The sequence below is a fragment of the Myxococcus sp. CA039A genome (assembly GCF_013336645.1).
GTDB classification, from domain to species: Bacteria; Myxococcota; Myxococcia; order Myxococcales; family Myxococcaceae; genus Myxococcus; species Myxococcus llanfairpwllgwyngyllgogerychwyrndrobwllllantysiliogogogochensis.
The window spans coordinates 1-57671 of record NZ_JABUMQ010000023.1; the positions used below are offsets into that span (position 1 = coordinate 1).

At 68.8% G+C, this 57671-nt stretch carries 48 protein-coding genes (1 of these 48 running past the window's edge); 24 read left to right on the forward strand and 24 right to left on the reverse strand.

Features of this window, described 5'->3' with window-relative positions:
• Positions 1-161 precede the first annotated feature (161 nt).
• The gene (locus tag HR086_RS05790) at positions 162-1103 is read right to left on the reverse strand and encodes a TIGR02266 family protein (protein ID WP_174465077.1); all 942 of its coding nucleotides are present in this window, start codon (positions 1101-1103) and stop codon (positions 162-164) included.
• Positions 1104-1172: 69 nt separating this feature from the next.
• Positions 1173-2525 carry an RtcB family protein gene (locus HR086_RS05795; RefSeq protein WP_141641885.1) on the reverse strand — a complete coding sequence of 451 codons (1353 nt, stop codon included), beginning with the start codon at positions 2523-2525 and terminating at the stop codon, positions 1173-1175.
• 419 nt (positions 2526-2944) lie between these two features.
• Between HR086_RS05795 and HR086_RS05800 the strand changes: the two genes are divergently transcribed.
• Complete coding sequence (locus HR086_RS05800) at positions 2945-3286, forward strand: hypothetical protein (RefSeq protein ID WP_174465078.1); 342 nt, start codon at positions 2945-2947, stop codon at positions 3284-3286.
• Between the two features lie 76 nt (positions 3287-3362).
• Here HR086_RS05800 and HR086_RS05805 read toward each other — a convergent pair whose 3' ends face one another.
• The gene (locus HR086_RS05805) at positions 3363-4094 is read right to left on the reverse strand and encodes a bifunctional 2-polyprenyl-6-hydroxyphenol methylase/3-demethylubiquinol 3-O-methyltransferase UbiG (protein WP_174456036.1); all 732 of its coding nucleotides are present in this window, start codon (positions 4092-4094) and stop codon (positions 3363-3365) included.
• A 165-nt stretch (positions 4095-4259) separates the two neighbouring features.
• Positions 4260-5825 carry a bacterial transcriptional activator domain-containing protein gene (locus tag HR086_RS05810; RefSeq protein ID WP_174465079.1) on the reverse strand — a complete coding sequence of 522 codons (1566 nt, stop codon included), beginning with the start codon at positions 5823-5825 and terminating at the stop codon, positions 4260-4262.
• 268 nt (positions 5826-6093) lie between these two features.
• On the opposite strand from HR086_RS05810, the gene HR086_RS05815 reads away from it, so the two are divergent.
• From HR086_RS05815 to HR086_RS05825, 3 genes are all read left to right on the forward strand, one after another.
• The gene (locus tag HR086_RS05815) at positions 6094-7014 is read left to right on the forward strand and encodes a sigma-70 family RNA polymerase sigma factor (RefSeq protein WP_174465080.1); all 921 of its coding nucleotides are present in this window, start codon (positions 6094-6096) and stop codon (positions 7012-7014) included.
• Positions 7015-7132: 118 nt separating this feature from the next.
• Positions 7133-7429 carry a pilus assembly protein N-terminal domain-containing protein gene (locus HR086_RS05820; RefSeq protein WP_174456033.1) on the forward strand — a complete coding sequence of 99 codons (297 nt, stop codon included), beginning with the start codon at positions 7133-7135 and terminating at the stop codon, positions 7427-7429.
• A 95-nt stretch (positions 7430-7524) separates the two neighbouring features.
• Positions 7525-9027: a protein kinase gene (locus tag HR086_RS05825; protein ID WP_254625170.1), complete on the forward strand. Its 1503-nt coding sequence runs from the start codon at positions 7525-7527 to the stop codon at positions 9025-9027.
• Between the two features lie 83 nt (positions 9028-9110).
• Here the strand turns inward: HR086_RS05825 and HR086_RS05830 are convergent, their stop codons facing one another.
• From HR086_RS05830 to HR086_RS05845, 4 genes are all read right to left on the reverse strand, one after another.
• Positions 9111-11057: a sulfatase-like hydrolase/transferase gene (locus tag HR086_RS05830; protein ID WP_174456032.1), complete on the reverse strand. Its 1947-nt coding sequence runs from the start codon at positions 11055-11057 to the stop codon at positions 9111-9113.
• Positions 11058-11327: 270 nt separating this feature from the next.
• Complete coding sequence (locus HR086_RS05835; protein ID WP_174456031.1) at positions 11328-12101, reverse strand: DUF4142 domain-containing protein; 774 nt, start codon at positions 12099-12101, stop codon at positions 11328-11330.
• A 115-nt stretch (positions 12102-12216) separates the two neighbouring features.
• Positions 12217-12675, reverse strand: a complete 459-nt coding sequence (locus HR086_RS05840; protein ID WP_141641894.1) for a PaaI family thioesterase — start codon at positions 12673-12675, stop codon at positions 12217-12219.
• A 1-nt stretch (position 12676) separates the two neighbouring features.
• Positions 12677-13087, reverse strand: a complete 411-nt coding sequence (locus HR086_RS05845) for a PaaI family thioesterase (protein ID WP_254626201.1) — start codon at positions 13085-13087, stop codon at positions 12677-12679.
• 226 nt (positions 13088-13313) lie between these two features.
• On the opposite strand from HR086_RS05845, the gene HR086_RS05850 reads away from it, so the two are divergent.
• The 3 genes from HR086_RS05850 (at position 13314) to HR086_RS05860 (ending at position 18259) form a co-directional block, all read left to right on the forward strand.
• Complete coding sequence (locus tag HR086_RS05850) at positions 13314-16709, forward strand: amidohydrolase family protein (protein ID WP_174465081.1); 3396 nt, start codon at positions 13314-13316, stop codon at positions 16707-16709.
• Between the two features lie 204 nt (positions 16710-16913).
• Positions 16914-17675, forward strand: a complete 762-nt coding sequence (locus HR086_RS05855; RefSeq protein ID WP_371817282.1) for a hypothetical protein — start codon at positions 16914-16916, stop codon at positions 17673-17675.
• Positions 17672-18259 (forward strand): hypothetical protein, encoded by a 588-nt coding sequence (locus HR086_RS05860; RefSeq protein WP_174465082.1) that lies wholly within the window; start codon positions 17672-17674, stop codon positions 18257-18259. Before HR086_RS05855 ends, HR086_RS05860 begins: the two co-directional genes overlap by 4 nt.
• A gap of 59 nt (positions 18260-18318) precedes the next feature.
• Here HR086_RS05860 and HR086_RS05865 read toward each other — a convergent pair whose 3' ends face one another.
• The 8 genes from HR086_RS05865 to HR086_RS05900 form a co-directional block, all read right to left on the reverse strand.
• A complete protein-coding gene (locus tag HR086_RS05865; protein WP_174456028.1) occupies positions 18319-18912 on the reverse strand; it encodes a hypothetical protein in 594 nt (197 codons plus the stop codon).
• Positions 18913-19057: 145 nt separating this feature from the next.
• Positions 19058-19600, reverse strand: coding sequence for a DoxX family protein (locus HR086_RS05870; RefSeq protein ID WP_174456027.1), 543 nt, complete (start codon positions 19598-19600; stop codon positions 19058-19060).
• Positions 19597-20202 carry a TetR/AcrR family transcriptional regulator gene (locus HR086_RS05875; protein ID WP_174456026.1) on the reverse strand — a complete coding sequence of 202 codons (606 nt, stop codon included), beginning with the start codon at positions 20200-20202 and terminating at the stop codon, positions 19597-19599. The genes HR086_RS05870 and HR086_RS05875 overlap by 4 nt, the downstream gene beginning before the upstream one ends.
• Before the next feature lie 434 nt (positions 20203-20636).
• Complete coding sequence (locus HR086_RS05880) at positions 20637-21125, reverse strand: hypothetical protein (protein ID WP_141643945.1); 489 nt, start codon at positions 21123-21125, stop codon at positions 20637-20639.
• Entirely contained in the window at positions 21109-21315 is a 207-nt protein-coding gene (locus tag HR086_RS05885; protein WP_141643946.1) for a hypothetical protein, read from the reverse strand. Before HR086_RS05885 ends, HR086_RS05880 begins: the two co-directional genes overlap by 17 nt.
• A 194-nt stretch (positions 21316-21509) precedes the next feature.
• Complete coding sequence (locus HR086_RS05890; protein WP_174456024.1) at positions 21510-22994, reverse strand: DUF1570 domain-containing protein; 1485 nt, start codon at positions 22992-22994, stop codon at positions 21510-21512.
• 115 nt (positions 22995-23109) lie between these two features.
• Positions 23110-23988 carry an SDR family oxidoreductase gene (locus HR086_RS05895; protein WP_141643948.1) on the reverse strand — a complete coding sequence of 293 codons (879 nt, stop codon included), beginning with the start codon at positions 23986-23988 and terminating at the stop codon, positions 23110-23112.
• Between the two features lie 66 nt (positions 23989-24054).
• A complete protein-coding gene (locus HR086_RS05900; RefSeq protein WP_217439456.1) occupies positions 24055-24621 on the reverse strand; it encodes a TetR/AcrR family transcriptional regulator in 567 nt (188 codons plus the stop codon).
• A 166-nt stretch (positions 24622-24787) separates the two neighbouring features.
• Here HR086_RS05900 and HR086_RS05905 point away from each other — a divergent pair, with 166 nt between their 5' ends.
• The 4 genes from HR086_RS05905 to HR086_RS05920 all read left to right on the forward strand — a co-directional run bounded on the left by HR086_RS05905 (position 24788) and on the right by HR086_RS05920 (position 31435).
• Positions 24788-26497 carry an acyclic terpene utilization AtuA family protein gene (locus HR086_RS05905; RefSeq protein ID WP_174460303.1) on the forward strand — a complete coding sequence of 570 codons (1710 nt, stop codon included), beginning with the start codon at positions 24788-24790 and terminating at the stop codon, positions 26495-26497.
• Between the two features lie 5 nt (positions 26498-26502).
• Complete coding sequence (locus HR086_RS05910; protein WP_141643951.1) at positions 26503-28119, forward strand: acyl-CoA carboxylase subunit beta; 1617 nt, start codon at positions 26503-26505, stop codon at positions 28117-28119.
• A 14-nt stretch (positions 28120-28133) separates the two neighbouring features.
• Positions 28134-30143 (forward strand): acetyl-CoA carboxylase biotin carboxylase subunit, encoded by a 2010-nt coding sequence (locus HR086_RS05915; RefSeq protein ID WP_174465083.1) that lies wholly within the window; start codon positions 28134-28136, stop codon positions 30141-30143.
• A gap of 215 nt (positions 30144-30358) precedes the next feature.
• A complete protein-coding gene (locus HR086_RS05920; RefSeq protein WP_174465084.1) occupies positions 30359-31435 on the forward strand; it encodes a terpene synthase in 1077 nt (358 codons plus the stop codon).
• Here the strand turns inward: HR086_RS05920 and HR086_RS05925 are convergent.
• Positions 31399-32559 (reverse strand): MFS transporter, encoded by a 1161-nt coding sequence (locus HR086_RS05925; RefSeq protein WP_371823429.1) that lies wholly within the window; start codon positions 32557-32559, stop codon positions 31399-31401. The genes HR086_RS05920 and HR086_RS05925 overlap by 37 nt on opposite strands.
• A gap of 411 nt (positions 32560-32970) precedes the next feature.
• On the opposite strand from HR086_RS05925, the gene HR086_RS05930 reads away from it, so the two are divergent.
• Positions 32971-33993 carry an isopenicillin N synthase family oxygenase gene (locus HR086_RS05930; protein ID WP_174456020.1) on the forward strand — a complete coding sequence of 341 codons (1023 nt, stop codon included), beginning with the start codon at positions 32971-32973 and terminating at the stop codon, positions 33991-33993.
• Between the two features lie 93 nt (positions 33994-34086).
• On the opposite strand, the gene HR086_RS05935 is transcribed toward HR086_RS05930, so the two are convergent.
• The 3 genes from HR086_RS05935 to HR086_RS05945 are packed head-to-tail and all read right to left on the reverse strand — an operon-like array spanning position 34087 to position 37935.
• Positions 34087-34458 (reverse strand): metal-sulfur cluster assembly factor, encoded by a 372-nt coding sequence (locus HR086_RS05935; protein WP_141643972.1) that lies wholly within the window; start codon positions 34456-34458, stop codon positions 34087-34089.
• A gap of 2 nt (positions 34459-34460) precedes the next feature.
• Positions 34461-35561, reverse strand: a complete 1101-nt coding sequence (locus tag HR086_RS05940; RefSeq protein ID WP_371745667.1) for an amidohydrolase family protein — start codon at positions 35559-35561, stop codon at positions 34461-34463.
• A 52-nt stretch (positions 35562-35613) separates the two neighbouring features.
• A complete protein-coding gene (locus HR086_RS05945; RefSeq protein WP_254626203.1) occupies positions 35614-37935 on the reverse strand; it encodes a PAS domain S-box protein in 2322 nt (773 codons plus the stop codon).
• 815 nt (positions 37936-38750) lie between these two features.
• On the opposite strand from HR086_RS05945, the gene HR086_RS05950 reads away from it, so the two are divergent.
• The 5 genes from HR086_RS05950 (at position 38751) to HR086_RS05970 (ending at position 44286) form a co-directional block, all read left to right on the forward strand.
• Positions 38751-40238, forward strand: a complete 1488-nt coding sequence (locus HR086_RS05950; RefSeq protein ID WP_174465086.1) for a M20/M25/M40 family metallo-hydrolase — start codon at positions 38751-38753, stop codon at positions 40236-40238.
• A 181-nt stretch (positions 40239-40419) separates the two neighbouring features.
• Complete coding sequence (locus tag HR086_RS05955; RefSeq protein ID WP_373564261.1) at positions 40420-41466, forward strand: hypothetical protein; 1047 nt, start codon at positions 40420-40422, stop codon at positions 41464-41466.
• Between the two features lie 8 nt (positions 41467-41474).
• Complete coding sequence (locus HR086_RS05960) at positions 41475-42251, forward strand: hypothetical protein (RefSeq protein WP_174465088.1); 777 nt, start codon at positions 41475-41477, stop codon at positions 42249-42251.
• A gap of 113 nt (positions 42252-42364) precedes the next feature.
• Positions 42365-42931 (forward strand): hypothetical protein, encoded by a 567-nt coding sequence (locus HR086_RS05965; protein WP_174465089.1) that lies wholly within the window; start codon positions 42365-42367, stop codon positions 42929-42931.
• 185 nt (positions 42932-43116) lie between these two features.
• A complete protein-coding gene (locus HR086_RS05970; RefSeq protein ID WP_174465090.1) occupies positions 43117-44286 on the forward strand; it encodes an adenylate/guanylate cyclase domain-containing protein in 1170 nt (389 codons plus the stop codon).
• A gap of 7 nt (positions 44287-44293) precedes the next feature.
• Here the strand turns inward: HR086_RS05970 and HR086_RS05975 are convergent, their stop codons facing one another.
• On the reverse strand, positions 44294-46039 hold the full coding sequence (locus tag HR086_RS05975; protein WP_174460291.1) for a DHA2 family efflux MFS transporter permease subunit: 1746 nt from the start codon (positions 46037-46039) through the stop codon (positions 44294-44296).
• 260 nt (positions 46040-46299) lie between these two features.
• Between HR086_RS05975 and HR086_RS05980 the strand changes: the two genes are divergently transcribed.
• The 4 genes from HR086_RS05980 (at position 46300) to HR086_RS05995 (ending at position 51979) form a co-directional block, all read left to right on the forward strand.
• Positions 46300-48255: a lysyl oxidase family protein gene (locus tag HR086_RS05980; protein WP_174460290.1), complete on the forward strand. Its 1956-nt coding sequence runs from the start codon at positions 46300-46302 to the stop codon at positions 48253-48255.
• Positions 48256-48267: 12 nt separating this feature from the next.
• Complete coding sequence (locus HR086_RS05985) at positions 48268-49419, forward strand: cysteine desulfurase family protein (RefSeq protein WP_174465091.1); 1152 nt, start codon at positions 48268-48270, stop codon at positions 49417-49419.
• Between the two features lie 97 nt (positions 49420-49516).
• On the forward strand, positions 49517-50743 hold the full coding sequence (locus HR086_RS05990) for an ABC transporter permease (RefSeq protein ID WP_174456012.1): 1227 nt from the start codon (positions 49517-49519) through the stop codon (positions 50741-50743).
• A gap of 12 nt (positions 50744-50755) precedes the next feature.
• Positions 50756-51979: an ABC transporter permease gene (locus tag HR086_RS05995; protein WP_141643964.1), complete on the forward strand. Its 1224-nt coding sequence runs from the start codon at positions 50756-50758 to the stop codon at positions 51977-51979.
• A 91-nt stretch (positions 51980-52070) separates the two neighbouring features.
• Here HR086_RS05995 and HR086_RS06000 read toward each other — a convergent pair whose 3' ends face one another.
• The gene (locus HR086_RS06000; RefSeq protein WP_174456011.1) at positions 52071-52238 is read right to left on the reverse strand and encodes a hypothetical protein; all 168 of its coding nucleotides are present in this window, start codon (positions 52236-52238) and stop codon (positions 52071-52073) included.
• 176 nt (positions 52239-52414) lie between these two features.
• A complete protein-coding gene (locus tag HR086_RS06005; RefSeq protein ID WP_254626204.1) occupies positions 52415-52972 on the reverse strand; it encodes a hypothetical protein in 558 nt (185 codons plus the stop codon).
• 425 nt (positions 52973-53397) lie between these two features.
• Between HR086_RS06005 and HR086_RS06010 the strand changes: the two genes are divergently transcribed.
• Positions 53398-54645 (forward strand): phospholipase D-like domain-containing protein, encoded by a 1248-nt coding sequence (locus HR086_RS06010; RefSeq protein ID WP_174460289.1) that lies wholly within the window; start codon positions 53398-53400, stop codon positions 54643-54645.
• Between the two features lie 28 nt (positions 54646-54673).
• Here the strand turns inward: HR086_RS06010 and HR086_RS06015 are convergent, their stop codons facing one another.
• Positions 54674-55303 carry a DUF3575 domain-containing protein gene (locus tag HR086_RS06015; RefSeq protein WP_174460288.1) on the reverse strand — a complete coding sequence of 210 codons (630 nt, stop codon included), beginning with the start codon at positions 55301-55303 and terminating at the stop codon, positions 54674-54676.
• A gap of 285 nt (positions 55304-55588) precedes the next feature.
• Here HR086_RS06015 and HR086_RS06020 point away from each other — a divergent pair, with 285 nt between their 5' ends.
• Positions 55589-56125 (forward strand): GNAT family N-acetyltransferase, encoded by a 537-nt coding sequence (locus HR086_RS06020; protein ID WP_141643967.1) that lies wholly within the window; start codon positions 55589-55591, stop codon positions 56123-56125.
• Positions 56126-56396: 271 nt separating this feature from the next.
• Positions 56397-57671: the 5' portion of a hypothetical protein gene (locus HR086_RS48320; RefSeq protein ID WP_254626205.1), read on the forward strand. It continues 72 nt past the right edge of the window; only the first 1275 of its 1347 coding nucleotides appear in the window; its start codon is at positions 56397-56399; its stop codon lies off the right edge, out of view.

Here is a 57671-nt window from a genome sequence, read left to right on the forward strand (position 1 = left end):
GGGGTGCGCTCATTCCGGGGTCTCTCCTATCAGGACGCGGAGTCTTGAATCCACCATGCACGAGGCCCGGGACGGATGTCTGTCTTTCCATCCAGACACCGCCGCTCATGGACACCTCGCGCGAGGTTGGGTCGACTACCCGACGAAGGGTGAGGCCTGACTCAGTCTGGATAGAACATCGGGTCCCGCGTGATGACGAACGAGGAGATGACGGAGGCCACCTCGTGCGGCAGTCCGGTGAACTGCACGCCCACCCCGGGCATCAGCTCCGGCATGCGGGGATTGGACTCGCGCACCCAGCGCACCACGCCCGTCACCTTCATGGGCCGGCCACCCGGCAGCGTGAAGTCCAGCTCCACCTGCGTGCCGCGAGGCACCGCGTCCACCGTGGCGATGAAGACGCCGCCCTCGCTGATGTCCATCGAGAAGCCGGTGAAGAAGTTGGAGTCGCTGCGCATGTCGATGGACGTGTGCATCCGCACGCGCCCGTTGCGCCGGGCCTCCTGGCCGTCCGCGCTCGCCGCTCCCCGCGCCGGGGGGGAGGGCAGCGCCAGGCCCTGGGACTTCACCGTGGCGGCGGCCTGCGCCAGCTCCGCCTGACGCACGCGAGCGGCCTCCTGCTGCGCGCGCGTGGCGGCCTCCTGTCGGGCCCGGGTCCGCGCGGCGCTGGCCTCCACCTGCTGCTTCAGCGCGGCCTCCGCGTCCGCCACGGCGCGTGACACCTGCGCGGTCTGCTCCTGCTGGATGCGCAGCGCGGCCTGCACCTCCGTCCCCATCCGCTTGCGCGCCTCCAGGGCCTTCTCGCGCGCCTCCAACGCCTTCGCGCGCGCGGCCTCCACGTCCAGGGACGGCACGCGAGCGGCCTGGAGCCTGGCCGCCTGCTCGCCCACCTGCGGGTCGGCGTCGGGTTCCTGGTGGGCACGGGCCAGCGCGGCGCGCACGCCGTCGAGTCGGGAGGTGAGGGCGGCGGTGTCGGCGAGGGCGCGCGTCACCTGCTCCGCGAGGCGGGACTCCTGGGCGGACAGCTCGCTCTCGGCGCGAGCCAGCTCGGCCTCACGGGGGCCCGACGGGGGGACGCGGGCGGCAGGGGACGGCGAGGTCATTCTTGGGACTCCAGAGGGCCGGCACTGTAGCAGGCTCCCCGGGAAGTCCACGCGCCCCTCGCGTGTGGGTCAATCCGCGCCCTTGATGCAGGCGACGGGCTTGAGGCGCCGGGCGACTCGGGCGAGCCCCGCCATCTCCACCGTCTCCAGCACGTCGTCCAGGTTCTTGTAGCAGGGGCCGGACTCGTCGAGCGGCGTCTGGCGGGTGTTGAGGATGATGCCGGACTCCGCCATGCGCGCGTCGGTGGCGCCCTGGTCCAGCACGCGCCGGGCCTCGCCTCGGGACAGGCGCCGGCCGGAGCCGTGGTTCACCGAGTAGATGGACTTGGACGCGCCCTCTTCGGCGAAGAGGATGGCGCTGCCGGTCTCCATGGAGCCTGGAATCAGGATGGGGTGGCCGGTGTCCTCCCACGTGGTGCGCTTGAGCGCGGGGTGGCCCGCGGGGAACGCGCGCGTGGCGCCCTTGCGGGCGACGAACTTCCCGGCCTCCTTCTGGATGAGGTTGTGGGAGATTTCGTAATAGACGCTCGCGGTGCCGCCGAAGACGTCCTCCAGCGCGGCGCACACGGCCTCACCGATGATGAGCCGGTTGGCCACGGCGAAGTTGGCCGCCATGTTGTGCAGGTTCCAGTACTCGCGGCCCATCGGGCTGTCGGCGTCGAGCCAGACGAAGTCCTCGCTGCGGCTCTTCAGGCCCAACTGGGCGGCGCCCTTGACGAAGAACGTCTTGGCGATGTTCCACCCGAAGCCCCGGCTGCCGGTGTGAAGCATCACCCAGACGCGGCCCTCTTCATCCACCTGCATCTCGGTGAAGTGGTTGCCACCGCCCAGGCTGCCCAACTGGCCGCGCTTCTCGTAGGCCCGGTCGGGGATGTCCACCCGGTCGTCTTCCACGGGGATGAAGTCGCGCTCGGTGATGGCGGAGCCTCGGCCCAGGGCCTTGGCGCCGTGGCGGACGACCTCCGCGAAGGCTCGGTCGGACACCTTGCGCTGTGCCTGCACGCGACTGGCGCCCACGCCCACGGCGATGCGGCGGGTGACCTGCTCAATCCACTGGCGGCGCTTCGCCGGATCCGCCACGTCCTCCGCGTTGAGGGACGTCTGGAGCTGCACCATGCCGCAGCCGATGTCGTAGCCGGCGGCGGTGGGCAGGAGGATGCCGTCGGTCTCCACCACGGTGCCGATGGGGACGCCGTAGCCCACGTGACAGTCGGGGGTGACGGCGACGCGGGTGACGCCGGGGAAGGACGCGGCGTTGACCACCTGGTCGAAGACGGCGTCCTCCATGCCGGGAAAGTCGGGGCCTTCGCCCCACAGGAGCTTGTCGGAGAGGAACAGGTCCGCGTCGACCTTCATGGTCTTGGTCTTCGGCAGGACGTAATGGCCTTCGGCGGCCTTTTCCAAACGCTGCTTCCAACTCATGGCTTTGACTCCCCTGACGCCCCTGGACAGGGGTGAACACGCGCGAGGGACGGGAGCGTCCGAAAGAAGCTGACCCGGGCGCCCGGGTTTGTCCGAGCCTCCGAGGATGCTGGGAGAGCGGGCGGGAAAGCGAGCGAATTTCCGGGGTTTTCCCTCGGAGAATGGGGGAGGGCGCCAGGGCGCGACGCGGTGCGTGGGTGGCGCCTGCCCCGGACCTTGGGACGATGAAGAAGGGCGGGTGCTGTTGCCGTCTCGACGTCGGCAACGCATCCTCGTGGTGGCCCCGAGGACTGGTTCGCACACCCGGACAGTCGACCGAAAGTCGGCTCGCGTGCGAAGCGCGGGAATTGGATCGGCCGAGGACTTGCCGCATTCCGGCTCCAGGCCCATCCATCTCCCATCCAGGCAGGGGGTGGGCGATGGGTTTCCTCGGTGGGATGTTCCTGGCGGTGGCGTTGCAGGCGGTGCCGGCGGATACGTTGGCGGGGCCGGTGTTCAATCCGTCGATCTGCGCGAAGAAGCGCGTCGATGCGTGCGGTTGTCACCACGTGTATGGGATTCGGCACTGCCATCCCAACCGGAAGGGTGAGCACTGCGAGGCGCCGGTGAAGGCGCAGGTGTCGGAGGAGAAGGCGGAGGCTCCGGTGCTGGAGAGCCGCGAGTCGGAGCCGGCGAAGACGACGGAGCAGGAGAAGGCCGCGCAGCCTCCGGCGACGCACGAGAAGAAGCGCTTCGACCCGAAGAAGTCCGTGCCGATGTAGCCCGCGAGCGCCGCGCAAGTCCTGGTGTGAAGGCTGGATGCGCCTCCGTGTCGTGGGGCGCTCCGCCAGACGCGTGTCAGCGACGGTGGGCGAGGATGCGCAGGCCCACGGGCTGGAGCGAGTGCTCGTCCAGGCGACGTTGCTCGACGGTGAGCAGGTGCTCGGCCACGCGCTCACCGGAGACGGTGTTGTCGTGGGCCTCGATGGCGCCTCTCGCCAGATAACGGAACAGATAGGGTCCGCGAGTCACCTGGGAGACCTCGAAGCCTCCGTCGCGGAGCGCGGTGAGCATCGCGGCTCCGGTGTGGAGTGGCTCGTCGTGGTGCTCGTGCTCGTGGTGCCAGCGCTCCAGGGGTGGCTCGGAGGGGGCGCCGTGTACGGCCTCGGCGGGAAAGCGTCCGGCGACGGCCAGCAGGTCCTGGGTGTCGTAGTACCAGCGCGCGGTGGTCTCGTCCGGCGCGGCCAGGTCGAAGTCATCCACGACGAGCACACCCCCGGGGACGATCAGTTCGCGCAGCCGCGCCACACTCGCTTCGAGCGGAGTGAGGTGGTGGAGGACGGTCACCGCGACGACGGCGTCGAAGGGCTGCTCGGAGGTGAAGCGCAGCAGGTCTGTTTCCTCGAAGCGGACGCGCGGTGAGCGTGGGGTGTCGCGCAGGCGAGTGTCGATGGCGACGACGTCATGGGCTTGAGCGGCGAGCTGACCCGCGAGGGAGCCGTCACCGCAGCCGACTTCCAGGACACGGCGCCGCGCGGAGAGGGCGGGAGCGACGAAGGCGAGCGTCTCGCGAAGGGTGAGGGGCGTCATGGCGGTGACGTGCATCGTGGTCGGCGGGGACCGCGAGGGGCAAGCTTCAGCGCCAGGATTCACGGCGGGGACCGGCGCACCGTGGAGTCGCGAGCGCGAGGGCAGGTCGGTTGCCAGGAGAGGTCGCCGAACCCGTTCGTGCTGCGCGGGTTGGCGGTGTCCGTGTCAGTGCGCGATGAGCGGAGTGGTGTCCGAGATGGGTTCGTCGCGGGGGTGTGAGGACACGTCTCGAGGGGGCAGCGGGAGGGACTCCGCGCGGCTCAACGACAGCGGTCCCTCGGCGCGGATGATGACCCAGTGGGACTGAGGCGAGACTCTCATCGCCACGCTGTTGGGGCTCAGCCATCGAAGCTCGGGCCGATAGGTCGCCACGGGCGTCACCGTCACGGGGCCACCGGTGGTCCAGAGACTCGCGCTCACCTCGACCTTGGGTGTCTCGCGAGGCACGGGAGCCGACGCGCTCACGGTGGTGTGCAGTGCCTGGGCGGGAGACATGGACGCGCTCGCGGTGGTGTGCAGCACTGTCGCGCGAGACAGGGGCGGGCTCGCGGTGGCGTGCAGCGCCTGGGCGGGAGACCGGAGTGCGTTCGCGGTGGCCGTTGCTGCCTGCGCGGGAGACAGGGGCGCGATTGTAGTGGTGCGTGGTGCCTGGGCGGGAGAAAGGGGCACGCTGCCGGTGGTGTGCAGTGCCTGAGCGGGAGACAGGGGCGCGATTGTAGTGGCGCGTGGTGCCTGGGCGGGAGACAGGGGCACGCTGCCGGTGGTGTGCAGTGCCTGAGCGGGAGACAGGGGCGCGATTGTAGTGGTGCGTGGTGCCTGAGCCGGAGACACGGCCGCGCTCATGGTGGCAGTTGCTGCCTGCGCGGGAGACAGGGGCGCGATTGTTGTGGTGCGTGGTGTCTGGGCAGGAGCCCGAGGTGCGCTCGCGGTGGCCGTTGATGCCTGCGCGGGAGACAGGGGCGCAATCGTAGTGGCGCGTGGTGCCTGCGCGGGAGTCGGGGTCACGCCTGTCCGCAGAGCCGTGGTGTCCCGTGCCGCGACGAGCGTCCCGCGCACCACGGGCACGGCGATTTCACGCGGCGCCTCCACCTGTCGTGGCGCGACAGCACCGCGCGGCGGAAACGAGCTCGGCATCGTCGGTGCGGAGGGCACGGGTGCCCGAGTCGCGGGCCCAGGTGGCTTCACCTTCACCGGCGCAATGGCCGGCGCCGAGGGCAGCGGCCCCGGCACTCGAGTCTCTTCCGCGGCTCGCAGCACGAAAGGAGGCGGCGGAGGAGGCGGTGTCTTCACTCGCGCGTCCGTGGCGCGCGGAGCCACCGCCACCGGGGCCTCGCTCACCGTGACGAGCCCCGCCGCGTGACTGTAGAGCCGCTCGTCCTCCAGCGCCGTCGAGGGCGGCAGCGACGCCTGTCCCATGCGCGTGAAGTCCGACAGGAGTACCGGGTCCCTCGGGTCCAGCTCCAGCGCCGCGCGAAGCGACGCGCGAGCCCGAGCCTCACAGCCCTGCGCGAGCAACAGCTCCGCCGCCGTGCGATACGACGCGATGGCGGCCTGCCGGTCCCCCGTGCGGCGACAGATTTCCGCGTGACGCACCCGCGCGTTCGGGTCCTTGGGCACCATCCGAAGGATGCGCGAATGGACCTCCGCGCATTCGGCGTACCGCTCCTGGACGAACAACAACTGCGCGGCTTCCTTCAACGCTCTCAACTGGGCCTGTGCGCGCTCGCTCATCGTCCTGTCCTCCGGAACGGATGCCCTGCGGGGGAAAGCAGGCGGCATGCCGTGGCGCCCGCGCACGCTCGAACGGTCCACTGTCCACCGGAGACACTGGCTCATGGCGCGAAAGCCCGTCTTCGAGCGAGCATCCACCGGGGACTCCGGGGTGAGGCGGGACGCGCATCGAGGCTCGCGACCTAAGGGAGAGCCTGTAGAAAAGGCGCCCCGCGCTGTAACAATGAAAGCCCGGTGTGTACCGGCGGTGGCCCATTCCGAGGTGTGCATGTCGAAGCAGCACAGCCGCTCGCACCTCTTCGTCCAGCACCTGCCGCCCGCCGCGCGTCGCTGCGCGGAGGTGCCCGGACTGGAGGCCCTGCTGGAGTCGTGGGTGTCCACCGGACGACACGCGTGGCCGGACGTGGTGCTTCCCGAAGAGGACTTCCTCCGCCATGTCGCCCAGCGGCTCGTGCCGGGCCAGGCGCCCGCGGATACGCTCGCCGCCGTGCCCGTGTCGGACCTCTATCTGGCCTGTGCCTGCGCGCGAGGACTGCCCGCGGCCCACGCAGCCCTGGAGCGGCACTTCTTCCCCAAGGTGGCCAGTGCCATCTCCCGGGTGCGGGGTGGTGGCGTGGACGCGAAGGAAGTGCTCCAGCAATTGCGTCAGCGACTCCTGGTCCCCGCCCAGGACGGCGCCGAGCCGAGAATCGCCGAGTACCAGGGAGGAGGTCCGCTGGCGGCCTGGCTGCGCGCGGCGGCGGTGCGGACGGCGCTCAACCTCCAGCGCGCGGAGGGCCGGCGTGCGCGCGCGGAGGAGGACGGGGACGGGACGATGTTCGAGCGGGTGGGCGAGGCCGGCCGGGACATCGAGCTGGACTACCTCCGCCGACGTCACCAGCAGGACTTCCGTGACGCCCTGTCGGGAGCGCTGGCGACCCTGTCCGCCCGGGAGCGCACCGTGCTGCGGCTGCACGTCGTGGACGGGGTGAGCCTGGAGTCCATTGGCGTCATGTACCGGGCGCACAAGTCCACGGTGTCGCGCTGGATGTCGCAAGCGAGGCAGACGGTGCTGGTGGGCGTGCGGGAGCGGCTCGCGGAGCGCCTCCAGTTGTCGTCGGGCGAGCTGCACAGCCTGATGCACGCGGTGCGCAGCCAGCTCGACATGAGCCTGTCGGGATTGCTGCGCGGCGAGCCCGGGCCCGGATAGGCCCAGAGGCGCTCTCCACTTTTTTCGCGGTCCGCGTGCAACACGTCACGGGGAGCGGTGTCACCGGAATGAAGGCGGGGCAAACGCGCCTCGGTTCACTCAAGGAAGGACACACCTCATGCGGAACGGACTGGTGGGATTCACGTTGATGGCGCTGGCGCTGGTGGGCACGAGCGCGGCGGCGGAAGAGCGCATCGAGCTCAAGCCGGGCGAGCAGCGAGTGCTCGACCTGAAGGACCTGACGCGGGTGGCGCTGGGAAACGTCAATACGGCGGAAGTGAAGACGCTGGGCAAGGGGCAGCTTGAAGTCACCGGCAGGGAGGCGGGCACCACGAAGCTGCTGGTGTGGAAGAAGAGCGGCGAGCGGCTGGAGTATTCCATCGTCGTGACGGACGGCGCCGCGAAGGAGAAGTAGGCCGCGCGGCGGGTGTGTCGTGGTGCATGGGGAGGAGGGCCCGAGTCCTTGCCGGGCCCCTCTCTCCTTCCTTCTGGGGGGGCGAGGTGGTGAAGATGCGACGCACGCACATGAGCCCGCTGCCCACTTCCGCGTCCCCGGCGTGTCCGGATGAGAACGCGCTCGCCGGCTTCGCGAGTGGCGTGTTGCCTCCGGCGGATGTTCCGGCGATGGCCGCGCACCTGGACGTCTGCGAGGACTGTCGAGCCCTGGTCGCCGCGGTGGCGGCAGAATCCTCCGCGCCGAATCCAGGCGGGCTGTCCCAGGGGCCCACGCGGCTGGACTCGAGGGTGCCATCCCCGGAAGGGGAGAAGCCGGGCGTCGCGGGAGAGCTCCTGCTCGAAGGGACGCGACTGGGGCCCTATGTCCTGCGCGAGCTGCTGGGCGTGGGAGGCATGGGCGTGGTGTACGCGGCGGAGGACCCGAGGCTGGAGCGAAGGGTCGCGGTGAAGCTGCTGCGTCCCCTCCGCGAGGGCATCGAGGGTGAGAATCGGGTGCGCCTGTCGCGAGAGGCGCAGGCGATGGCGCGCCTGTCCCATCCCAACGTGCTGCCTGTCTTCGAGCTGGGCTCGGTGGATGGACGGGACTACCTGGCGATGGAGTGGGTGGAGGGAACGACGCTCGCGGGCTGGCTGCGCGAGCGGGAACGTCCCTGGCGTGACGTGCTGAAGTTGTTCCTCGCGGCCGGAGCGGGGCTGGTTGCCGCGCATCAACAGGGGCTGGTCCACCGCGACTTCAAGCCGGCCAACGTGCTGGTGGGCAGGGATGGACGTCCTCGTGTGACGGACTTCGGCCTCGCCCGTCGATGGCGGCGCGAAGACAGTGATGCACGCGCCGCCGCCGAGGTCTCCACGACGACGCTGCCGCTCGCGACGGACCAGGAGGAGACCGCGCTCACGCGAGAGGGCACCACGCCGGGCACGCCCGCGTACATGTCACCCGAGCAGCGCCAGGGCAGGGCCGTGGACGCGCGAAGTGACCAGTACAGCTTCTGTGTCGCGCTCTACGAAGCCCTCCACGGCGAGCGTCCCGACAGGTCGTCGAAGCGGACCTCCGTCGAGGCTCGCGGCAAGAAGGGCCCCAGGTTGCCGGCGCACGTGCGGGCCGCGCTGGCGCGAGGGCTCGCGAGTGAACCGGAGGCACGCCACCCCTCGATGGAGGCCTTGCTCCAGGCGCTCTCCGGGCCCTCGTCCGTGAGCAAGAAGTGGCTGGGGGGCATGGCGCTCGTGCTGGTGGTGCTCCTCGGAGCGGGCACGTGGGCGCGGGCGTGGCTCCAGCCGGAGTTCGCTCCGAAAGAGAGCGAGGCCTTCCTGTCGGAGGTGGAGTCCGCGCGGAAGGCCAGCGGCAACGTCTTCTTCCCGATGCTGCTTGGGGAAGCGCGCAAGCTGGAGCTGCCCGGACTCAGTCGCGTCGCCATCGGGCGCTCGGACCTCGTCGAAATCCAGTCCGTGGAGAACGGGTTGCTGCTCACGCCGCTCTCCTCCGGCGCCACCCACCTGCTGGTCTGGACCCGCGATGGGAAGCGGGGCCTCTACACCGTGTCCGTCACGAGCCCCTGACCCACGCCTTCAAGACCACGACGCGGTGGACACGGGCCCGACGGGAACACCGTCGGGCCGCATCGTCACAGCCTTCGCGGAAGCTACGCGGGCCACGGTGACAGCATCTGCGTCTCGTACTTCCCAAGCAGGGCGTGCGTCGCGCGCGCCGCGGCTTCGACCTCGGCGTGGCCGAGTCCCTTGGGCAGCGTCGAGATGACCGTGGGGAACGCCCCGTCGAACACGAGCAGGTTCTCCAGCTCCAGCGGGTCGCTCTGGAGGTCGTAGAGCTCCCACTGGTCGGCGTGCTCGCCCGACGGGTCCCACGTCCGCGCGAGCTTCCAGCGCGGCGTGCGTACGCACCGGACGTGGTTGGGCTGGCACACCGCGCCGGGCTTGAGGTCCGGCACCTTGCCCGCCTTCGTGGTGCCTTCGCGCAGGGCGTCGACGGAGCGCGTGAACACGGCGAACAGCGCATCGTCATGCGCCTGGTGCGGGTCGCCGGTGTGCGGCAGCGTCTCCGTAATCTCGTCGTCGGTGATGAAGAGCACTCCGGCGCGAGGCGTGCCGTCGGGCTCCGTCACGGTGTTGGTCTCTCCGCGCGCCAGCGGGCTCAAGTCCGCGCCGACGAAGGGAGGCACCGGGCGGTGGAGTCGCAGGTCGGTGCGAATCGCGTCGAGCGCGGCGCCTTCGATGCCCGCGAGTCCCAGGAGCGTGGGCAGCACGTCCACGTGGCTGCTGAGCGCTTCAATCTGCCGCGTCTCCGGAGCGACGTCCTTCTCCACGGGGAACTGGACGACGAGGGGCACATGCAGCGCCTCCTGATAGGCGGTGTGCCACTTCTCCATCATGTAGCCGTGCGAGCCGGCGTACTCGCCGTGGTCGGAGAGGAACATCACGAGGGTGTTCTCGCGCAGGCCGCTTTCATCCAGCGTCCGCAGCACCTGGGCGATGTGCGCGTCCACCACGTGGATGAGCCACGTGTAGTACTGGTTGAAGCGCAGCGTGGACACGTCCGGAGCGGCCGTGAGCTGGAAGGGGATGCCCGAGTTGAGGGTGACGGCGACGGGGTCGATGTTCTCGTTCGCCTGATGCAGGACGAGCCCCGTCTTGGCCGCGAGCGCCAGGCCCATCTTGTATGCGTAGTCGCGCTGACAGCTCGGCTTGTTGACGAGCGAGTCGTGCACGTTGGGAGGCAGGTGCGCGTTCTCCTGCGGAAAGTCCTGGGGGTTGAGGAAGAAGGAGAGGCTCCCCGAGACGGGAGTCACGGAGCGCGCTGTCTGTGTCGGCACGTGCAGCGGACCGAGTGGGCGCGATTCGGAGTCCAACTGCCGGGGCAGGATGGGATACGTCGCGATGTCGTGGGGGTTGGTGAAGGACGCGACGGCGAGCCACGGCTGTGGCTCGGTGGAGGGCGCTTCGCCGAGCGGGGCCGTATAGGACTGCTGGGCGAGCGCGCGGTTGTAGGGCTGACCCAGCGCCATCCTGCGCAGGAAGGTGCAGGCCAGGTCCGCGAAGCCGATGTCGCGGAAGGTGCCCAGGTTGTTGACGGAGGAGCCGTGCGGCTCCGGATACGACAGCTCCCAGTCATCGAAGCCGTACTGCTTCAGCGAGTGGTCCGGTGGATTGCTGACGTGCCACTTGCCGAAGTAGTGCGTGTGGTAGCCGGCCTTCTGGAACCAGTGGCCGATGGTGGGAATCCCATCGGGCTCCAGCCAGGGGAACGCCGAGGCGTCGCCGCTCTTGAACAGGCCGTCCGTCTGCGTGACGCCGGTGCGCGTGCCGTACTGGCCCGTGTAGATGGCGGCGCGGCTGGGGGTGCAGGCCGAGGTCGCGATGGTGTGGTTGCGGAAGACGGCGGCGTTCTTCCGCAGCGCGGTGAAGCCGGGGAAGTACTTCCGGTAGGGATTGTCCTCACCGCCCTCGTCGATGAAGCCGAGGATGTCCTTGATGCCGGGAAGGAAGCCCCCCTCCGGGCCATAGGCGAACCGGGGGAACATCAGCTGGTCCACCGTCAGCAGGAGGATGTTGGGGCGCGAGGCTTGGGTCATGGGTTCTCCGGGACGCCAGGAGGGAGCAAGGCTGGCGCCCGGAGTTGCACCCACCGTGCCCGTGCGCGCGGAGCGCCTTGCTGTCCAAGGTCCGGGGGCCTCACCCGACGCGCGGCGTAGCGATGGAACGCGGCTGCGTTCGCCTCGGACGCGGCGCGCGGGAGAGGAGGGGACTCACGCCGTCGAAGCCTCGGTGCGGCGGTGGCCCGCGAACGGAAGCTCGGCCCGGTGACACGTCGTCCGTTCGCGGTCTTCGAGCCCGTGGTGCGGTCAGCGTCCGCCGCGCGGAGCCTGTCTCGCCTGACGCGGCGTCTCCTGGCCCAGCAGGCGGTATGCGCTCTGGCGGTGTTGCTGGAGCTGGGGCAGCAGGTTGTCGAGCATCGTCTTCAGCGCGGTGTTGTCGACGAACTGCTGCTGTCCGGCCATCACCTTGGCGATGACCACGTCATGGTCGCCCACCATGGCCGCCAGGAACGCGCGGTCGAACGCGGGGCCCTGGAGCGCCTGGAGCTTCTCCATCGTCGCGTGCTCCGCGCCCTGCATCGCCTTGGCGAGCGACGAGTCCGCCTTCGGCTCTCCCAACTGGAGCTTCTTCGTCTTCGCGAACGCGAGCAGGTTCTCATCGGCCTGTCCGTGCTCGCGCTCCATGCGGGCGCCAAAGTCCTTCACTCCCTTGGAGCTGCCGTTCTTCTGCGCGAGCTTCCCCATCTGGACTTCCATCTGGTTCGCGTGGTGCAGCTCCTCCAGGAAGGCCTTCTCCTCGGTGGGGATGGGCAGCAGGCCCTCGCGCATCCACTTCGCGGCCTGCGCGTCGGGCTGCCCGGAGCCGCCCGTGCCGGGCCAGGCGCTCGGGTCCTTCTGGATGTCTTCTCCATGGTCGATGGCGTCCGCCTCGCCCATGCGAATCATGCCCTGGCTGTCACCGGTGCCATTGTTCTGCGTCGTCGGTGTGTCCGACGCCTTCGCGTCCTGGTTGTCCTGCGCCCCCGCGGTGCCACCCAGCACCAGCGAACCCACGAGCATCCAACCGTGCCATCGCATCATCGCCAGCCTCCCGAGAGTGGAACTCCAGGAGGCAAGGTGGCGATGGGGAAGCGCCGGTGGCCAGGGAACACCAGGGGAGCGGACAGGGGCTCCGTCCCCGGAAGGGCCCCGAGCCTCAGGGCTCCGCGAGCAGGAACAGGGCGTGCGCGCTGGCGATGGGACGGGTGCGGTCGTCCTGCCAGGCCTCGACGCGGACGTTGGCCACGCGGCGGCCCTGGCGGGTGATGAAGGCGCGCGCGAAGGTGTCCTGCGCCTTGCCCGAGCGCAGGAAGTCCACGGTGATGGAGATGACCTTGGGCACGCGCGGCGTCTCCGTCTGGAGCAGCAGCTCGAAGATGGCGGACGACTCCAGGAGCGCGCCCAGCGTGCCGCCGTGCAGCGCGGGGATGAAGCTGTTGCCGATGAGCTTGGGCGTGTAGCGCATCCGGCAGAGCATCTCCCCGGCCAGGTTCTCCACGCCGATGCCCATGAAGCGCGTGTAGGGGATGGCGTCGGTGAGCTGGCCGTACTCGCGCGTCTTGCGCACGTGGTGCACCAGCTCGGCGAGGGCGGAGGGGGACTTGGCGTCACTCACGTCATTCCTCCAGCCGCATGAAGGTGCCCTGCGCGGAGGCCACCGGATTGCTCTTGTCACCCTGGTGTACGAGCGCGCGGACGAAGGCAATCTGTCGCGTGCTGCGATAGCACTCGGCCACGGCGATGAGGGAGACGTGGGGGCGGGCGGGGCGCAGGTAGTCGATGCGCAAATCCAACGTGACGAGCGGCTGGATGCGACCCAGCTTGAGGATGACGGCGGAGCCGCAGGCCGCGTCGATGAGCGTCGTGACGGCGCCGCCGGCGATGACGCCCGTCTCCGGGTTGCCGACGAGGAAGTCCGCGTAGGGCAGCTCGACGGTGGCCTCGGCGGGGCCGATGTCCAGGAGCTTCAGGCCCAGCGCGTGGTTGTGGGGGACGATGTCCGAGTAGAACAGGGCGGCGCGTTCCATCCGCTCGGCCTTGTCTTCGGGAAGGGTGAAGTCCGACATGGGGAGCGGATAACAGAATCAGGTCCGGATGGCGCGTGACGTTTCGCGTCGAGCCTTTGTCGGCCGCTCAGGAAGAGGGCTGCCCGGTCCCCTGTTCACGCTCGTCGAGCCTGTCTGCCCTGGGCCGGGTAGTCTCCCCGCCCCGCACGGCCGTGTCTCGCGCAGTCCCCCATCACGAGGACCTCCGGTGAAACGACTGACCTCCGCCCTCTGCGTCGCCCTGCTGGTACCGGGCACGCTCTTCGCCGCGCAGCCCGTGGCGACCCCTCCCTCCGCTCGGCAGGACCCGCTGCCTGCTCCCCAGAAGAAGGACGAGGCCGCGCGCGAAGCCGGCCGCGCCGTGGAGGTGGACCCCAACGCGCCGTCCGCCGAGCCGGGTGCGAAGGAGGACAAGGAGAAGGACGCCTGGAAGGTGGACGCTCCCGGCTTCCCCGCGAGGCAGGTGGACATCGACGTCACCGAGGGGACGTGGATGAACGTGGATGTGAGCCCGAGCGGAGACGAACTTGTCTTCGACCTCCTGGGCGACATCTACGTGTTGCCGCTGGCGGGCGGCGAGGCGCGCGCGCTCACCTCCGGCGTCGCGTGGGACATGCAGCCGCGCTTCAGCCCGGACGGCAAGTCCATCGCCTTCACCAGCGACAGGGGTGGCGGCGACAACATCTGGGTGATGAAGCGGGATGGCTCGGACGCGAAGCCGGTGACGCAGGAGAAGTTCCGCCTGCTCAACAGCCCCGCGTGGAGCCCGGACGGACAGTTCCTCATCGCGCGCAAGCACTTCACCTCACGGCGCTCGCTGGGCGCGGGTGAGGTGTGGATGTATCACCGCTCCGGCGGCGAGGGCGTGCAGCTCACCGAGCGCGCCAACGAGCAGAAGGACCTGGGCGAGCCGGTGTTCTCTCCCGACGGCCGCTACGTCTACTTCAGCCAGGACGTCACGCCGGGCAAGACGTTCGAATACAACAAGGACCCCAACGGCGAGATCTACGCCATCCAGCGGTTGGATGTGGAGACGAAGGAGATTGACCCGTTCGTCTCCGGGCCGGGTGGCTCCATCCGTCCGACGCCGTCGCGGGATGGCAAGCAACTGGCGTTCATCCGCCGGGTGCGGACGAAGTCGGTGCTCTACGTCACGGACGTGGCCTCCGGAGCGGAGCGCCCGCTGTACGACGGGCTGGACAGGGACATGCAGGAGACGTGGGCCATCCACGGCGTGTACCCGACGCTGGCGTGGACGCGGGACGACAAGGCGATTGTCTTCTGGGCGGGCGGCAATCTGCAGCGCCTGGATGTGGCGACGAAGAAGCTGACGCCCATCCCCTTCCACGTGAAGGGCACGCGGACGATTTTCGAGGCGGTGCGCTCGCCGCAGGCCGTCGCGCCGGAGCGCTTCGCCACGAAGATGCTGCGCTGGGTGCAGGTGTCTCCGAAGGGAGACCGCGTGGTGTACCAGACGCTGGGCAAGCTCTACGTGAAGGAGCTGCCGGGCGGCGCGCCGAAGCGGCTGACGAAGCAGGAGGACCACCTGGAGTTCTATCCGTCGTTCTCTCGCGACGGGCGCTCCATCGTCTACACGACGTGGGATGACGAGAAGCTGGGCGCCATCCGCGTGGTGTCCGCGACGGGCGGCGAGGGCAAGGTGGTGACGTCGAAGCCGGGCTACTACGTGGAGCCGTCACTGAGCCCGGATGGCAAATCCCTGGTGTACCGCGCCACGGGAGATGGCTACCTGATGCCGGGGCAGTGGAGCCGGGAGACGGGCCTCTTCGTGCAGCCCGCGTCGGGTGGCACACCGCGCAGGCTGGCGCGGGATGGCGAGCAGCCGCACTTCGGGGCGCGCTCGGACCGCGTGTACTTCCTGCATGTGGAGCACAAGGAGAAGGAGGACGTGCGCTCGCTGAAGAGCGTGGGCCTGGATGGCGGCGAGGAGCGCACGCACGTGACGAGCGCGGAGGCGACGGAGCTGCGCGTCTCGCCGGATGAGCGGTGGGTGGCGTTCCGGGAGAACTTCAACGCCTTCGTCACGCCCTTCCCGAAGGGCGCCAAGGCGGCGACGGTGGGGCCCGAGGCGAAGGCGCTGCCGGTGGCGAAGGTGAGCCGCGACGCGGGTGAGTACCTGCACTGGTCCGGTGACAGCAAGAGCCTGCACTGGGCGCTGGGGCCGGAGCTCTTCACGCGGGAGCTGAAGCAGTCCTTCTCCTTCGTGGACGGCGCGCCGGAGAAGCTGCCCGCGGTGCCGGAGAAGGGCGTGGACCTGTCCTTCCAGGTGAAGGCGGACGCGCCGGAGGGCACGCTGGCGCTGGTGGGCGGCCGGGTCATCACCATGAAGGGTGACGAGGTCATCGAGCAGGGCGTGGTGGTGGTGCGCGGCAACCGCATCATCGCGGTGGGGCCGGTGGGCAAGGTGCAGGTGCCCTCGGGCGCGAAGGTCGTGGACGTGAAGGGCAAGACGCTGATGCCGGGGCTGGTGGATGTGCACTGGCACGGGGCCATGGGCGTGGAAGGCCTGATGCCCGAGCAGAGCTGGGTGCAGGCGGCGTCGCTGGCCTTCGGGGTGACGACGCTGCATGACCCGTCGAACTCCTCGGAGGAGGTCTTCGCGGCCAGTGAGCTGGGCCGGGCCGGAGCGCTCATCTCTCCGCGCATCTTCTCCACGGGCACGATTCTGTATGGCGCGGCGGGGGTGGGGTACCGCACGCCGATTGAAACGCTGGACGACGCGCGCTCGCACCTGCGGCGGATGAAGGCGATGGGGGCCTTCAGCGTGAAGAGCTACAACCAGCCTCGGAGAGACCAGCGGCAGAAGGTGCTCCAGGCGGCGCGGGAGCTGAACATGCTGGTGGTGCCGGAGGGCGGCTCGCTGCTCCAGCACAACCTGACGATGGTGGTGGATGGGCACACGGGCGTGGAGCACGCGATTCCGGTGGCGCGCATCTACGCGGACGTGAAGCAGCTCTGGGGCAAGAGCGGCACGGGCTACACGCCGACGCTCGGCGTGGCGTACGGCGGCAACTGGGGCGAGAACTACTGGTACCAGAAGACGAACGTCTGGCAGGACGAGCGGCTGTTGTCCTTCGTTCCGCGCCGGGTGGTGGACTCGCGCAGCCGTCGGCGGACGATGGTGCCGGATGACGAACTCAACCACGTGGACGCGGCGAGGACGGCGCGTGAGCTGAACGACGCGGGCGTCAACGTGCAGTTGGGCGCGCATGGTCAGCGCGAGGGCCTGGCGGCGCACTGGGAGCTGTCGATGTTCGGTCAGGGCGGGATGAAGCCCTTGCAGGCGCTGCGCGCGGGGAGCCTGGGTGGCGCGCGCTACCTGGGCATGGATGGGGAATTGGGCTCGCTGGAGGAGGGCAAGCTCGCGGACCTCATCGTGCTGGACAAGAACCCGCTGGAGGACCTGATGAACAGCCGCTCGGTGCGCTTCACCATGGTGAACGGCCGCCTGTTCGACGCGGCCACGCTCAACGAGGTGGGGACGCGGCAGCGGCAGCGCGCGAAGTTCTACTTCGAGAAGGACGGCAACGAGGGTTGGAGCCCCAAGGCCACCGCGCACACGCAGACGCACGAGTGCGACTGAGCGTCGGGTGACGTGACTCGGGCTCCGGGGGCGAGCGTGTCCCTGGAGCCCGAGACCGCTCCGGCCGGAAAAGGCCACCCGCGAGCGATCCCGTGCTTTCCGTCTATTCGCGGTTTGTCGGCTTTGTCTTGAAGACAGGTGTAGTCCTTCCTAGATTGCCCGAGCACCGTCGGTGGGCACCTGGGGAGGCCGTGGAAGATGTGGGTGAACGCGCAAGGGCCAGGGGTCGCGCTGGCCATCGCCGCCCTGGGGGTGTGCGGGTGCTCGTCGCCGCAAGTGGCTGACCCCGACATCGTGCGTCCCGCGCCGGGGGCGCCGTTCCTGGACAAGCTCCCGGGGCCGATGCTGGGGCCGTTCAGCTCGCCCTCCAGCGCCCTGCTCGCGGCCTGCCGGAAGATTCTCACGAAGCCCCACTCGAGCGCGGGGGCTCGGGACCACCAGGACTTCGATATCCGGTGGCGTGTCTCCAGTGAGTACTGCGCCTGGATGTATTACACGCCGGACCAGCAATACGTCGTGAGCAAGCTGACGGACCAGTCGCGAGTCGACCCGTTGCAGCGGAGCAAGAGTTGTCTGCTCCCCTCCTGGGTGGATGACCCCCGCTATCCGCCTGACGCCATCCGATACATCTACGCCCTGCACAACCATCCCTATGGCAGCAGCCTGACGGAGAACGACATCCGGTTCATTGTCTCGGAGGGGCTCGCGCACGGCTTCGAGAGCGAGACGAAGGATGGGCGCTTGCGGCTCTCCGTCGTCGCCTTCTTCTCCCGGAACGCAGCGGAGCCTTCGTGCGACGGCTTCCACCAGTACATCCCGCTGACCGGGCAGTTGTTGAAGTGGTCTCGCAGTGGGGCGAACTGGCAGTGCGAACAGACGGGCTCGGTGCGCTGGTCGGACGCTGATACACGAACGTTCTCGGTCCAGAAAGGAAGCGCGCCGTGCGAAAGGAGCAATACACCATGAAACATCTGCTCCTTCCGCTACTGGTGCTCCTGTCGAGCTGCGTCCGGCATGCGGGCGCGCGCACCGCGAATCCGCCAGAGGACCCGTCCATCCAGTTCCCGGAGGCGCTGGGACAGGACGCCATCTCCCTGGGCGCGGAGGGACAGGCCTATGTCCTGGATGGCGCGATGCTGGGCGCGCTCTCGATTGCCGCCGAGGACCTCCTGCCGTTGGAGTCGCGCGGGCGCTCGTGCTGGAACCGGCAGGAGTCGTACCTCTATCGCGTGCTCCGACAGGGGGACGTGTTCTTCGTGAGTATCTCCGCGAACCCCTCCGCGTGCGGAGCGGAGCCCCGGATGTTGGATGGTGGCGCCGCGTACGCCATTGGAATGGATGGGCGCATCCTCCGACGCCGCTTCGACGGAGCGCAGGAGCCGTTGTCGCCGGATGCGGGCACGGAGTCCGATTCGGGAACGGAGCCTGATTCGGGCATGTCCCCGGACGCCGGTATCCCCGTGGGCGATACGACGTGGGGCAAGCCGCTCCAGCCTGTTCCCTCCTGGTGGACGGATGGCGGCACGGATGCGGGAGCGGCGCTCCGCTGAATCGGGCGTGACGGCCCCGGGGAGGCGTGTGGCCCCCGGAGCCGGTGTGCTGCCGCGAGTCAGGGGATGAGGGTCAGCGCCAGCGTCTGGAGGGCCGTGTACTGAGGAAGCCCCTCAGGGGAGGCGCAGGCATTCTCCAGGTCGGCGGTGACGAAGGTCAGGGTGCGCACGGCGGTGGCTCCCGCGTACTTGCCGGAGACGACCGTGCCAATCTGGGCTGTCTCCTTGACGGAGGAACCTCCGCTGATGACGACCTGGGTGAGCGAGAGCTGAGACGTCTCTCCGGTGTTCCAGACGATGTTCACCGTGCCGCCGCGGATGCCGAGCAGGTCATCGCAGGCGAGGCCCGGTCGGAGCGCGGCGGGGAAGTTCGTGGTGCCGGACGTCACGGGGCTGGTCAGCAGGGAGATGCAGTTGGTGAGGCTGCCGACGCCTGAGACAGACGTGTCCTGTGGGGTGTTGGTGAGGGGCGGTGAGAAGGAGATGGTCGTCGTCCCAAGCAGACATGTCACGGTGCCGAGGAGCGGCGCCTCGCTGGACTCCAGCGTGGATTCGAGCGGAGGCGTCGGTGGGGCGTCGGTGCCACAAGCAGAGAGGGTGCTGGAGACCAGGAAGAACGTCGTGAGCCACAGCCAGGATTGTCGTGCGCGCATGTCCGCCTTGGAGTTGGAGGTGGAGACACCGTAACGGTGCATCGCACGGCGGTCGCACGTGGCTTGGGGACCCTATCGGTTGTGAGTCATCGCGCTTGTACATACGTCCAACGCGCGGAGCCCGCAGCGTACCCCGCAGGGTGTTTCACGCGGTGGCGCGGGCCGCGAGCTTTCGGGACAGCAGTGCATCGAGCGAGAAGCGCCCGGGCCCGGCGGTGAGCAGCAGCACGGAGACGGCGATGTACAGCGTCGCCAGCTCCGAGGAGCCGGAGCCACCCGCGCTGCGTCCTCCCGCGCGGACGAGCCAGGTGGGCAGTCCACCGAACGGCTCACCGGGGCCCGTGGTGAGTCCCATCACGCTGAGCCGGATGAACGGGTCGCCAAAGGGAATGTGCGCGATGACGATGCCCACGAGCATCGTCACGGCGACGCCGAGCGTGGCCAGCGGTGTCGCGACTCCCACCATCCACGCCAGGCCTCCGAAGAACTCGGCGGCGGCGCCGAGGAACTGGAGCACGCCGGGCACGGGCGCGCCTTCGCCCATCCACGTGAAGGGCGTCACCATCTTCCCCGCGCCATGCAGGGCCATGAGTCCACCGGTGAGGATCCGCAGCACGAGCAGGCCGGTGGAGAGAGAGCGGTCCGCGGTGCGCGGGTCGACGAGGATGCGAGACAGGGTGTGGGTCATCGGGACTTCTCCGGGGAATCGTTTTCCAGCAGCGACAGGGCGAAGCGCAGGGAGGAGCGGACGAGCGCGGAGTCGGGCTCCGTCTTGCCCACCACGCTCATCCCCTGCACGAGCACGACGAGGTGCGCGGCCAGCTCCCGCGCGTCATGCCGTCGACTGAGGAGTCCCTGCTCCTGGGCTTCCAGGATGGCGGGCACCAGCGCGGCGGCGAGCTTGGCGAAGGATTGTCCGACCACGGCACGAACCTCGGGGTCATGCGGCGCGACCTCCGCCGCGGTGTTGGCGAGCAGGCAGCCACGCGTCCGTCCTGGCCCCGTGCAGCCCTTGCCGCGCACGCGCAGGTAGTGCTCCAGGCCGGCGCGAGGGTCGGCGCCGTGGGACAGCAGCTCTCGAATCTGCACGGCGCTCTGGTCCGCGTAGCGGCGCAGCGAGGCGAGGAACAGCGCGCGCTTGTCACCGAAGGCCGCGTAGAGGCTGCCCTTCAGGACACCTGTTCCCGTCTCGAGGTCTCGGACCGACACGGCGTGGTAGCCGGTCGTCCAGAATTGCTCGATGGCGCGGTCCAGCACCGCGTCCTCGTCGAAAGTCTTGGGTCGCCCCATGCCTGCTCCTCGCGAGACCCGAGGGGCCCGCGCGTTCTTGGACGATCGTTCAAATAATGATTGTTGGACGAGTGGTCAAGTTCAAGTGACGTGAAGGGGAACAGTCTCACGGGGGCGAAGGAGCCCACACTGGATGTGGGCGAGCCCGATAGGAGTCGACACATGTGGGTGGGTGGACCCGGAGGGGCACGGCACGAGCTGCCTGCTGCCGTGGAGGCTGGATGACCCGCGCTATCCGCCAGGGTCCTCCAGGAGGACGACGGTCCTGTACAGCGGTGTCCATGGAAGTGAGTTGTCGGAGGACGAGCTCTCCTTCCTGGCGTCGGAAGGGGAGCGCCACGGCATCGAGACCGAGCCAATCCGTGCGAGTGCGTGGCTCTCCATCACGCTCACCATCGCGAGGAATGCCAGGACGCTCTCGTGAAGTGGTGGAGTCAGCGCGGCTTCGTTGCCTGACGGTCACGGAGCGCTAGTAACTCACGTGCAACCATGCGGTCCTTGTCGCGACCCACGTGCTGCTTGATGGCGATGAGATCATCCAGACCGATGATTCGGCACGGATGCCCGTACAGCTCCATGGACACGGCTTTGGATGCCACGTCGTCATACGTGCCAACAGGCTGCGCCGTGGAGAGGATGTCGAGCCTCCCCAGGTCCGTCAGCAGGTAGAGGTTCTGGTAGGTCGCAAGCTCCGTGGGTGGCTCCGTCACAGGGCGCTTGGGAACGGCCAGGGCATAGCGAGGATGGTACGGAGCCAACGCATCGAACAGCTTCGTGAAGTTGTGCTCGGTGAATGGCGCGACGATGTCGAGGTCCAGGGTAAAGGTGGCCGACCCGTGGGCAACCGCCGCGACGCCTCCGATGATGACGAACTGAACCTGTGCATCGAGCAACAGCGTCAGAATCTCAGGAGTCCGCTGCATCGCTGCTCGCATCCTTGGGGCGGAGTGCTTCGTACAGCTCCGTCATGCGCTGTAACTGCTCGATGCGCTCCGTCGGAGTGAGCTCGAGGTTCTGTAGCAGAAGGGACACGTCCACGCCCGCATCGATGGCGGCGTCCCAGTGAGGGCCATAGCTGGGAAAAGACTGCCGGAGCAGGTCCCGCATATCCATGGCCCTACTCTAGGTCGGGAGCGTTTTGTCTGCAGCACTCCTCGACTCTCTGCTGGCCACCTCACAGGAGGACCTGGCGGGCCATTGATCAGAGGGCCCGCTTCTCTCCTCGCTGTCCGAGACGCTACTTCTTGGATGCGAGGCGCCGCCGCGCGGTGGAAGTGAAATACGAAGGACGGCCGCGCTTGTCGTGCTCAGGGCGCAGCGCCGCGGGTGTTGGTCCCGCACTTCGCTTCGAAGAGCTGGAGCCTGTCGCGCAGCTGCTTGCGGTAGGAGTCCGGGGTGGACTCGTGCAGCATGTCCAGCGCGCGACGCTGGAGTCCGAGCGCCTCCTTGCAGCGGTCCAACTGGAAGGACATCGCCGCCTGGAGCGTCAGCGCGTAGGGGTCTCCCGGTGCGAGCTCCACCGCGCGACGGGCCACGGGGAGGCCCTTCTCCGGCTGCTGGGTCTGCTGGTAGTGCGCCGCGAGGCTGGCGAGGATGCGTGAGTCGTTGGGCAGCAGCTCGGCGGCGCGCTGTCGGGCCTGCTCCAGCGCCTGGCGTTCGCTGTTCATGTCCAGGTGCTCCGCAAGCAGGTCCCAGGCGCGACCATCGTCGGGGTGTGCCTGCACCAGCGTGCGGGCGCGAGCCAGGTGCTCCTGGGGGTTCTGCTGGAGCTGCGCGGCGAGCACGGCGACGCTCACGCTGACAGGGTCCTCCTTCAGGCCCTGCTCCACCTCGGCGCGCGCCTTCTGGATTCGCTCTTCCTGGGGCCGCGCGCCAATGCCATGCAGGTGCAAGCGCCCGCGCAGAGCGTGGACGTCCGCGGAGTCCAGCTCGCGCACGGTGACGTCTCGGGGCACGGGGGGCAGGGGCAGGGTGAGGATGGCGGAGCGCCCGCTCCAGACAAACGTGCGCAGGTCCCCTCGCAGGTCCCCCGCGTCCTTGAAGGCGATGTCCCAGGCGGTGCGCGGGTCCTCGGCGCGGGCCAGCCGGGTTTGAAGCTCGTCGAAGCGCTCGGTGTGCATGTTGATGAGGTAGTGAACCCAGACCCAGGCAGAGGCGTAGTGCTGCTGCGTCTCCGCCGCGCTCATCGACTCCTTCTGGTCCCAGGCCCAGAGGTCGTCGACGTCGAGCCAGCCGTGCTGCCGCACATAGGCGAGGCTGTTCTTGTTCGCGCGGCCGAGCACGGCCTCCTGGGTGCTGACCTTGACGTGGGTGGTCTGCAGGTACTGGGCGAGCCCCTCCGCCAGCCACCGGGACTGGCGCAGCAGCACGTGCCGGCTCAGCTCATGCGCCAGCTCGTGCGTCTGCAGCTCCTGCTCGGGCCCGTCGTCCAGCACGTAGCCCTCGCCCGACATGACGAGCAGCGTGCCCTGCTGCGTCGGCGCCACGAAGCCCACGTAGTCGCCCTGGATGAACTCCTTCAGCTCGTTGGTGTTGCGCAGGAGGATGACGTCCACGGAGCCGGGGGGATTGAAGTCCGTTCCCCACGCCAGCAGCAGGGCGCGGCGGAGCTTCTCCAGCTCGAGCGCCGTCGTGGTGGCCGACTGGGGCGTCAGGTTCGTCTGGATGCGGAAGTGCTCGCTCTGGACTTCGGACCAGGTCCGCCCGCCTTCACGGGGACACAGCGCGCGGGAGCCCGCGCAGCCGGTGGAGAGCGCCAGGACCAGACTCATCAAGACAACGTGGAATTTCATGCGCGGGGTTCTGGCATGAACGCCAAGAGAAGGAGAAGAGACGCGCCGAGGGGGGACGCGTGAGTCCTCCCCGTGAAGTTCGGCATCCCCGCGGGAAGTCCCGAGGTCTCCGGCGCTACTTCTTCTCGTCGCCCGCCAGGATGCGAGGTGCCGCCGCGCGGTGGAAGCCCTCGTACGGCTTGGACGCGGAGGTCTCCTCCAACGGGAAAATCTTGGTGTTGCACGACGCGCCACCGTCAATCTTGATGACCTCGCCGGTGATGAACGCCGCCACGTCCGTGAGCAGGAACACGATGGCGCCGCTCACCTCCGCCTCCGTGGCCAGTCGCTGCAACGGCACTTCCTTCTTCAACAGCGGGATGAGCGCCTTGACGCCCTCGTCCTGGTAGCTGTCCATGCCGCTGGACGCGACCCAGCCCGGCGCCACCGCGTTGACTCGCACGCCCGTCGCCGCCCACTCCACCGCCGCCGTCTGCGTCAGGTTGAGCATGCCCATGCGCGCCGCGCCCGAGTGCCCCATCCCCGGCATCCCGCCCCACGCGTCCGCGAGCATGTTGACGATGGACCCGCCGTGGTTGCTCATCGACTGGAGATACACCTCGCGCGCCATCAGGAAGCCGCCCGTGAGGTTGGTGGCGACCACCGCCTCGAAGCCCTTCTTGGAGATGGCCGCGAGCGGTGACGGGAACTGCCCGCCCGCGTTGTTCACCAGGCCGTGGATGCGCCCGCGCGCCGCGACGATGCGTGCCACCGTGGCCTTCACGCCCTCCTCGTCACGGATGTCCACCGTCTCCAGTGAGCACTCGCCGCCGTCCTCGCGCAGCTCCGCGGCGACCTTCTCCAGCTTGTCCAGCTTGCGGCCCACCAGGACGACGTGCGCGCCGAGCGCCGCCAGCTCGTGCGCGGTGCAGCGCCCGATTCCGCTGCCGCCTCCCGTCACGACGATGTTCTGTCCCTTGAAACAACCCGGTGCGAATACAGAGCGGTAACCCATGTCGTCTCCCGAAGTGGCCCCGTGCGTGGCGAGAGGGCCCGTGGTGTCCGTGGTCGCCTCGCGGCGTCAGTCTCCCGCTTTCCGCCCGCGCCGGGAACGCAGCGCGTCCTCCAGCGTGAGCGCCCAGCGGTGGAGAATCTTCTTCCTGCGCGCGCTGTCGTCCCGCAGCAGGTTGGCGAGCCCCAGGCCCCGGATGAGGTCCAGCGTCGCCTGCACCAGCTCGCGCGTCTCCGGCTCGCGGTCATCCACGCCGAGCAGCGCCACCGTGAGCCGGTGTACCTCCCGCCCCACCTTCGCCTCCACCGGCAACAACTGCGCGCGCAGCTCCGCGTCCGCGCTCGCCGCCACCCAGAGCTGCGCTGCCGCGGCGAAGAGCGGCTGCGTGTAGAAGCCCGCCAGCATGTGCAGGATGCTCTCGGTCCGCCGCACGTCCGCTGGCAGGCGGGCCGCTCTCCGGCTGAGCTCCTCCACCTGCTGGTGCCCGACGTACTCCACCGCCGCCGCGACCAGGTCGCCTCGCGTGGGGAAGTGGTGCTGGCACGCGCCGCGAGACACGCCCGCTCGCTCGGCGATGACCGTCATCGTGGAGCCCGCCCACCCCAGCTCCGACAGGGCGCCAATGGCGGCCTCCATCAAGCGCTGCCGTGTCACGCGGCTGCGCTCCTGTTCCTGTCTGCCCGGCGGCGGTGCGTCGCTCACGAAGTCAGCTTGAAAGGCACCCTCGAAAAAAGCAAGCGCGCTTGCTTTTTTAGGCATGGGCTCCCAGACTGCCCGCATTCAGGCTGGACGTGGAGAGCGCATGAGCGAGTCCCCCCTCCGTATCGGCAATGCCTCGGGCTTCTATGGAGACCGGTTCTCGGCCGTCCGGGAGATGCTCGAAGGCGGCCAGTTGGACGTCCTCACGGGCGACTACCTGGCGGAGCTGACGATGTTGATTCTTGGCCGGGACCGGATGAAGGACCCGTCCACCGGCTACGCCAAGACGTTCCTCCGGCAGATGGAGCAGTGCCTGGGGCTCGCGCTGGACAAGAAGGTGAAGGTCGTCGTGAACGCGGGCGGGTTGAACCCGTCCGGCCTCGCGACGGCGCTGCGCGAGCTGAACGACAAGCTGGGCCTCAAGGCGCGCATCGCGCACGTGGAGGGGGATGACCTCTCCGGCAGCGCGGACGAGCTGGGCCTCGGCTCTCCCATCACCGCGAACGCGTACCTGGGCGGCTGGGGCATCGCCGAGAGCCTGCGCGCGGGCGCGGACGTCGTCGTCACCGGTCGCGTGACGGATGCCTCGCTGGTGGTGGGCCCGGCCGCCGCGCACTTCGGCTGGAAGCGGGACGACTGGGACAAGCTCGCCGGGGCCATGGTGGCCGGCCACGTCCTGGAGTGCGGCACGCAGGCGACGGGCGGCAACTACTCCTTCTTCAAGGAGCTGGATGTCCGCCGGCCCGGCTTCCCCCTGGCGGAGCTGTTCGCGGATGGCTCGTCCGTCATCTCCAAGCACGCGGGCACGGGCGGCGCGGTGACGGTGGACACGGTGCTCGCGCAGCTCCTCTATGAAATCACCGGGGCCCGGTACGCGGGGCCTGACGCGACGGCGAGGTTCGACTCCATCACCCTGGCGGCGGAGGGGAAGGACCGCGTGCGCATCTCGGGCGTGAAGGGTGAGCCGCCTCCGCCCACCGTGAAGGTCTGTCTCAACCACCTGGGTGGCTACAAGAACGAGGCGACGTTCATCCTGGTGGGGCTCGACATCGAGGAGAAGGCGGCGCTCATCCGAGGACAGATGGAAGCGGCGCTCACGCGCAAGCCGAAGGAGACGCACTGGACGTTGGTGCGCACGGACCGCGAGGACGCCGCCACGGAGGAGCAGGCCGCGGCCTTCCTGCGCGTCGTGGTGAAGGACGCGGACCAGAAGCTCGTGGGTCGCTCCTTCAGTGGCGCCGCCGTGGAGCTGGCGCTGGGCACCTATCCTGGCTTCACCATGACGGCGCCGCCGTCGGATGGCGCGCCTTACGGTGTCTACACGCCGGCCTATGTCGATGCGACGCGCGTGGAGCACGTCGCCGTCCTGCCGGATGGCGCGCGCACGGTCATCGCGCCCACGGAGCAGTCGCTGAAGCTGGCTCCTGTCGAGAAGCCCGCGTTGCCGGAGGCGCTGCCTTCGGGTCCCACGCGGCGGGCACCGCTGGGGCGCATCGTCGCGGCGCGCAGTGGGGACAAGGGCGGCACGGCGAACATTGGCGTGTGGGCGCGGACGGACGCGGCCTGGCGGTGGCTTGCGCACTTCCTCACGGCGGAGAAGCTGCGCGAGCTGCTACCGGAGACAGCGGCCTTCGCGATTGAGCGGCACGACTTCCCCCAGCTCCGAGGGGTGAACTTCGTGGTCGACGGGATTCTGGGCGAAGGCGTGTCGTCGTCGACGCGCTTCGACCCGCAGGGCAAGGCGCTGGGGGAGTGGCTTCGCTCGCGCCATGTGGACATCCCCGAGTCGCTGCTTCGTGAAGGAGAGGGTTGAGGCCGATGCCAAGAATCACATCGCGGGTGAACACGGGCTCGGAGTCGTTCCAGGCACAGCGCGCGGACATGCTCGGGCGACTCGCGGAGCTGCGGGGCGTGGAGGCGAAGGTCCGCGCCACCGAGAACAAGGCGACCGAGAAGTTCCACAAGCGCGGCCAACTGCTGCCTCGCGAGCGGCTGATGATGCTGTTGGACAGGGGCTCGCCGTTCCTGGAGCTGTCCACGCTGTGCGGGTACGGCTACCACGACGACAGTGACGGCTCGCTGGCGGGCGGCAACAGCATCGCGGGCATCGGCTACGTGTCTGGCGTGCGGTGCTTCGTCTTCGTCAACAACTCCGCCATCAAGGGTGGCACCGCGTCTCCCTGGGGTGTGCAGAAGGCGCTGCGCGGACAGGCCATCGCGCTGCAGAACAAGCTGCCCATGGTGTCGCTGGTGGAGAGCGGCGGCGCGAATCTCATGTACCAGCAGGAGATCTTCATCCCGGGCGGGGAGACCTTCTACAACCAGGCGCGGATGTCGGCGGCGGGCATCCCGCAAATCACCGTGGTCCACGGCTCCAGCACGGCGGGTGGCGCCTACCTGCCGGGCCTGTCCGATTACGTGGTGATGGTGAAGAAGAAGGCGAAGGTGTTCCTCGCGGGCCCGCCGCTGCTCAAGGCGGCGACGGGCGAGGTCGCCACCGACGAGGACCTGGGTGGCGCGGAGATGCACGCCACCGTCGCGGGCACCGCGGACTATCTGGCCGAGGACGACGCCGACGCCATTCGCATGGCGCGGGAAATCGTGTCCAAGCTCGGCTGGAACGAGCGACTGGCGGCGGCCGCGCCCACGCTCTACGAGGAGCCGCGCTACTCGCCGGACGAGCTGTGTGGCGCCATCCCGGCGGACTACCGCAAGCCCTACGACTGCCGCGAAATCATCGCGCGCTTCGTGGACGGCTCCGACTTCACGGGCTTCAAGGACGCCTATGACGCGCACACCGTCTGCGGGTGGGCGAACCTCTTCGGCGCGCCCATTGGCATCATTGGCAACAACGGCCCCATCAGCCCGAAGGGCGCGACGAAGGCGGCGCAGTTCATCCAGCTCTGCTGCCAGTCGGGCACGCCCATCGTCTACCTCCAGAACACCACGGGGTATCTGGTGGGGACGCAGCCGGAGCAGGGCGGCATCGTCAAGCACGGCTCGAAGATGATTCAGGCGGTGGCGAACGCCACGGTGCCGCAGGTGACGCTGCTGGTGGGCGGTTCGTTCGGCGCGGGCAACTATGGAATGTGCGGCCGTCCGTTCCATCCGCGCTTCATCTTCGCGTGGCCCAACGCGCGCACGGCCGTCATGGGCGGCGAGCAGGCGGCGAAGGTGATGTCGATTGTCTTCGGCGAGAAGCTCGCGCGCGGCGGTGAGGTGGTGGACGAGGAGGCCATCCGCGCCTTCACCCAGCCCATCGTCGACCAGTTCGACAAGGAGTCGCACCCCTTCAACGCCTCGGCGCGGTTGTTCGACGACGGCATCATCGACCCGCGCGATACGCGACGGGTGCTCGGGTTCGTCCTGTCCATCTGCCGCGAGGCGGGGCGACGCGAGGTCAATCCCAACAGCTTCGGAGTCGCACGCCTGTGAGAGGAGCGAACGGGATGGAGCGTTTCAGCAAGGTCCTCGTCGCGAACCGGGGCGAAATCGCCGTGCGGGTGATTCGCACGTGCAAGCGGCTGGGCTATCGGACGGTGGCGGTGTTCTCCGAGGCGGACCGGGGCGCGCAGCATGTACTCGCGGCGGACGAGGCGGTGCCGATTGGAGCGTCGCCCGCGAAGGAGTCCTACCTCGTCATCGACAAGCTCATCGGCGCGGCGAAGGCGTCGGGGGCCCAGGCGATTCATCCAGGCTACGGCTTCCTCTCCGAGAACGCGGCCTTCTCGCGCGCGTGCAAGGAGGCGGGGCTCGTCTTCATCGGCCCGGACGCCGAGGCCATCACCCTGATGGGCAACAAGCGTCAGGCGAAGCTGCGGATGATTGCCGCCGGCGTGCCGTGCATTCCCGGCTACGAGGCATCGGATGCGGACGACGAGGCGCTGGCGGTGGAGGGCGAGCGCATCGGCTTCCCGCTGATGGTGAAGGCGGCGGCCGGTGGTGGTGGGCGCGGCATGCGACTGGTGCACGAGGCGTCGCAGCTCCGCGCCGCGCTGCGCGGGGCACGCTCGGAGTCCACCAACGCCTTTGGCAGTGGTGAGCTCATCCTGGAGCGGGCCGTCATCAACGCGCGGCACGTGGAGATTCAGGTCTTCGCGGACGAGCACGGCAACGTGGTGCACCTGGGTGAGCGCGACTGCTCGGTGCAGCGCCGTCACCAGAAGATTGTTGAGGAGAGCCCGTCCCCCGCCGTCAGCGCGGAGCTGCGAGAGCGGATGGGACAGGTGGCCGTCACCGCGGCCCAGGCGATTGCCTACAAGGGCGCGGGCACCATCGAGTTCCTCCTCGCGCCGAGCGGCGAGTTCTACTTCATGGAGATGAACACCCGTCTCCAGGTGGAGCACCCCGTCACCGAGGAGATTACCGGCCTGGACCTGGTGGAGTGGCAGCTCCGCGTGGCCTCGGGCGAGGTGCTGCCGCGCGAGCAGAAGGACATCACGTGGAAGGGGCACGCCATCGAGGTGCGCCTGTGCGCCGAGGACCCGGCGAAACAATACGCACCGCAGGCGGGGAGGCTGTTGACGTGGCGGCTGCCCTCGCGCGAGGGCGTGCGAATCGACCATGGCGTGCGCGAGGGGCAGGACATTCCGCCCTTCTACGACTCCATGCAGGCGAAGGTGATTGCGTACGGCTCGGACCGGGAGCAGGCGCGGCGGCGACTGGTGGAGGCGCTGCACGAGCTCACCGTATTCGGTGTCACCACGAACAAGGCCCTGCTGCTCCACGTGCTGCAGGACGGGACATTCCGCTCCGGCGTCTACGACACGGGCTTCATCGGGAAGCACGCGGACGGCGCGACGCTGGCGCGGCTGTACGAGACGACTCCCCGTGAGCGGGCGCTGGCGGCGACGGCCCTCTTCCACGATGAGGCGCAGGTCCTCGCGAAGAGGAGCGGGCTGGATGGCTCGCTGGTGAACTGGAACACCGCGTACACGCATCCGGTGGCGATGACGCTGGAGGACCGGAGCGGTGAGTCGAAGGTCTCCGTGCGGCCGGTGTCTCCGTCGCGGTACGAGGTGAGCGCGGGCGGCGAGTCGTTCGAAGTCGGCGTGTTGGGGTTGGCGGACAGCGTGTTCGACTACTCCGTTGCCGGGGCGCGAGGCCGTGCGCGCTATCTCCGGAGCGGGGACTCGCTCTGGTTGGATTTGGGCGTCGGGGCACGCCGCCTCACGGACGTGACGTTTCGTCCGGCGAAGTCGTCGGAGGGGGCGGGCACAGGCCGACTGCTCGCGCCGATGGACGGACGCATCCTGCGCGTGGATGCGAAGCCGGGCGACGTGGTGAAGCCGGGTGACGTCCTCCTCGTGCTGGAGGCGATGAAGATGGAGTTCCAGCTCGCGGCGGACATTCCTGGCGTCGTCGAGGCGGTGAATGCCTCGGTGGGCGGACAGGTGTCCGCGAAGCAGTTGCTCGTGGTGCTCACGCCGGAGGCGAAGCCGAAGGAGCCGCCGGCCTGAAGGTGCGGGCAACATCGCGCCCCGCATATCGCTTGTCCCGGAGTGCGTGGGGAATGTCCGTGACGGGACTCCCACCTGTTCTGGGGTCCATGACGTTCGTGGACTGATGAGCAGGTGCGGGCGCCCCGCGGGACGGTGCGACCTTCCGGTTTCGGAACGAGGTGCTTTCTCTTGGGGCCATCGTCGTCAGGAGACGGTGGACCCGGAGTCGTGACGTGGACCCCTCGGAAGCGCGTGAGAAACTGTCGCTGTACTGCCCCATCTCCCCGGAGCTCCATCCTCGCGCGGAGGAGGTGGAGGCGCGGAGCGTGGAGTGGATGACGCGTCAGGGCATCTACCCCGATGAGCAGGAGCGGCTGCGCCTCTCCCGGATTCGTGTGGGGGAATTCGTCGCGCGCATCATGCCTTCAGGCACGGAGGCATCGCTCCAGGCCGCCGCCGACTTCGTCATGTGGCTCTTCGCGTTCGATGACGCCTTCTGCGACGAGGGCCGCTTCGGACAGCGGCCTCACGGGATGGCTGTGTATGCCGGTTGGTTGGGGCATCTGCTGGACTCGCCCCACGCGGAGGTGCTTCCCGACGACCCGTATGCCCAAAGCCTGCGGGACTTGCGGCTGCGGATGGAGGTCCATGCGAGCCCGGTGCAACTGCGTCGCTGGTCCGACGCGGTCCGCTCCTATCTGTACTCGCAGGTCTGGGAGGCGGCCAACCGAGACGACCAGCGCGTCTGCGACGTCGACAGCTACACGGTGCTCAGGCTCTACAGCGGCGCGGCGATGGTGTGTCCCACGCTCATCGACATCGTCAACCAGCACGAGGTGTCCACCGAGGAGCTGGCGCGTCCCCTGGTGCGCGCGGCGGGCGAGGTGGCGGGGACGATTGTCGTCTGGGACAACGACCTCATCTCCCACGGGAAGGAATCGCGCCGTGGCGAGGACCAGCACAACCTCCTCTCGGTGTTGATGCACGAGCGCGGCTGCTCGATGGAGGAGGCCACTCGCGAGGCGGTGAGGATGCGGGACGCGGTGATGGCGCTGTTCCTGCGATTGCTGGCGCAGGGACAGTCCAGTGCGAGTCTGGAACTGTCGATGTACCTGAAGGGGCTGGGGAACTTCGTGCGCGCGAACATCGACTGGAGCAACCGGTCCGGTCGCTACTTCGAGCGAGAGGTGCGCTCCTCCGCGGAAGGCGTCGTGGCGCTCGAGATGCCTCTCGTGGACGTCACGACGCTGGAGCCGCTGCCCGTTCGCTCGATTCAGTGGTGGTGGGGCTGTGTGTCGTCGGAGGGCTGAGCGTTGTTTCGGCTCAGTCCGAGCACGGCGAGTCCCACGAGGCACAGGGCCGCGCCCGACGCGCATACGCCCGCCCAGCCCCAGTGGGTCCACGCGGTGGTGCCCAGCCAGGAGCCGCCCGCGCCGCCCGCGAAGTACGTCACCATGTAGAGGGTGTTGAGGCGGCTGCGAGCCTCCGGGCGCAGGGCGTAGACGCGCGTCTGGTTGGAGATGTGGTTGCCCTGGGCGCCCAGGTCGAGCAGCACGACACCCAGCGCGATGCCCCACAGCCATTGGCCCAGCGGCCACATCAGCACGAAGGACAGGAGCAGCACGCCGATGGCCAGCATGTTGATGCGCCGTCCCCCGTGCGAGTCCGCGTAGCGGCCCACGAGGGGGGCGATCAACGCGCCCACGACGCCGACGACTCCGAAGAGACCGGCGACCTGGGGTCCGTAGTGCTGGGGGAGGCTCTGGAGGTACAGGGCGAGCGTGGACCAGAAGACGCTGAAGGCGCCGAAGGTGAGCGCGCCGAGGACGGAGTGGATGCGCAGCACGGGCTCGGTGCGAGCCAGATGGACCAGCGAGCGCATCAGCTCCGGGTAGGGCATGGCGGCCACGGCCGGCTGCGAGGGAAGGGTGAAGCGCAGCAGCAGCGCGAGCAGGAGCATCATCCCGGCGGCGATCCAGAACATGGAGCGCCAGCCCAGGTGGGTGCCCACGAAGCCGGCGGCGGTGCGCGACAGGAGGATGCCGATGAGCAGGCCGCTCATGACGGTTCCGACGACACGGCCGCGCTGTGCGGCGGGGGCCAGGTGCGCGGCGAAGGGCACGAGGAGCTGCGGGACGATGGTGGTGGCGCCCACGATGAAGCTGGCGAGCACGAGCCACGGAAGGGTGGGCGCGAGCGCGACGCCGACGAGGGCCAGGCTCACCAGCGCGGACATGGTGACGATGACGCGCCGTCGCTCCAGGCTGTCACCGAGCGGGACGATGAGCAGCATGCCCGCCGCATAGCCGACCTGGGTCAGCGTGGGCACGAGGCCGAGCGAGCTGCCGGAGGCGTTCAGCTCCCTGCCGATGTCTCCGAGCAGGGGCTGGTTGTAATAGAGGTTCGCGGCGGTGGCGCCGGAGGCGGCGGCCATGAGCCACACCAGCCCGGAGCTGAGGGTGGTGTGAGACGGTTCCGAGGGTGCTCGTGTCGACATGGGAGGCGCGGCGCACTCTCTTCCTGGAGTGCGCTCAGGTCCAGCGGCGTGTGAGGCGCGTCACGCCTGCTTGCTGGTGGGCGCGGAGTGCGTGGGAGCGCCGCGCGCGTGGATGCCGTGAGGTGGAGGGGGTTCCTGGAGTGCGCCCGGGTTCAACAGCACGTGAGGCTCTAGTCAGCCTGTTTGTCCTGGTGGTCGAGGGGAAAGCGGGAGCACCGCACGCGTGGAAGCCGCGAGGTAGATGGGTGCGAGGGAAGTAACGCCGGGCCAGGGAGTGCGCAGGGGTTCTCGTGGAGGACAGGTGTGAGGTCGGGCTCCACGAGTGCGGGTCGGTGTAGGCTTCCGGGTATGGCTGGAGTCACCACCGCGCCGGAGCGTCTGCCCGTCATCGACATGTCCCCGCTGTTCGACGCGTCCCCTTCCGAGGCACGGAAGCGGGTGGCGCGTGAAATCGAGCAGGCGTGTCGTGACACCGGCTTCTTCTATGTCTCCGGCCACGGGGTCTCGGACGAGGTTCTCGCGCGGCTGGAGGATGAGAGTCACCGTTTCTTCGCGCTGCCGCGTGAGGCGAAGGAGGCCATCGCCATGGCGCACGGCGGGCCTGCGTGGCGTGGCTGGTTCCCGCTGGGAGGCGAGCTGACGTCGGGGAAGCCGGACCGCAAGGAAGGGCTCTATCTGGGCACGGAGCTGGGGCCCGAGCATCCTCGAGTGAGGGCGGGCTGGCCGCTGCACGGTGCGAATCTGTGGCCGCCGGAGGTGCCGGGGCTGCGCGCGGTGGTGCTCGACTACATGGCCAGTGTGACGCGCGCGGCGCATGCGTTGATGGAGGGCGTGGCGGAGAGCCTGGGACTGGAGCGGGACTACTTCCACCGGACGTACACGGCGGACCCCACGGTGCTGTTCCGTGTCTTCCACTACCCCGCGGAGCCGGAGCCCGCGGATGGCGAAGAGCGCTGGGGCGTGGGGGAGCACACGGACTATGGGTTGCTGACGTTGCTCGCGCAGGACTCGAATGGTGGGCTGCAGGTGAAGTCGCGACGCGGGTGGGTGGAGGCGCCGCCGCTGCAGGGGACGCTGGTGTGCAACATCGGCGACATGCTCGACCGGCTGACGGGTGGTTGGTATCGCTCCACGCCGCATCGGGTGAAGAACGTGAGTGGGCGAGACAGGCTCTCGTTCCCGCTCTTCTTCGACCCGGACTTCGCGGCGGAGGTCCAGCCGCTGCCGAATGTGGCTTCGGCGGATGTGGACGAGGACCGGGCTCGGCGTTGGGACGGAGCGAGCGTCCACGCGTTCGAGGGCACCTACGGGGACTATCTGCTGGGGAAGGTGTCGAAGGTGTTCCCGCAGCTCGTGCGGCGGGTGTTGTAGTTCACGCGTGGCGTCGAGGCGAAAGCCCCTCGCCTCGACCTCACCGCGCGCCGCGACGAGCGGACCCTCGGGCCCGCCGCGCGTCCGCGTCGCTCAGCTCCCGCTTGTCGCCGGTGCTTCCGTGCGCGGCAACAGACGACCACCCAGCATGGTGATGCGCCGAGCCGCCAGTCGCTCACGCGCCTCGGGCTGGATGTCCTGCGGCGTCCACTTCAGGTCGTGGTCGAACTCCACGTGCACCGACTCGACGCCCTCCTGACCCGTGAGGCGCTGCTCGATTTCCCGCATGAAGTACGCCGCCATCATGCACATGGGAGACGTGATGTGCAGCCGCACCGTCACCTTGCCATCGCGGTGCTCCACGCTCTGGATGAGCCCCATCTCTCCAATGCCCAGCGGCACGCCCGTCGCCAGGCTGCACGGGTCCGGAATCGACTGGATGCGCTCGCGCAGCGCCGCTTCCATCGTCACGGCCGCGCCTCCTGCTGGTAGCTGTAGGGCTTGATGTCGCCCCTGGCGCGCTTGCGCGAGAACGCATCGTTCTCGATGCGCTTCTTCACCGCCTCGATGTCCACCCCGGCGTAGCGCGCGTAGTTGTCGCAGAGAATCATCCGCTTCACCTCCGGCGTCACCTGCATGCCCGCCATCTGCACCAGCTCCTCGGGCAGTTGGAAGTCGTGCCAGAACTTGTGCAGCGCCGGCTGCGGGTGGCTGAACACCGTCCCGGAGCCCCACATGATTTTCGACGGGCCCGCCCACTTGAGCAGCGCGGCCAGCGACTCCGCGAACCAGCGCTCCCGCTTCACCAGCAACGCGCCCGTCACCTCCAGGTTGACGTACACGTTGGGGAACAGCGACAGCTGCATGCCCGTCTCGTCCAGGAACGCCATGCCGCCGTGGACGATTTCGAAGTTCAGGTCCGGGAACGCATCCGCCGCGCCGCCGATGTCGTCGACCTTGTACGGCTCCAGCGGCACCGCCCCCATCGGCAGGCCCTTGTGCACCGCGATGTTCTTGATGCCCAGCTTGCGCGCCCGCTCGAACAGGGGGAACGCGATGCTCGGGTCATCCATCCGCCAGCCGGTGTGCTTGAACGAGTCTCCCAGCCACGCGGCCGGATAGAGCTTCAGGCCCGTGGGCTTGAGCTCCTCCGCCTGCCGCTCCAGGTCCTCCAGCGCCGCCGTGCCCCGCAGCGGGTCCACGCCCGCGTAGACGAGGAAGCGGTCCGGGAAGCGCCGCTTGATGTCCACCGTCTTCTCGTACGAACACAGCCCATCCGTGTAGAGCGTCTGGAGCGGCAGCACGTGGTGCACCGCCAGGTCGATGTCGCTCTCCACGAAGAGGATGTGCGCCAGCTCGTCCACGGACCAGTCCTTCATGAACTGGTCGGCCTGCGGGACGCGGTGCGAGTCGTTGGACAACCCGCTGTGCAGTCCGAAGATGAGCTGTGCCAGGGACTCGGCGTACTTCCCCGCGCGCCAGTTGGACGGGTGCAGGTTGTACGCATGCGTAACCGCATCGATGACGAAACCGCCGCCAATCACCAGGAACTCCCTTCGGATGCGCACCGGGAAATCCGGCGCGGTGAAGTCTCACTCATTCGTGGCAAGCCCGGCGACGTCAGGCGTCGACCGCCAGCACTTCTCCGACGATTTGTTGAATCATCTGCGCATCGAAGGGCTTCTCGATGCGCGGGTTCGGAATGCGCTCCAGGAACTGGCGCGCCCGGGTGGTGTACGAGCCACCGGTGATGAAGATGAAGCGCAGGCTCAGCCCGGGCTCCCGCTCCCGCACCCGCTCGTAGACATCCATGCCGGTGATGCCCGGCATCATCAGGTCACAGAAGATGGCGTCGAACGGGCCGCCGGAGGTCAGCTTCGTCAGCGCCTCCTCGCCACTTCCCACCACCGTCACCTGGTGCCGCTTTCCGATGATGCGCGCCAGTGAGCGGCCCACCGCGGGCTCGTCGTCAATCACCAGCAGCCGGCCGCTGCGCTCCGAGGACGGCGCGGCCACGGAAGGCACCTCGCGAGGCGCCGCGTCCGCGGGCGCGGGTGGCAGCTGCACCGTGAACGTGGTTCCTCGCCCCGGCTCGCTGCGCACGGTGATTTCACCGCCCAGCCCCTGGATGATGCCGTGGCAGATCGACAGCCCCAGCCCCGTGCCCGAGCCCACCGCCTTCGTCGTGAAGAACGGGTCGAAGATGCGCGCGAGCACGCTGGGTGGCATGCCGGAGCCGGTGTCGCTCACGTCCACCGCCACGCCGCCATTCACACCGGGGCGAACCCAGAGCGTCACCTGCTGGTTCGCCGGGTCTCCCTCGGGGATGGCCTGCGCCGCGTTCACGACGAGGTTGAGGAAGACCTGCCCCAGCCGGGACGCATCCGCGTGGACGAGCGGCACGTCCTCGTAGCGCTTGACGATTTGGGCTCGGGGCTTCAGCTCGCTGGAGGCCAGCTTGAGGGAGAACTCCAGCGACTCCCTCACGTCCAGCAGCTCCCGCCGCTCCTCCTCCTGGCGGGAGATGTACTTCAAGTCCCGGACGATGTTGCGCACGCGCGTGGCGCCCTCGAGCGCCTCCTTGAGCAGCTCCCCGGTGTCCTTCAGGGACACGGACCAGCCCGGCGCGAGCGCCCCATCCGGCAGCATCCGCCCCAGCTCCCCACCCAGCCGCACCATGGACTCCATGGCCGACTCCAGATTGGCCATGACGTAGGTGAGCGGGTTGTTGATTTCGTGCCCCACGCCCGCCGCCAGCGTGCCGGCGAGCACCATGCGGTCCGACTGGAGGAGCTGGGCCTGCATGCGCTTGCGCTCGGTGATGTCGCGCGCCATGACGACCACCGCGCCCACGCCGTCGAAGTCGACGGGCAGGCCCGCGCTCTCCGCGTCGAACCAGGTGCCGTCGCGGCGCATGTACCGAATCTCGCGCAGCGGAGCCAGCTCACCCCGGGCCACCACGGCGTGCACGCGCTGGCGCACCACGTCCAGGTCATCCGGGTGGACGATGGTCCAGATGGGCCGGCCCATCAGCTCGCTGGCGTGGTCGTACCTCAGCGCGCGCAGCAGCGTCGGGTTGACGTAGATGAAGCGCTGGTCCCGGTGGACGAAGATGGCCTCGGGCGCCGTCTCGATGAGCTTGCGGAAGCTCTGCTCGGAGCGGTGCAACGCCTCCTCCGTGCGCTTGCGCTCGGTGACGTCCTCGAAGGCGAACAACCGGTAGCGCGACTCGTCGCCGCTGGCGCCCATGGGCGTGGAGAGCCGACGCAGCATCCGGCCGTTGGCGAGCACCGCCTCGTCCCCGTGCAGCGGCGGCGGGGCGTCCGACTCCGTGGTGGTGGGGTTGAGGCGCAGGAAGGCCGCGGCCTCACCCGCGCGCAGGCAGTGGCCCAGCACGTCCTCGTGGGAGACCTGGCCCTTGCGCATCGCGCCTTCCAGCGACTCGATGCCCCACAGCTGGCAGAAGCGGTGGTTGGCGTAGAGGACGGTGCCGGAGCGGACCTCCACCACGTACAGACCCAGCGGCAGGCTGTCGCTCATCGCCCACGGTGGCACCGGGCCATTCGCCTCCGCGACGGCGCCGCGCTCCTTGTCGAGCGCGGGAGGCGACTCCAGCCTTCGCACCGTGCAGTACAGCGGCCCACCCGCCGCGGAGCAGGCCGCGCTCCACACGAGCCACGCCCACGTGCCGTCCCGACACCGCCACCGACAGGAGAAGCGCATGGTGCCCGTGGTCCGCGCCAGCGACTCCAGCCGCGCCTCCACCGCCGAGAGGTCCTCCGGGTGGATGAAGCCCCGGGAGCCTTCGAGTCGCAGCTCCGTGGGAGACCAACCCACCGTCACGTTCCAGGCCGGATTGGCTTCCAGAATCCGACCCTGCGCGCCCAGCACCACGAACAACTCGGTGGAGAGCTCGAAGAAGCGGTGAGCCCACTGCTCCATCAACATTGCGTTCCTTCAACGCCCAGGGGCGCGAGACGCCACGGCCCTGAGGGGAGGGGGCCGTACGTCGCTTGGTGCATGACGGGGATAAACGAGTCTTCACTGACATAGACACCATTTCAGGAAAAAATGCATGTCCGTAATTCGTTGGGCCGGGCGCGCGGACGTGTGCCCGGGTGCTGGGCAACCACGGAGCCGAGCGGTGACGGCGCGTGCCAATTCCTGTCGCATTGTCGAAGCGCTGTTCAGGTTGCCAAGGGGGGTGCGAATCCACCGCAGGCTGGGTGCGCAGGGCTTCAGTGCGCACCACGTCTGTCTTCCAGGACGGCAACCCATATCCACCACGTCAGGGAAGGGTGGAGGTTTGGGCAGACGTCGTGGGGCGGAGGCGCGCGTCCGGATGGCAGGCTTTGATATCCCCCGCCAGCCCAGAACACACTTCCACACCCGCTTTTTGTCAGCGGTGCTGTAAAAGTGAACCTTCACCCGGGAAATTATGTCCGCTTGTACGCTGAGTGAGGTACCGGGCTTGACGTCGTTGAGAATGATCTTCAACATGCCCGCCACGTTTCCTCCCAAAGAGTGAGACGCAGCGGCGGTAATCGCCTCCCCCAAAAGCGATATCGCCGTATGAAGTCCCAGTTGAGCCCCGCGCGCCGCGTTCCCCCTCTCGGCGCGCGGTGGCCCCTGGGATTCCCGGCAAGCTCCTCGAAATCACCAGGCAGGCACGCCTCGCTCGCACCCCGCGTGGAGCGCATCTCGCTTGCGAGCCCCCAGGGCCGGGCGGAGAGTGGGCGCCTCTTTCGGAGGTCCTCTTGCCCGTCTCCACGTTCATCCTGTCTTCATCCCTCGCGTTGCAACTCGTCGCGGGGGCCGCGCCGGTTGCCACGAAGTCCGCGCCCACGAAGCCCGCCCAGACGGCGAAGGCTTTCACGCCGCCCCTGGCCGTCGCGGAGAAGCTGGTGGGGCCCGCGCTGACGGAAGGCCATTCCTATGCGCGGCTCGCGGAGCTGACGGATGGGATTGGACCGCGCCTGTCGGGCTCCGAGGGCGCGGCGGCCGCGGTGCAGTGGGCGCTGCGGAGCTTCAAGGCGGACGGCGTGAAGGCGTGGACGGAGCCCGTGAAGGTGCCGCGCTGGGTGCGAGGGGAGGAGCGGGGTGAGGTGCTCGCGTCCGAGCGCACGCGTGGCCATCCGCTGTTCCTGCTCGCGCTGGGCGGCAGTCCTCCCACCGCGCCGGAGGGGCTCACGGCGGAGGTGGTGGAGGTGACGTCGCTGGAGTCGCTCGCCGCGCTGGGCGACGGGGTGAAGGGGAAGATTGTCTTCTTCAATCACACGATGTCGGTGGCCGCGGACTACGGCCGCTTCGCCGGGTTGCGTGGCCGAGGCCCCGCGCTGGCGGCGAAGGCGGGCGCGGCCGGAGCGCTGGTGCGCTCGCTGGCGACGGCGTCCCTGCGCACGCCGCACACGGGGTCCACGCGCTTCGAGGACGAGGGCCCGCGCATCCCCGCGGCGTCCATCACGACGGAGGACGCGGATCTGCTGCACCGCCAGCTCGAGAAGGGAGCGGTGCGCGTGAAGCTGGTGCTGGGGTGCTCGGAGCTGCCGGACGCGGACTCGCACAACGTCGTCGCGGAGATTCGGGGCCGGGAGAAGCCGCAGGAAATCGTGCTCATCAGCGCGCACCTGGACTCGTGGGACGTGGGCACGGGAGCGCATGACGATGGCGCGGGGGTGGTGATGGTGATGGAGGCCGCGCGGCTCATCGCGAAGTTGCCGCAGGCGCCTCGGCGCACGGTGCGGGTGGTGCTCTACATGAACGAGGAGAACGGGCTGCGCGGTGGGCGCGCGTACGCGGAGGCGCACGCGGCGGAGCTGTCCCGGCACGTGGCGGCCATGGAGATGGACGCGGGCGGTGGGCGTCCGGTGGGCGTGAGCCTGCGCGCGGGCGCGGGTGGGCAGGAATTGCTCAAGCCCTGGCTGTCGCCGCTAGTGGCGCTGGGCGCGGCCAACTTCTCCGCACGTGAGGCGGGGGGCGCGGACATCAGCCCGCTCTTGCCGGCGCGGGTGCCGTTCTTCGGCGTGGAGGTGGACTCCAGCCGCTACTTCGACGTGCACCACACGCATGCGGACACGCTGGACAAGGTGGACCCGCAGGACCTGGCGCGCAGCACCGCCGCCACCGCGTGGGTGACGTACGCCCTGGCCGAGTCCCCGGACACGCTCGTCCGCCCGGAGGCGCCCGCCGCGCCGCCCGGCTCGGCGCCCGTGGCCGCTCCCCAGAAGGCCAGCGCGGGGCACTGAGCAGGGGCCTCGCGGTTCGCTGCGGGTGGAAGCACTCAATTTTGTCGATATCGGGCGGTTTCTGACGAATCGAGTCAGATTCACCGATTGAATCTGACAATATCGACAAAATTGAATGAAGCCTGAGCGACCTCATTTCAGGGAAGAGTTCTGGGAAAACCCGCCCGCGCTTCCACGAGGCGTGGAGCTGGTCCGCCAGGAGGCGTTGGTCGTTCCCCGAACGGGGCCGGGCGGCGAGTCCACCTATGACCTCGCGGAGGTCCGGTTGCCGGAGGCCCGGGTGCCGGTGCTGTTGAGCTACCGGGCACCGCTGTTCCCCGTGGATGTGCTGGCGCAGCGGGAGAAGCTGGCGGATCTGCGCGAGCAGCTCCGGCGAAGAGAATCCGAGACTCACGGACTGCCCGCCTTCCGCTTGCCGATGCTCGTCACGGACTCGGCGTCTCCCCGTGTGCTGGATGCGTGCGCGGAAGCGGAGATGGCGCTGGTCGACTCACGGGGAACCTTCTTCCTGCGCACCGGGAGCACCTTTGTCCGAGTCCAGGGGCGAGGAGTCTCGAGTCGCGTTCCCCGGGAGCCCGTGTTCCACGGCAAGGGGAGTCGCATCGTGCGCGTCCTGCTCCAGTCGCCCGAAGAGACGTGGACGGTGCGCGCTCTCTCCGAGCGGACGCAGACGAGCTACGCGTATGCCCATGGCGTCATCAAGAAGCTCATCCAGTCCGGATATGTGGAGGGAGGCCGAGGCGTCGGCTTCAGGCTGAGAGAGCCGGCGGGATTGCTGAAGGAGTGGAAGAACAGCGGCCGGCCAACGGCCATCTCGAAGGAGGGGTTCAACGCACCGTCCACGACGCCGGACCGGCTCCACGATGGGTACTTCAAGCTGGTGTCCCAGGGCATTCGCGCCGTCTTCACGCTGGCCAGTGCATTGGAGCCGGAGGAGCGGTTCGTCTCGGGCGTACCCCATGCGCTCTATCTCTCCGGCTCACTGGATGCCGCTATCAGCGCCTTCGGCCTGCGCAGGATGACGCCGCACAACTTCTTGATTCATCGCGCGGACCCCGCCGCGGAGACAGAAGAGGGGGGCATCTACTTCGCCCAGCGACACTTGCGGCACGGCCCTGGTGTTGCATTGCCCCAACTGACGGTGGACTTCCAGCACAGTGGTGGAAGGGGACCCGAGCAGGCGGAGGAACTCCTCAAGCGCTTCGCGCGGGCGCTGCCTGTCTCCTGAGGGGAATCGTGACGGACGAAGAGCGCTTCGATGAAATCCTGGAGGAGTTGAGAGAACTGCTGCTCGACCTGGGGGACCTCTCCTTCAGTGTGATGCTCATTGGAGGGCAGGTGCTCGCGATGGAGTCTCGTCTGCGAGGTGGCACGGGAGTCATCTCTGTCGAGACGGACACCGGTACCGTGGTCGAGCGAGGTTTCTCTTTCGAGCCAGACCTGTTGTTCGACCTGGATGGGTCGGAGTTCATGGCGGGGCGGCTTCTGGAGGTCCTCAGGGAGAGGGGCTTCAAGAGGGAAGCGCGAGATTTCCGCTGGTCGAAGACCCTGCCGAGTGGACAAACCATGGACCTGGACCTCTTCGCGCCTGACGGCAGCGAGGTCTCGGAGCGCCTCACGCGGATGACGCCGCTTCCAGATGCACGTATCGCGCTGGGTCGGCGTCGGCTCGTATCGCTCAAGGTGGGTGGCAAGTCCTTGTCGATTCTATTGCCCGATGCCGCGGGCTTCCTCTCGATGAAGGAGCGCGCCAAACGCGAGCTTCGACCCGAAAAGGCCAAGGACAGCTTCGACCTGTTCGTATACGTCAAGCTGGTGGGGACCGATGCTGTCCGTGCTTCGCTCCAGGCTGCTGGAGAGGACGGGCGAGCACTTCGCGACAGGTTGCTGACGCTCTTCTGGAATGCTCACTCGAAGGGTGTCCAGGATGTCCTCACGTATGCCGCCAGCCATGAGGACGAGGAGCGCGCCTTGCTGGCCCAGGCCGTCGTCGACCTGTTCGCGGAGCTCTGACCCTGAGGCTCGTTCGCGCGGGTTCTCTCGAATGCTGTGTCACTTGCTTTTGTATCCAGGTGGCAATCATGGCCTAGGATGCCGCCCCTGCTGACTCATCCCAGAAGGGGCTCATGTCCGAGGCGTTCTACGTTCGAGTGGGGAAGGTCGAGGAGCGGAAGGTCACGTTCCAGTGTCTGACGGGGTTCGCGGGAGGTCTGACGGACTACGCCAACACCCGGTCCTTCGCGCTGATGCTGCTCCTCGACGCGAAGGAGCGCGCGGGCGACACCCTCTATCTCGTGAGGAGCGCGCCACCCGCCGTGGCTGACGCGCACCTCGCGTTGGCGGAGAAGGCCGCCAAGGCGCCCTCGTCGCTCCACAAGGACGCGGGCAACGCCAATGTCTTCGAGGCGAAGTGGCATGCCCGGCACACGCCCCGCTTCGTGGAGCGCACCTCCGTCCTGGAGCGGTACAACGACGTCGGCGAGGAGAAGCTCCGGGAGACCTTCGAGGAAATCTCTCCCCTCCAGGACCAGGGGCGGTGGCTGTTCCTGGAGGCCGCCTGGGCGCGCATGCACCGCTTCGACCTGGCCGTCGAGGTGACGGACGCGAAGTACCTGGAGCACCTCGCGGAAGGTCATCTCTTCGCGACGACCGCCTTCGACGTGTGGCTCGAATCGAGGCCCCTTCCTCCCTGAGTCCGGGATGGGGCGAGGGCGGGCACCTGGCTGCCCGCTCCCCTGGCACGTCGTTGACGCCCTGGTGACGTCATGGTTCCGTGACGCTTCTCCCGGCACGGCCCCGCCGGGGAAGTGGTGAGTGCTTCGTGACTGTGACTGCTGGAGACTCGCGGCCTCGCCGCGATACCCCTGCCGGGGAAGTGATGGACTGGCTCACCTCGGAGGCGAGGCGGCTGGCGAGTCCCGCCCCGCTGCTCGAAGGTCTGTGCGAGCGCCTGTTCGCGCTCGGCGTGCCGCTGTCCCGGGTGTCCATCGTCCTCTTCACGCTGCACCCCCTCCTCCACGCGAAGAGCTTCCGCTGGCGCCCCGGTCAACACGGCACCACGGAGGTCCACCCCCACGGCCTCCAGCACCTGCCCGCCTTCTCGCGCAGCCCCTTCAAGGCCCTGCAAGAAGGGCTGCCCATCATCGACCGTCGGCTGGAGACGCCTCTGGGCGAGGACGACTTCCCCATGTTCGCCGAGCTGCGCGCGGAGGGCCTCACCGAGTACCTCGCGCTGCCCGTCTGCTTCAGCGACGGCTCGCGCCACGCGGTCTCCTGGTCCACGTCCGCGCCCGGAGGCTTCACCGACGCACACCGCGCCATGCTCCAGGCGCTGCATCCGCTGCTCGAACTGGTGCTGGAGGTCATCGCTCGCAGGGACATGACGGGCGTGCTGCTCGACACGTACCTGGGCCGCGACACCGGCCGACGCATCCTCCAGGGACAGATTCGACGCGGTGACGGAGAGACCACGTCCGCCGTCATCTGTCTGAGTGACTTGCGCAGCTTCACCGCGCTGTCAGACGCGCTGCCTCGCGATGCGCTGCTGGAGTTGCTCAACGCCTACTTCGAGACGATGGTCAGCGCCTTCCATTCGCACGGCGCGGAGGTGCTCAAGTTCATGGGCGACGCGGTGCTGGCCATCTACCGCATCGACGAGAACTCGCCGGTGGAGGAGCGGTGCGAGGCCGCCGCGCGCACCATCCATCAGGCGGTGGCCGTCTGCGCGCGCGACAACGCCAACCGTCGCCGCGAGGGCCTGACGCCCTACGAGTTCGGCGCGTCGCTCCACGTGGGCGATGTGATGTACGGGAACATTGGCGCCTCGGACCGGCTCGACTTCACCGTCATTGGCCCCGCGGTGAACCTGGCCAGCCGCATCGCTGGCCTGTGCGCGGGGCACAACGTGCCCGTGCTGCTCTCCGAATCCTTCGTCGCCCACTACCGCGGCGGCGTGAAGGACCTGGGCCACCAGCCCGTCAAGGGCGTGCCCCACCCCGTGCACATCTACACGCTCGAGTCGGAGTCCTCCGCGCGCACCTTCGCGTGAGCGCGCTTCACTTCGCCGGTGTCCGCACCCTCCCGCGTTGCAGCGGCTGCTCCGGCAGTCGCAGCGTCACCAGGAACGCGAGCAACGCGACGAGGATGGCGCAGCGGTACACCGCCTTCACCGCGCGCGTGAAGGACTCCTTCAGCGCCCGGTCCGTCCGGTCCACGGCCTCCAGCGCGCGCTGCTCCTGGGCATCCACACCCGCCACGGCGCTGTCCGACGCCTTCACCCGTTGACGCTCGGCTTCCAGCTCCGCGCGCACCCGCTGCTTCACCTCCTCCGCGTGGAAGGCCGTTCGCGCCGCGCCCCCTTCGCCTCCCGCGCCAGGCACCTCGGACACCAGCTCCGCGCGGAGATGGGGTGGAAGTCCCTCGGTGGCGCTGGCCACGCGGGTCCCCAGTTCATGGGACAGCGTCGTCGCGAACACCGCGCCCATCAGCGCCACGCCCAGCGTCATCCCGAGCTGTCGGAAGAACGTCGCCGCCGACGTAGCCACGCCAATCTGTTGCGGTGACACCGAGTTCTGGATGGCCAGGGTGTAGAGCGGAATCGACGGCCCCAGGCCCACGCCCACGAGGACCATCTTCACCGTGACTTCCGCCTGCGTGGAGTCCGGCGTCAGCGTGAAGCCCATCACCGTGAAGCCCACCATCAGCAACACGAGCGAGCCGAGCATCAGCCCCTTGTAACGGCCGAGGCGCGACACGAGCTGTCCACTCAGCACGTTGCCCGCCACCACGCCCAACGTCAGCGGCGTCAGCGTCAGCCCCGAGTGTGTCGCCGACAGCCCCACCACGTTCACCATGAACAGCGGAAGGAACACGACGCCCGAGAGGAACACCGCGCCGATGATGAACACGGCCGCGTTCCCCAGGCCGAACGTCCTCTGCCGGAACAGCTTCAAGTCCAACAGGGGTTCCCGCGCGCGTCGCTCCTCGCGGATGAAGAGCGCCGTGCCCGCCGCCGCCAGCGCGAACATCCCCAGCACCTGCCAGGAGCCCCACGCCCAGCCGCCCCCATGGGCCACCTGGTCCGAGCCCCGTCCCAGGCTGAGCGCGAGCAGCAGCGGCACCACCGCCAGCGCGAGCAGCACCGCACCTGTCACGTCGAGCTTCCCCCGGGACACGCCCTCCGGCCGCAGCTTCGGCATGCGCAGCAGCACGAGCGCGAGCGCCACCGTGCCCACCGGCAGGTTGATGAAGAACACCCAGTGCCAGCCCAGCCGGTCCGTGATGAAGCCACCGGCGAGCGGGCCCACCACGCTCGACAGGCCGAACATCGCGCCGAACAGGCCCTGGTACTTGCCGCGCTCGCGGGGCGGGAAGAGGTCGGCGACGACCGACAGTGCGCCGGTGAACAGCGCCGCGCTGCCCAGCCCCTGCACCGCGCGGAACAGGACGAGCGACACCGTGGAGCGCGACACGCCACACAGGAAGCTGCCGAGCAGGAAGACGACGATGCCCGCGGCCAGCACCGCGCGGCGGCCGAGCAGGTCAGACAGCTTCCCCCACACGGGCACCATCATCGTCGAGGCGACGAGGTACGACGTGGTGAGCCACGGGTAGAGCGCCGGAGAAATCCCCAGGTCCGCCTGGATGGCCGGGCCCGCGGTGGCGACAATCGTCTGGTCCAGCGCCGCGAGCAGCAGCCCGAGCAGCGCGCCCAGCATCGTGAAGACCTTCTGTGCGCGGGTGAACGCGGGGAACGCGGCAGGCGCTGCATCCGGAGACGTGGGCGCGGCGGACGGAGCCATGTTCGCGAGAAGGCCCTTCGGTGCGAAGGGTTCGCGCGAACTTGGGCGCTGTCCGCGTGATGTGCCAGCGCTCCCACAGGTCGCGTTGGCGAGATGACAGACGCCTGGCGCGTGGAGAGATGCTGGTCATGGGACAAGCATCTGGCAGCAGTCGCGGGGCCGCGGGAATAGCCTTGGGCCCCTCTACCCCCCGGCGCTCGAGAGGAACGCCCGCGATGCGTCTGCCTTCAATCCTGTTCCTGGTCACAGAGGAGTCGCTCATGCGTGTGTCCTCGAGGTCGCTGGTCGTCGTGTGCCTGCTGTCGTCGCTGGTGGGTTGCAAGGACGAGGAGCCGCCTCCTGTGCCGAAGCCCACGCTCTCCGAGACGCCGCTGTGGCAGGTGAAGGCGGACCCAAGCTTCCCCGACGAGTGCTTCGGCAGCTCCGTGGCCCTCGCGGACTTCGATGGAGATGGTCGCAAGGATCTGGCGGTGAGCTCGCAGGCTTGTCAGGAGCTGCTCGTCAGCTCACGCAACCCGGGACGCCTGTCCATCTTCGTGGGGCAGGAGAAGTTCTTCTCCACGCAGGCCGTGTCCGCCGCGCTGAGCTGGCAGAACACGCACCCGAACGCCTCCGGACAACAGCTCCGCGTGGAGTCCGGCGAAGTGAATGGAGATGCCTACGCGGACCTGCTCGTGTATGGCCGCTACGGCGTCTCCGTCTTCCTGGGCCAGGCGGACCTGGCGGCGATGCTGTCCGCGCCGTCCTTTCGCGTGCCAGGCAATGGCACCTTCCAGAACAGCTTGTTCGTGGACCTGAATGGCGACGGGCTCGACGACCTCGTCGCCAATCACAGCGCCTCGCAGCGCTTCTACCTGTCCACGCCAGGGGCGGGAGGAGAGGGCGGTCTGTTCACTCTCGCTCGCACGCGCACGGGGTACTTGAGGGCCTCGTTCGTGGGAGACCTGAACAAAGACGGGGCCGAGGACGTGTCGCTGGGGTTTGGCGGTGGCAACCTGGGCTACTTCCTGGGCTGCAAGCCCGGGAGCGCCTTCGCGTGCGACGGCCCCATCTCCGCCGAACCCTGGCGAATCGAGACCCTGGTCGGACGCGGCAACCTCCACCCGGACCTGAATGGCGACGGACATCCGGAGACCTTCGCGTTCTCGGAGTCGGGCCCGTTCCAGTTCCACTTCTCCCAGCCGGACGGCACCTTCTCCCCCACGCCCGCCTGGTCCACCCAGGGCGACCCCGCGTTCCCCTACGTCAGCAGCTTCGCCGGTCTGGCCTCCGTGGGGGACATGGATGGGGACGGCGTGCGCAACGACTTCGTGCTGCACTCCTCGGGACGGCTGTACCTCTTCTCACCGAAGGACGGCATCTCCCAGTCGATGCACCCCGTCTGGGCCTGGCCGCGCGCGGACGCGGTCCCCAGCGGCTATGGGACCTACCGGCGCTACTCCATCGCGGTGCCCGGGGACCTGAACGGCGACGGTTACGATGACCTGGTGGTGGCCACCACCGAGTTCGGGGACATCCTCGACGTGCCCATGGGAGAGGTGTCCATCCATGCCGGAGGGCAGGTGCCCGCGACGCCCGCCACGCCACCGCACCTGCCGTCGCCCCAGGCCTGTGGACTCCAGGTGGACGAGGTGAACGGCAAGCCGGACCTCACCGTGGACCAGGACGTGCTCGAGCGCACGGTGCATGTGGTGTGGAGGAACTTCGAGGAGGAGGATTGCGAGGTGAAGGAGCAGTGCGTGCTCGCGCCGGGTCGCCGCAAGCTCCTGCGCTTCAGCACCTCCATCCAGAACCTGGGCAACAAGGCCGCGGTCCTCCCGCCCATCGAGGAGAACCCGGACCTTTACGTCTTCGACGAGTGCCACGGGCATGACCACCTCACCAACTTCGCCGCGTACGAGCTGCGCGACTCGGCGGGCAACGCGGTGATGACGGGGCGCAAGCAGGGTTACTATCTGGTGGACGTCCAGAGCTACTGCTCGGACGCGGCGGCCTCGACCTTCCACGAGCCCATGGGCATCTCCGCGGGCTGGTCGGACATCTACACGCTCGACACCCCGTGCCAGTGGGTGGACATCACCGACGTGGCGGACGGCACGTACTCGTTCCAGGTCAGCGTGGACACCCGGGACATCGTCGAGGAGGGAACGGTCCACCCCAACACCGTGGCCTTCCCGGTGCGGTTGGAGGGAGACACCGTCACGGTGCTGCCGTAATCCTGCGGGGCCATGAGCCCCGAGCGCCCGCTGTACCTGGACCACAACGCCACCACCCCCGTGGACCCGGAGGTGGTGGACGCCATGCTGCCGTACCTCCGCGAGCACTTCGGCAACCCGTCCAGCGCGCACCCGTATGGACGCCGCGCCCATGAGGCACTGGAGATGGCGCGCGCGCAGGTGGCCGCGCTCATCGGCGCGAAGCCCTCCGAAATCCTCTTCACCTCCGGCGGCACGGAGGCCAACAACCTGGCCATCCGGGGCACCGCCGAGGCCCGCGCGGAGCGGCGCCACCTGCTCACCTCCACCATCGAACACCCGGCCACGACGCTGCCCTGCGACGCGCTGGAATGGCGCGGCTGGCGCGTGACCTGGCTGCCGGTGGACGCCGAGGGCCGCGTGCGCGTGGAGGACGCCGAGCGCGCGCTCGCCGCCGAGGGCGAAGAGACCGCACTCGTGTCACTGATGTATGCCAATAACGAAACGGGCGTGTTGCAGCCGGTGGCGGATGTCGCCGCGCGGGCCCACCGTCACGGCGCCACCGTGCACACGGACGCGGCGCAGTCGGTGGGGAAGGTGCCGGTGGACGTGAATGCGCTCGGCGTGGACCTGCTCACGCTGGTGGGCCACAAGCTGCGCGCCCCCAAGGGCGTGGGCGCGCTGTACGTGCGCGAGGGCACCCCGCTGCGCGCGGTGACGCTCGGCGGAGGACAGGAGCGCGGTCTACGGCCGGGGACCCAGAACGTGCCGTACGCGGTGGGGCTGGGCGTCGCGTGTGAGCTGGCGGGCAGGCGGCTGGCGCGGGGTGGGAGCGCGGCGCTCGGGGCCCTGCGGGAGCGGTTGTGGGCGGGGCTTCGCGAGGCGGTGCCGGGCATCGTCTTGAGCGGGCAGGGGGCCGAGCGGCTGCCCAACACGCTCCATGTGCGCTTCCCAGGGGTGCGGGGTGGAGCGGTGCTGGCGGCGACGCCGGAGGTGGCCGCGTCGACGGGGTCGGCGTGTCACGACGGGGGTGAGTCCGCCTCGCCTGTCCTGCGGGCGATGGGAATCCCGGAAGCGGACGCCCTGGGCGCGGTGCGCCTTTCCCTGGGGCCCGACACTTCCCCGGAAGAAGTGGATCAGGCGGTGGTTGTACTGGCGCGCGGGTGGAGACAGGTGGCGGGCTGAAATCTCCGTGCAATCATCGCCCCGCTTCCGGCGTAGGGCGTGGTACCGGAGCGTGCCGCCGGTGCGGCGCCACCGCCGACGCGAGAGGGTGTTTCACGTGAGCATCAGGGTCGACGTGTGGGAGGGCGGGCGCATCGCGCTGTTTTCGCTGCGAGCCAACCGCCTGCGAACGGTGCTGACGACGGTGGGGATTGGCGTGGGTGTCTGCACGTTGCTGGCCATCGTCGGCATCATCCAGGGCATCAACCAGTCCTTCGCGGACCAGCTCGCGCAAATCGGCGCCAACACCATCCAGGTGTCCAAGTTCCCCTGGGCCATGGGCGGTGACTGGTGGGAGTACCGCAACCGGAAGAACCTGACCGTGGACATGATACCCGCCATCCTCCAGTCCTCGGAGCACGTGGTGGCGGCGGCGCCCATCTTCTACGACAGGGCGGAGGTGCGCTTCCTGGACCGGCGCATGACGGGCGTGCTGGCCGCGGGCACCACGGCGGACTACTCCATCATCTCCTCCTACACCGTGGACAAGGGTCGCTTCCTCACCGACGCGGATGTGAACACGCGCTCGCCGGTGGTCGTCATTGGCGCGGAGCTGACGCGCACGCTGTTCCCCGGGCTGGACCCCGTGGGCCACCGCATCCTCCTGGCGGGCAGGCCCTACCGCGTGGTGGGCACGCTGGAGCCCAAGGGCACCGTGCTCGGTGAGAATCAGGACATGACGGTGCTGATTCCGTACCGCACCTTCCAGGAGCACTTCGGCAAGCGCAACTCGCCCAACATCATGGTGTCGGTGGACTCGCCCGAAAACACGCTCGACGTGGTGGACGATATGACCGCGGCGCTGCGTCGCGCACGCGGGACGCCGCCCGGGGTGAAGGACGACTTCGCCATCAACCGGCCCGAGCAGCTCGCCAACATGTACGCCAAGCTCACCGGTGCGCTGTACGGCGCGGCGACGGGCGTGGGGCTCATCACGCTGCTGGTGGGTGGCATCGGCATCATGAACATCATGCTGGTGTCGGTGCGCGAGCGGACGCGGGAGATTGGCGTGCGCCGCGCGCTGGGGGCGAAGAAGCGCACCATCATCATCCAGTTCCTGCTGGAGGCCTCCAGCGTGTCCGCCGTGGGCGGCACCCTGGGGACGCTGGTGGGGCTGGGGCTGGCGAAGACGGTGTCGTTCATCACGCCGCTGGCGGCGGCGGTGGAGCCGCTGACGGTGGTGGCGGGCGTGGGCTTCGCCGCCACGGTGGGCCTGCTGTTCGGCATCTGGCCCGCGGCGCGCGCGGCGAACCTGGACCCCGTGGAAGCGCTCCGCCATGACTGAGGAGACACCGCGATGATGGCGTTGCTGGACACGTTGCGGCTGGCGTTCGGGACGTTCGTCTCCAACCCGCTGCGCTCCTTCCTGACGCTCTTGGGCATCGTCATCGGCGCCACCACGGTGGTGGCGATGATGGGGCTCATCGAGGGCCTGCGGAACCAGGTGAACGAGAACCTGTCCGAGCTGGGCGCCAACTGCTTCCAGGTGCAGCGGCTGCCCTTCGGCGCGGGCAACCTGTCCCTGGCGGAGCTGTCGCGCCGGCCCCGGTTCACCTTCGAGGACCTGGACGCCATCCGCGAGCTGCCCTCGGTGCTGACGGCGGCGGGGGAGGACTCCAAGGGTGGACAGAAGCTGTCCACGCAGCAGCGCGAGACGCGCGCCAACATCGGCGTGTGGTCCGGGACGCCGGAGTACTTCCAGACGAACTCCGTGGTGGTGGCCACCGGCCGCGCCTTCACGGACACCGAGTACCTGGATGGCCGGCGCGTCGCGGTCATCGGGCCGGATTTGGCGGACACGCTGTGGCCGGGGATGGAGCCGTTGGGGCAGACGTTCCGCCTGCAGGGCCGCAACTTCACGGTGGTGGGGACGACGAAGCGCAAGGGCAGCTTCCTGGGCGGTGGCGGCCAGGACAACACGGTGATGATGCCGCTGACGGCGTTCCGTCCGCTGTACGGCCTGAACAACTTCCGGGTGAGTGTGCAGGCGCACTCGGCGGAGGTGCTGAAGCGGGCGCAGGATGAGGTGACGGTGCTGATGCGGCGGCGTCACGGGCTGAAGCCGCTGGAGGCGGACGACTTCTTCGTGTTCTCCAACGAGAGCTCCACGGAGATGTTCAACAACATCTCCCAGGTGATTTCCGTGGCCAGCTTCGGCGTGTGCCTGCTGTCGCTCCTGGTGGGCGGCATTGGCATCCTGAACATCATGTTGGTGGCGGTGACGGAGCGGACCCGGGAGATTGGAATCCGCAAGGCGCTGGGCGCGAAGAAGCGGCGCATCCTCGCGCAGTTCGCCACGGAGGCGGTGGTGCTGTCGCTGACCGGCGGAGTGCTGGGAGTCGCCCTGGGTGTGGGGCTGGCGCACCTGGCGCGCTGGGTGCTCGGCCTGCCCACCGAGGTGCCGGGTTGGGCGGTGGGCGTGGCCCTGGCGATGAGCAGCGGCGTGGGGCTGGGGTTCGGAATCTATCCGGCCGCTCGCGCCGCGAAGCTGGACCCCGTGGAGGCGATGCGCACGGAGTAATGCGCCACCCGCAGTCCCGCCGTGTCCCACGAAAAGGGGCCCCGCCCGCGTACAGCGGACAGGGCCCCTTTGAACGTCTAGACCCCGGGAATTACGGGCAGGGGCCGGTGCAGATGAGCTGGCCGGTGATGGGGTGCTTGTAACAGAACGGAGCGCACTCGGACTTGGGGGCCTCGGTCGTGAAACCGGTGGTCACACCAAAGACAGCGACGAGCGCGGTGAGGGCGGCAGCAACACGGAGGTTCTTGAGAGCCGACATGGGGGTGTGTCTCCAGACTGCGTGTCTGTACGGCCCGGCAAGCATGGTATTGAACGCAATTGATAACAACTAAGAAATCAAGAATAGCTCTGGGCGTGTGGCTTTGCCGGAAAGACTCGCACGCAGCGAGCCGGTGAGACATCGCTGCTCAAAGCGTTGGTGTGGCGCGCTTGTAACTATCGAGTGTGTTGGTTGGAGCGAGGCCCACCGCCGGCCCATTGGTAGCCGAGGGTCGCACCCGCGCCGATGAGGGCGAGGCCGATGAGGGCGCGTGCGCTCTTGAGGCGGGTGCTGGGCTCGGCCAGCTTGGACAGCAGGCCGTCGACAGCGGCGGCGAGCAGGGTGCCCGCGGCCGCGCCGCCGAGTGCTCCGAGGTAGGCGTCGGTCTGGTCCTGGCTGCGTCCGAAGGCGAGCTCGCCCATTCCCCAGGTGCCGAGCGCGGCGAGGGGCGGGGTGAACAGGAGTCCTCCGCCGAATGCGGCGACTTCCAGGTCCGCCCAGCGTCCTCCGCCCGGCGTGGTGGGTCGGAGGAAGAGCAGGCGTGAGGGCAGGTAGCCCGCGAGCATTCCCGCGGCGGTCTCCGACGCGGTGGCGCCCAGGCGCGTGTCACCGCCGACGCGCGTCGCGCCCCACACGCCACCGAGTGGCAGCAGGGCCAGTCCTCCGTGGGCGACCCATGCGCCCGTGGACAGCGGGAGGTCTTCCGGGGCCGAGGGGACGGGGACACCGCTCATGCCGGGCAGGCGCGTTCCGTCGGGGCTTGCCGCGGAGGTGGTGTCATCGCGGAGGGAGAGGGCGCTTCGTGGGTCGCGCGGCGCGCGTGGCCCCTCGGCGTTCGTATCGCGCGGATCCGTTCGTCGCAGCGGTGCGTCCGCGGCGAAGTGGCCTGGTGACGCGGACGCGGAGGGGGTTCCGAGCAGGAGCGCGAGGAGCCAGGTGCTCAGGAGGAAAGGTGCTCTCGGAGGCGGTCTTGGCATGGGGCTCGCGGGCCGGGTGCGGACGAGGAGGGTGCTCACTCGCGGGCCCTGGCTCCACCGGGCACATGGCCCGAGTGCCCTGCGTCGCACACTGTGCTCGTCCCGAGGTGTTGGCGGCTGGACGGCCCGGGGTGTGTCCGGTGGCAGGTGCCGACCGGGCGGGGAGCCACTAGCTTCGGACGGTGAAGCTGGCCTGCTCCGTGCTCGTCGCGTTGCTCGTCGCCGGGTGCCCTGCTCCGAACCATCGGCATGACCTCCGGCTGCGCTCTCTGCCCACCGGAGCGGGAGAGACGCGCTCGCTCGCGTTCTTCCAGTCGCTCGGTGTTCCGCTGGCCCCAGGGCATGGCGTGGAACTGGTGGAGAACGGGCACGTGTTCGACGTGCTCGAGGCGGAGATTCGCGCTGCGCGCTCCAGCATCCACATCGCCAGCTACATCTGGCGTCCTGGAGAGCCGTCGGAGCAGTTGGTGCGCGCGATTCGCGAGCGGCATCCCGGCGTGGCGTGTCGCGTGCTGGTGGACCCGCTGGGCAGCGTCAACTTCGAGCCCGTGGGGATGGAGCTGTCGAACGCGGGCTGCGAGGTGCGCGTCTTCCGGCCGATGCAGGGGGCGCTGCCGTCACTCGATGCGGCGCGCATCAAGACGCGCATGCACCGCAAGCTGGTGGTGCGTGATGGCGAGGTGGGTATCACCGGGGGCTTTGGCATCTGGAAGAGCTGGCTCGGTGATGCGGAGGGGGAGGAGTTCTGGCGGGACATGAGCGTGCGTGTCGAAGGGCCTGTCGTGCGGGACATGCAGGTGGCCTTCGCCCAGAACTGGCAGGAGGCGGGTGGGGACTTCCTTCCGGTGGAGGCGTTTCCGGAGCTCGCCGTGCGCGGTGGGGCTCGCGCGGGCTTCGTCGCGAGCACGCAGAACCGGTTCCTCTCCGACGCGCGGCGGATGACGTTGCTCACCATCGCGGCGGCGCGGCGGCGGCTGTGGATCGCCAACTCGTACTTCATCCCGTCCGAGGCCATCAGCGACATGCTGCTGGAGAAGGTGAAGCAGGGCGTGGACGTGCGCGTGGTGGTTCCCGGGCGTCATCACGACATCGCGCCCGTGCACGCGGCGCAGCGCGCGACGTATGCGCGGCTCCTGGAGGGCGGCGTGCGCATCTGGGAGTACGAGCTGTCGATGATGCACTCGAAGACGATGCTCGTGGACGAGGACCTGTCCGTGGTGGGCTCGACGAACCTGGACCCGCTGGCGCTGAGTACGTCGGACGAGTGCTCGCTGGTGGTGGAGGACGAGGCGCTGGCTGCACGGCTCGCCGCCGCGTTCGAGAAGGACCTGCGTCACTCGCGGGAGATTCACTGGGATGGGTGGCGCCGCCGCGGCCTGCTGCAGCGCCTGGGCGAACAGCTCCCTGGCTTCATCGGCGACTATCTCTGACGAACCCAGGGTGAGCGGTTTGCCCCGGTCAGAAGCGGAAGGTGGCCGCCATCTGGACGAGGGGCTCCACTGCTTCCTGCTCCTCGACCTTCTCCATCACGTCCGTGGTCTCGCAGATCATGAGGAAGCAGCGGGTGACCTCGCGCGTGGTCTCCGTCCGGGTATGCGTGGTCTGGGCTCCCGCGCTGACCGACAAGTGCCACCGGTCCCCGAATGGATGGGCGTAGCCCACGAGTCCACTCAGCGAGGTGCGAGTCCCCTCCGTGTTTTCGTCCAGGTCGAAGAGGGTGTGGCTCGCCTGCGCCGACACGAAGGCGCCCAGGAAGGACTGCTGACTGAAGTAGATGCGGCTGCCGAGCTGAAGGCCCACGGCGTTGATGTCGAGCCCCAAGTGCGTGCCGCCGAACACCGTCAAGGCCGGCTGCAACTGCTGCTCCATGTTCACCATGAACACGGGCGTCCGCGTGGGGCCCTCATCCATTTCGAAGGAGTGGCCGTGAAACCCGAAGTGGAGCGCCGTGCCCCACGACGCGGTGTCCTGTCTCGTGTCTTCGATGAGCAGGGGCTGACCGGGGGTGTCGTTCTCCTGGGCGAAGGTCGAGCCCGGCATGACGAAGAGCACCGTGAGGATGACGAGTCGACGGGTGTGGAAAATCATGGCGCCGCCCCAAGGCAAGCGGTGTGCCGGATGCAACCGCGCGAGATGACAACACCGGGGGTGCGCGGATTGCGCAGCGCTCTGCACAAGCGCGAAAGCCACCTCGCCCTGCCGCGCTGGCCCGGTGGCAGGCACGGCCCCACCCGAGTCTTCGCTCAGCGTGAAGCCGCGTCGTCGGTGTCGCATGACTCGCTCACGTGCGCTTCAACCTCCGCTTAAGGGGCGGACTGGAGCGGGACGCGGGACGGAGGCGCGTCACACGTGCGCGTGGTAATGGCTGCGCGCATGAGCATCCGGGACTTGGTGGGTAGGGCCGTCATCCGCGAGGCACGGCCCGAGGATGACGTGGCGGTGGGTGACTTGTTGATTGAAGCCTTCACCTCGCAGTACGCGAAGAAGCTCCCCGACGTCGTCTACACCGACGAGCGAAAGCGGGAGCTGCGGGACGTGGCCGCCCGTCGGAAAATCGCCACGTTGCTGGTGGCCGAAGTGGAGGGCGAAATCGTGGGCACCGTGGCCCTCTTTCCCCCGGATGCTCCTGGCTCCGAAGCCTGGCTGCCTCGCGCAGTGGACCTGCGAGGACTGGCCACCGCCGTGAAGTTCCATGGCTCCGGGCTGGCGCAGCTCCTGCTCGACTCCGCCGAGGCGATGGCTCGACGCTGGGATGTCGACGCCGTGTGCCTGCATGTCCGTCGCGGCGCGACCGGGGTTGTTCGTATGTACATGGCCCGTGGCTATCTGCGTGAGCCCTCGGGCGACCTCGACCTGCCCAGCGTGTACCTGGAGGCGTATGTGATGCGCTTCAAGGAGACCACGCACTAGCGAGCGCACCTTCGGGCTCGGAGCCGCGCGCTCGCTGCTTCGCGCCCGAGGGAGCCTGCTCCTCGCTGTATCGACTCCGGGTCTCGTGCCGCGCTCACTGCTGGAGCGCGTTCGCCCGAGCCCCGTTGAGTCGCCGCCCTGATGACCACGGTCATCAGCCCCCCGACGTCTGTCATCAGGCCCGCCCCTGTTTCGGGCTCGGCGTCTCGTACTTCCTCCGTGTTTCCAGGGGCTTGGCCTCCGAGGCCCTGCGTGGAGACCCTGGCACACCATGTGCTCATGGGTCCTGCATCGGCTGACCTCACCCGGTCCCTTCGCCACCCATCCCCCGAGGAACATCGTCATGGCGCTCTCCCCCATCTCCCGCCCCGTTGGTTCCCTCTCCGCTCCTTCGCTCCCCGCCCGCACGGAGCTGTCGTCGCAGGCGATTCCCCCGCGCACGAAGGAGTCCTCGGTCCAGTCGCTCTTCCAGAAGGATGGCTTCGAGTCTTCGGGTGGCCTCAAGAGCGCCGAGGGTCTCCAGCAGCTCGTGAAGATGCTCGCCGCGCAGGTGCAGTCCCTGGGCGAGCTGGCGCAGGCGCTCGGTGGCGACAAGGGCGGCCCGGGCAAGCTCGGCGACTCCGCTCCCCTGGGCCGGGTGGGTGGCGTGCGCAACCCTGGCTCGATGGGTGAGGGCGCGCCGCGCATGGGCGGGCTTGCGGATCAGGGTATCGCGGGCGCTCCGCCGGCCGGGCTCGATTCCTTCGGCGGCATCCCGGACCTCGGTGGTGAGGGCTCGCAGTTCGGCGGCGTGCCGGACCTCGGTGGTGAGGGCTCGCAGCTCGGCGGCGTGCCCGACCTCGGTGGTGAAGGCTCGCAGTTCGGCGGTGTGCCTGACCTCGGTGGTGAGGGCGCGCAGTTCGGCGGTGTGCCCGACCTGGGCGCGGAGACGGGCATTCCGGACAGCATGCTGCCCCCAATGCCAGGCGCGCCCGTCCCCCAGCAGAAGGCCCTCGCCAGCACGCCCACCGAGCAGCCCGCCGCGGGCGCCACGCCGGTCGACGCGAGCCAGAAGGCCGCGCAGCCCAACGGCGTGAAGAAGGACGGCAACACGCTCACGCTCAACAACGACGGCGACAAGCCGATGACCGTGAACTTCACCCCCAACGCGGGCGAGAAGGCCGTCGACTCCGTCACCCTCCAGCCCGGCGAGAGCCGCACCGTGAAGTTCCCCGAGGGCTGGTCCGGCAACTTCCGCAGCGACGCCGGTGACGGCAAGAACGCCACGCTCGGTGAGGTGAAGTTCAACGGCGGAATGGGTCAGACCTACTACGACGTCAGCTACATCGAGGGCCACAACACCGCCATGACGATGCAGCCGGAGAGCGGTGGCCGGAAGTCGGGAACCCTCGACAACCTGCTCTCCTCCGCCCCCGACGCCGTGAAGGCGAAGGGACCGGACGGCTCCGCGTACGGCATCAAGAAGACCACCACCTCGGATGTGCAGGACTCGTCGGTGGTAGACTTCTTCCGCAAGCACGTCGGCGCGGACCAGGGCTACGTCATC

Coding starts and splice junctions, on each gene's coding strand:
- HR086_RS05895 (WP_141643948.1), bottom strand. CDS start 23,988: ATGGGTTACCGCTCTGTATTCGCACCGGGTTGTTTCAAGGGACAGAAC.
- HR086_RS06005 (WP_254626204.1), bottom strand. CDS start 52,972: ATGAGCGGTGTCCCCGTCCCCTCGGCCCCGGAAGACCTCCCGCTGTCC.
- HR086_RS05915 (WP_174465083.1), top strand. CDS start 28,134: ATGGAGCGTTTCAGCAAGGTCCTCGTCGCGAACCGGGGCGAAATCGCC.
- HR086_RS05890 (WP_174456024.1), bottom strand. CDS start 22,994: ATGAAATTCCACGTTGTCTTGATGAGTCTGGTCCTGGCGCTCTCCACC.
- HR086_RS06020 (WP_141643967.1), top strand. CDS start 55,589: ATGAGCATCCGGGACTTGGTGGGTAGGGCCGTCATCCGCGAGGCACGG.
- HR086_RS05900 (WP_217439456.1), bottom strand. CDS start 24,621: ATGGAGGCCGCCATTGGCGCCCTGTCGGAGCTGGGGTGGGCGGGCTCC.
- HR086_RS05875 (WP_174456026.1), bottom strand. CDS start 20,202: ATGGGGCGACCCAAGACTTTCGACGAGGACGCGGTGCTGGACCGCGCC.
- HR086_RS05970 (WP_174465090.1), top strand. CDS start 43,117: ATGGACTGGCTCACCTCGGAGGCGAGGCGGCTGGCGAGTCCCGCCCCG.
- HR086_RS05810 (WP_174465079.1), bottom strand. CDS start 5,825: ATGAGCGAGCGCGCACAGGCCCAGTTGAGAGCGTTGAAGGAAGCCGCG.
- HR086_RS05880 (WP_141643945.1), bottom strand. CDS start 21,125: ATGCAGCGGACTCCTGAGATTCTGACGCTGTTGCTCGATGCACAGGTT.
- HR086_RS05925 (WP_371823429.1), bottom strand. CDS start 32,559: ATGGCCGCCGCCTCCGGCGCCACCGCCGCGAACCTCTATTACAACCAG.
- HR086_RS05790 (WP_174465077.1), bottom strand. CDS start 1,103: ATGACCTCGCCGTCCCCTGCCGCCCGCGTCCCCCCGTCGGGCCCCCGT.
- HR086_RS05985 (WP_174465091.1), top strand. CDS start 48,268: ATGAGCCCCGAGCGCCCGCTGTACCTGGACCACAACGCCACCACCCCC.
- HR086_RS05800 (WP_174465078.1), top strand. CDS start 2,945: ATGGGTTTCCTCGGTGGGATGTTCCTGGCGGTGGCGTTGCAGGCGGTG.
- HR086_RS05935 (WP_141643972.1), bottom strand. CDS start 34,458: ATGGAAGCGGCGCTGCGCGAGCGCATCCAGTCGATTCCGGACCCGTGC.
- HR086_RS05905 (WP_174460303.1), top strand. CDS start 24,788: ATGAGCGAGTCCCCCCTCCGTATCGGCAATGCCTCGGGCTTCTATGGA.
- HR086_RS05910 (WP_141643951.1), top strand. CDS start 26,503: ATGCCAAGAATCACATCGCGGGTGAACACGGGCTCGGAGTCGTTCCAG.
- HR086_RS05820 (WP_174456033.1), top strand. CDS start 7,133: ATGCGGAACGGACTGGTGGGATTCACGTTGATGGCGCTGGCGCTGGTG.
- HR086_RS06000 (WP_174456011.1), bottom strand. CDS start 52,238: ATGTCGGCTCTCAAGAACCTCCGTGTTGCTGCCGCCCTCACCGCGCTC.
- HR086_RS05825 (WP_254625170.1), top strand. CDS start 7,525: ATGCGACGCACGCACATGAGCCCGCTGCCCACTTCCGCGTCCCCGGCG.
- HR086_RS05815 (WP_174465080.1), top strand. CDS start 6,094: ATGTCGAAGCAGCACAGCCGCTCGCACCTCTTCGTCCAGCACCTGCCG.
- HR086_RS05980 (WP_174460290.1), top strand. CDS start 46,300: ATGCGTGTGTCCTCGAGGTCGCTGGTCGTCGTGTGCCTGCTGTCGTCG.
- HR086_RS05965 (WP_174465089.1), top strand. CDS start 42,365: ATGTCCGAGGCGTTCTACGTTCGAGTGGGGAAGGTCGAGGAGCGGAAG.
- HR086_RS05830 (WP_174456032.1), bottom strand. CDS start 11,057: ATGACCCAAGCCTCGCGCCCCAACATCCTCCTGCTGACGGTGGACCAG.
- HR086_RS05870 (WP_174456027.1), bottom strand. CDS start 19,600: ATGACCCACACCCTGTCTCGCATCCTCGTCGACCCGCGCACCGCGGAC.
- HR086_RS05835 (WP_174456031.1), bottom strand. CDS start 12,101: ATGATGCGATGGCACGGTTGGATGCTCGTGGGTTCGCTGGTGCTGGGT.
- HR086_RS05945 (WP_254626203.1), bottom strand. CDS start 37,935: ATGGAGCAGTGGGCTCACCGCTTCTTCGAGCTCTCCACCGAGTTGTTC.
- HR086_RS05975 (WP_174460291.1), bottom strand. CDS start 46,039: ATGGCTCCGTCCGCCGCGCCCACGTCTCCGGATGCAGCGCCTGCCGCG.
- HR086_RS05885 (WP_141643946.1), bottom strand. CDS start 21,315: ATGGATATGCGGGACCTGCTCCGGCAGTCTTTTCCCAGCTATGGCCCT.
- HR086_RS05930 (WP_174456020.1), top strand. CDS start 32,971: ATGGCTGGAGTCACCACCGCGCCGGAGCGTCTGCCCGTCATCGACATG.
- HR086_RS05805 (WP_174456036.1), bottom strand. CDS start 4,094: ATGACGCCCCTCACCCTTCGCGAGACGCTCGCCTTCGTCGCTCCCGCC.
- HR086_RS05995 (WP_141643964.1), top strand. CDS start 50,756: ATGATGGCGTTGCTGGACACGTTGCGGCTGGCGTTCGGGACGTTCGTC.
- HR086_RS05845 (WP_254626201.1), bottom strand. CDS start 13,087: ATGGAACGCGCCGCCCTGTTCTACTCGGACATCGTCCCCCACAACCAC.
- HR086_RS06015 (WP_174460288.1), bottom strand. CDS start 55,303: ATGATTTTCCACACCCGTCGACTCGTCATCCTCACGGTGCTCTTCGTC.
- HR086_RS05865 (WP_174456028.1), bottom strand. CDS start 18,912: ATGCGCGCACGACAATCCTGGCTGTGGCTCACGACGTTCTTCCTGGTC.
- HR086_RS05795 (WP_141641885.1), bottom strand. CDS start 2,525: ATGAGTTGGAAGCAGCGTTTGGAAAAGGCCGCCGAAGGCCATTACGTC.
- HR086_RS05860 (WP_174465082.1), top strand. CDS start 17,672: ATGAAACATCTGCTCCTTCCGCTACTGGTGCTCCTGTCGAGCTGCGTC.